The sequence below is a fragment of the Tenacibaculum finnmarkense genomovar ulcerans genome (assembly GCF_900239495.1).
Taxonomy (GTDB): Bacteria; Bacteroidota; Bacteroidia; order Flavobacteriales; family Flavobacteriaceae; genus Polaribacter; species Polaribacter ulcerans.
In genome coordinates, this window is record NZ_OENE01000015.1 from 110,300 (window position 1) to 167,970 (window position 57,671).

The 57,671-nt window shown below is 31.4% G+C and carries 49 protein-coding genes and 1 tRNA gene (1 of these 50 cut by a window edge); 18 read left to right on the forward strand and 32 right to left on the reverse strand.

What is annotated here, in order from left to right:
• Window positions 1–209 precede the first annotated feature (209 nt).
• On the forward strand, window positions 210–392 hold the full coding sequence (locus tag DPIF8902391_RS05640; RefSeq protein WP_172505271.1) for a hypothetical protein: 183 nt from the start codon (window positions 210–212) through the stop codon (window positions 390–392).
• 71 nt (window positions 393–463) lie between these two features.
• Window positions 464–1,249 (forward strand): peptidase associated/transthyretin-like domain-containing protein, encoded by a 786-nt coding sequence (locus tag DPIF8902391_RS05645; RefSeq protein WP_172505272.1) that lies wholly within the window; start codon window positions 464–466, stop codon window positions 1,247–1,249.
• A 453-nt stretch (window positions 1,250–1,702) separates the two neighbouring features.
• Here the strand turns inward: DPIF8902391_RS05645 and DPIF8902391_RS05650 are convergent, their stop codons facing one another.
• A complete protein-coding gene (locus DPIF8902391_RS05650; protein WP_172505273.1) occupies window positions 1,703–2,644 on the reverse strand; it encodes a calcium/sodium antiporter in 942 nt (313 codons plus the stop codon).
• Window positions 2,645–3,108: 464 nt separating this feature from the next.
• On the opposite strand from DPIF8902391_RS05650, the gene DPIF8902391_RS05655 reads away from it, so the two are divergent.
• From DPIF8902391_RS05655 to DPIF8902391_RS05670, 4 genes are all read left to right on the forward strand, one after another.
• Window positions 3,109–4,452, forward strand: coding sequence for an SPFH domain-containing protein (locus tag DPIF8902391_RS05655; protein WP_058885639.1), 1,344 nt, complete (start codon window positions 3,109–3,111; stop codon window positions 4,450–4,452).
• Window positions 4,453–4,548: 96 nt separating this feature from the next.
• The gene (locus DPIF8902391_RS05660) at window positions 4,549–4,701 is read left to right on the forward strand and encodes a hypothetical protein (RefSeq protein ID WP_058885640.1); all 153 of its coding nucleotides are present in this window, start codon (window positions 4,549–4,551) and stop codon (window positions 4,699–4,701) included.
• 19 nt (window positions 4,702–4,720) lie between these two features.
• Window positions 4,721–4,945, forward strand: a complete 225-nt coding sequence (locus tag DPIF8902391_RS05665; protein WP_058885641.1) for a putative signal transducing protein — start codon at window positions 4,721–4,723, stop codon at window positions 4,943–4,945.
• Window positions 4,946–5,024: 79 nt separating this feature from the next.
• Window positions 5,025–5,098: transfer RNA gene (locus tag DPIF8902391_RS05670), tRNA-Arg, on the forward strand.
• Between the two features lie 652 nt (window positions 5,099–5,750).
• Here DPIF8902391_RS05670 and DPIF8902391_RS05675 read toward each other — a convergent pair.
• From DPIF8902391_RS05675 to DPIF8902391_RS05740, 14 genes are all read right to left on the reverse strand, one after another.
• Window positions 5,751–5,999 carry a hypothetical protein gene (locus tag DPIF8902391_RS05675; RefSeq protein ID WP_172505274.1) on the reverse strand — a complete coding sequence of 83 codons (249 nt, stop codon included), beginning with the start codon at window positions 5,997–5,999 and terminating at the stop codon, window positions 5,751–5,753.
• Window position 6,000: 1 nt separating this feature from the next.
• The gene (locus tag DPIF8902391_RS05680) at window positions 6,001–7,356 is read right to left on the reverse strand and encodes a hypothetical protein (protein ID WP_172505275.1); all 1,356 of its coding nucleotides are present in this window, start codon (window positions 7,354–7,356) and stop codon (window positions 6,001–6,003) included.
• A gap of 157 nt (window positions 7,357–7,513) precedes the next feature.
• Complete coding sequence (locus DPIF8902391_RS05685) at window positions 7,514–7,810, reverse strand: MerR family transcriptional regulator (RefSeq protein ID WP_172505276.1); 297 nt, start codon at window positions 7,808–7,810, stop codon at window positions 7,514–7,516.
• Between the two features lie 458 nt (window positions 7,811–8,268).
• Window positions 8,269–8,583, reverse strand: coding sequence for a hypothetical protein (locus tag DPIF8902391_RS05690; RefSeq protein WP_172505277.1), 315 nt, complete (start codon window positions 8,581–8,583; stop codon window positions 8,269–8,271).
• Window positions 8,584–8,629: 46 nt separating this feature from the next.
• Window positions 8,630–10,087 carry a site-specific integrase gene (locus DPIF8902391_RS05695; RefSeq protein ID WP_172505278.1) on the reverse strand — a complete coding sequence of 486 codons (1,458 nt, stop codon included), beginning with the start codon at window positions 10,085–10,087 and terminating at the stop codon, window positions 8,630–8,632.
• 234 nt (window positions 10,088–10,321) lie between these two features.
• The gene (locus DPIF8902391_RS05700) at window positions 10,322–10,798 is read right to left on the reverse strand and encodes a hypothetical protein (protein ID WP_058885651.1); all 477 of its coding nucleotides are present in this window, start codon (window positions 10,796–10,798) and stop codon (window positions 10,322–10,324) included.
• A 322-nt stretch (window positions 10,799–11,120) separates the two neighbouring features.
• A complete protein-coding gene (locus DPIF8902391_RS05705; RefSeq protein ID WP_172505279.1) occupies window positions 11,121–11,393 on the reverse strand; it encodes a hypothetical protein in 273 nt (90 codons plus the stop codon).
• 1 nt (window position 11,394) lies between these two features.
• The gene (locus DPIF8902391_RS05710) at window positions 11,395–11,670 is read right to left on the reverse strand and encodes an ATP-dependent Clp protease adaptor ClpS (protein WP_101902960.1); all 276 of its coding nucleotides are present in this window, start codon (window positions 11,668–11,670) and stop codon (window positions 11,395–11,397) included.
• On the reverse strand, window positions 11,671–12,510 hold the full coding sequence (gene prmA, locus DPIF8902391_RS05715; RefSeq protein ID WP_058885654.1) for a 50S ribosomal protein L11 methyltransferase: 840 nt from the start codon (window positions 12,508–12,510) through the stop codon (window positions 11,671–11,673).
• Between the two features lie 19 nt (window positions 12,511–12,529).
• Entirely contained in the window at window positions 12,530–13,288 is a 759-nt protein-coding gene (gene tpiA, locus DPIF8902391_RS05720; protein WP_058885655.1) for a triose-phosphate isomerase, read from the reverse strand.
• Between the two features lie 35 nt (window positions 13,289–13,323).
• Window positions 13,324–13,815: a TlpA family protein disulfide reductase gene (locus tag DPIF8902391_RS05725; protein ID WP_058885656.1), complete on the reverse strand. Its 492-nt coding sequence runs from the start codon at window positions 13,813–13,815 to the stop codon at window positions 13,324–13,326.
• A 35-nt stretch (window positions 13,816–13,850) separates the two neighbouring features.
• Window positions 13,851–14,348 carry a TlpA family protein disulfide reductase gene (locus DPIF8902391_RS05730; RefSeq protein ID WP_083501083.1) on the reverse strand — a complete coding sequence of 166 codons (498 nt, stop codon included), beginning with the start codon at window positions 14,346–14,348 and terminating at the stop codon, window positions 13,851–13,853.
• 37 nt (window positions 14,349–14,385) lie between these two features.
• The gene (locus DPIF8902391_RS05735; protein WP_058885657.1) at window positions 14,386–14,880 is read right to left on the reverse strand and encodes a TlpA family protein disulfide reductase; all 495 of its coding nucleotides are present in this window, start codon (window positions 14,878–14,880) and stop codon (window positions 14,386–14,388) included.
• 1 nt (window position 14,881) lies between these two features.
• The gene (locus DPIF8902391_RS05740) at window positions 14,882–15,958 is read right to left on the reverse strand and encodes an ABC transporter permease (protein ID WP_058885658.1); all 1,077 of its coding nucleotides are present in this window, start codon (window positions 15,956–15,958) and stop codon (window positions 14,882–14,884) included.
• A gap of 63 nt (window positions 15,959–16,021) precedes the next feature.
• Between DPIF8902391_RS05740 and pyrF the strand changes: the two genes are divergently transcribed.
• Window positions 16,022–16,849: an orotidine-5'-phosphate decarboxylase gene (pyrF, locus tag DPIF8902391_RS05745; RefSeq protein ID WP_172505280.1), complete on the forward strand. Its 828-nt coding sequence runs from the start codon at window positions 16,022–16,024 to the stop codon at window positions 16,847–16,849.
• Window positions 16,850–16,942: 93 nt separating this feature from the next.
• On the opposite strand, the gene DPIF8902391_RS05750 is transcribed toward pyrF, so the two are convergent.
• From DPIF8902391_RS05750 to DPIF8902391_RS12565, 3 genes are read right to left on the reverse strand one after another with little or no spacing between them, the layout of a single operon-like run.
• Entirely contained in the window at window positions 16,943–18,412 is a 1,470-nt protein-coding gene (locus DPIF8902391_RS05750) for a RagB/SusD family nutrient uptake outer membrane protein (RefSeq protein WP_172505281.1), read from the reverse strand.
• A 20-nt stretch (window positions 18,413–18,432) separates the two neighbouring features.
• Window positions 18,433–20,994: a SusC/RagA family TonB-linked outer membrane protein gene (locus tag DPIF8902391_RS05755; RefSeq protein WP_317165666.1), complete on the reverse strand. Its 2,562-nt coding sequence runs from the start codon at window positions 20,992–20,994 to the stop codon at window positions 18,433–18,435.
• Window positions 20,994–21,587: a TonB-dependent receptor plug domain-containing protein gene (locus DPIF8902391_RS12565; protein ID WP_317165663.1), complete on the reverse strand. Its 594-nt coding sequence runs from the start codon at window positions 21,585–21,587 to the stop codon at window positions 20,994–20,996. Before DPIF8902391_RS12565 ends, DPIF8902391_RS05755 begins: the two co-directional genes overlap by 1 nt.
• A gap of 357 nt (window positions 21,588–21,944) precedes the next feature.
• On the opposite strand from DPIF8902391_RS12565, the gene DPIF8902391_RS05760 reads away from it, so the two are divergent.
• On the forward strand, window positions 21,945–22,736 hold the full coding sequence (locus tag DPIF8902391_RS05760) for a LytR/AlgR family response regulator transcription factor (protein ID WP_144430063.1): 792 nt from the start codon (window positions 21,945–21,947) through the stop codon (window positions 22,734–22,736).
• Window positions 22,737–23,001: 265 nt separating this feature from the next.
• Here DPIF8902391_RS05760 and DPIF8902391_RS05765 read toward each other — a convergent pair whose 3' ends face one another.
• From DPIF8902391_RS05765 to hutH, 5 genes are all read right to left on the reverse strand, one after another.
• Window positions 23,002–23,721, reverse strand: coding sequence for a DUF4197 domain-containing protein (locus tag DPIF8902391_RS05765; RefSeq protein WP_058885663.1), 720 nt, complete (start codon window positions 23,719–23,721; stop codon window positions 23,002–23,004).
• Window positions 23,722–23,795: 74 nt separating this feature from the next.
• On the reverse strand, window positions 23,796–23,960 hold the full coding sequence (locus DPIF8902391_RS05770; protein WP_158508522.1) for a DUF5522 domain-containing protein: 165 nt from the start codon (window positions 23,958–23,960) through the stop codon (window positions 23,796–23,798).
• A gap of 103 nt (window positions 23,961–24,063) precedes the next feature.
• Entirely contained in the window at window positions 24,064–24,612 is a 549-nt protein-coding gene (locus DPIF8902391_RS05775) for a DUF4136 domain-containing protein (protein WP_172505282.1), read from the reverse strand.
• 11 nt (window positions 24,613–24,623) lie between these two features.
• Entirely contained in the window at window positions 24,624–26,660 is a 2,037-nt protein-coding gene (locus DPIF8902391_RS05780) for a urocanate hydratase (RefSeq protein ID WP_172505409.1), read from the reverse strand.
• A 14-nt stretch (window positions 26,661–26,674) separates the two neighbouring features.
• A complete protein-coding gene (gene hutH, locus DPIF8902391_RS05785; RefSeq protein WP_101955154.1) occupies window positions 26,675–28,162 on the reverse strand; it encodes a histidine ammonia-lyase in 1,488 nt (495 codons plus the stop codon).
• Between the two features lie 79 nt (window positions 28,163–28,241).
• Here hutH and DPIF8902391_RS05790 point away from each other — a divergent pair, with 79 nt between their 5' ends.
• From DPIF8902391_RS05790 to DPIF8902391_RS05805, 4 genes are all read left to right on the forward strand, one after another.
• Entirely contained in the window at window positions 28,242–29,138 is an 897-nt protein-coding gene (locus tag DPIF8902391_RS05790) for a LysR family transcriptional regulator (RefSeq protein WP_172505283.1), read from the forward strand.
• Between the two features lie 472 nt (window positions 29,139–29,610).
• Window positions 29,611–33,051, forward strand: a complete 3,441-nt coding sequence (locus DPIF8902391_RS05795; protein WP_172505284.1) for a methylmalonyl-CoA mutase family protein — start codon at window positions 29,611–29,613, stop codon at window positions 33,049–33,051.
• Between the two features lie 201 nt (window positions 33,052–33,252).
• Window positions 33,253–33,675: a hypothetical protein gene (locus tag DPIF8902391_RS05800; RefSeq protein WP_058885669.1), complete on the forward strand. Its 423-nt coding sequence runs from the start codon at window positions 33,253–33,255 to the stop codon at window positions 33,673–33,675.
• Window positions 33,676–34,246: 571 nt separating this feature from the next.
• Window positions 34,247–35,143, forward strand: a complete 897-nt coding sequence (locus DPIF8902391_RS05805) for a WYL domain-containing protein (protein WP_058885670.1) — start codon at window positions 34,247–34,249, stop codon at window positions 35,141–35,143.
• A gap of 269 nt (window positions 35,144–35,412) precedes the next feature.
• Here the strand turns inward: DPIF8902391_RS05805 and recQ are convergent, their stop codons facing one another.
• The 8 genes from recQ to DPIF8902391_RS05845 form a co-directional block, all read right to left on the reverse strand.
• The gene (gene recQ / locus DPIF8902391_RS05810) at window positions 35,413–37,527 is read right to left on the reverse strand and encodes a DNA helicase RecQ (protein ID WP_172505285.1); all 2,115 of its coding nucleotides are present in this window, start codon (window positions 37,525–37,527) and stop codon (window positions 35,413–35,415) included.
• A 222-nt stretch (window positions 37,528–37,749) separates the two neighbouring features.
• A complete protein-coding gene (gene trpA, locus DPIF8902391_RS05815) occupies window positions 37,750–38,517 on the reverse strand; it encodes a tryptophan synthase subunit alpha (protein ID WP_172505286.1) in 768 nt (255 codons plus the stop codon).
• Window positions 38,518–38,521: 4 nt separating this feature from the next.
• Window positions 38,522–39,700 (reverse strand): tryptophan synthase subunit beta, encoded by a 1,179-nt coding sequence (trpB, locus tag DPIF8902391_RS05820; protein WP_058885673.1) that lies wholly within the window; start codon window positions 39,698–39,700, stop codon window positions 38,522–38,524.
• A gap of 29 nt (window positions 39,701–39,729) precedes the next feature.
• Window positions 39,730–40,389: a phosphoribosylanthranilate isomerase gene (locus DPIF8902391_RS05825; RefSeq protein WP_242037266.1), complete on the reverse strand. Its 660-nt coding sequence runs from the start codon at window positions 40,387–40,389 to the stop codon at window positions 39,730–39,732.
• 23 nt (window positions 40,390–40,412) lie between these two features.
• Window positions 40,413–41,201, reverse strand: coding sequence for an indole-3-glycerol phosphate synthase TrpC (gene trpC, locus DPIF8902391_RS05830; protein ID WP_058885675.1), 789 nt, complete (start codon window positions 41,199–41,201; stop codon window positions 40,413–40,415).
• Between the two features lie 123 nt (window positions 41,202–41,324).
• Entirely contained in the window at window positions 41,325–42,314 is a 990-nt protein-coding gene (gene trpD, locus DPIF8902391_RS05835) for an anthranilate phosphoribosyltransferase (RefSeq protein ID WP_172505288.1), read from the reverse strand.
• A gap of 14 nt (window positions 42,315–42,328) precedes the next feature.
• Window positions 42,329–42,907 carry an anthranilate synthase component II gene (locus DPIF8902391_RS05840; protein WP_172505289.1) on the reverse strand — a complete coding sequence of 193 codons (579 nt, stop codon included), beginning with the start codon at window positions 42,905–42,907 and terminating at the stop codon, window positions 42,329–42,331.
• 158 nt (window positions 42,908–43,065) lie between these two features.
• Window positions 43,066–44,466 (reverse strand): anthranilate synthase component I family protein, encoded by a 1,401-nt coding sequence (locus DPIF8902391_RS05845; protein ID WP_172505290.1) that lies wholly within the window; start codon window positions 44,464–44,466, stop codon window positions 43,066–43,068.
• 372 nt (window positions 44,467–44,838) lie between these two features.
• Between DPIF8902391_RS05845 and asnB the strand changes: the two genes are divergently transcribed.
• The 5 genes from asnB to DPIF8902391_RS05870 all read left to right on the forward strand — a co-directional run bounded on the left by asnB (window position 44,839) and on the right by DPIF8902391_RS05870 (window position 54,738).
• Window positions 44,839–46,503 (forward strand): asparagine synthase B, encoded by a 1,665-nt coding sequence (asnB, locus tag DPIF8902391_RS05850; protein WP_172505291.1) that lies wholly within the window; start codon window positions 44,839–44,841, stop codon window positions 46,501–46,503.
• A 242-nt stretch (window positions 46,504–46,745) separates the two neighbouring features.
• A complete protein-coding gene (locus DPIF8902391_RS05855) occupies window positions 46,746–50,198 on the forward strand; it encodes a pyruvate carboxylase (protein ID WP_172505292.1) in 3,453 nt (1,150 codons plus the stop codon).
• 349 nt (window positions 50,199–50,547) lie between these two features.
• The gene (gyrB, locus tag DPIF8902391_RS05860) at window positions 50,548–52,485 is read left to right on the forward strand and encodes a DNA topoisomerase (ATP-hydrolyzing) subunit B (protein WP_172505293.1); all 1,938 of its coding nucleotides are present in this window, start codon (window positions 50,548–50,550) and stop codon (window positions 52,483–52,485) included.
• 146 nt (window positions 52,486–52,631) lie between these two features.
• Window positions 52,632–53,675 (forward strand): DUF6588 family protein, encoded by a 1,044-nt coding sequence (locus tag DPIF8902391_RS05865; protein ID WP_058885681.1) that lies wholly within the window; start codon window positions 52,632–52,634, stop codon window positions 53,673–53,675.
• A gap of 136 nt (window positions 53,676–53,811) precedes the next feature.
• Entirely contained in the window at window positions 53,812–54,738 is a 927-nt protein-coding gene (locus tag DPIF8902391_RS05870) for a malate dehydrogenase (RefSeq protein WP_058885682.1), read from the forward strand.
• Window positions 54,739–54,825: 87 nt separating this feature from the next.
• On the opposite strand, the gene DPIF8902391_RS05875 is transcribed toward DPIF8902391_RS05870, so the two are convergent.
• On the reverse strand, window positions 54,826–55,509 hold the full coding sequence (locus DPIF8902391_RS05875) for a cell division ATP-binding protein FtsE (protein ID WP_058885683.1): 684 nt from the start codon (window positions 55,507–55,509) through the stop codon (window positions 54,826–54,828).
• A gap of 137 nt (window positions 55,510–55,646) precedes the next feature.
• Here DPIF8902391_RS05875 and DPIF8902391_RS05880 point away from each other — a divergent pair, with 137 nt between their 5' ends.
• Window positions 55,647–57,671, forward strand: partial view of a tetratricopeptide repeat protein gene (locus DPIF8902391_RS05880; protein ID WP_242037265.1) — the 5' portion only. The gene runs 996 nt beyond the window's last position; the window shows 2,025 of its 3,021 coding nt (coding positions 1–2,025); the start codon lies at window positions 55,647–55,649; its stop codon lies beyond the right edge, outside the window.

The following is a 57,671-nucleotide window of genomic DNA, read 5'->3' on the forward strand; positions in this document are numbered from 1 at the left end:
TAATTCGATGTATTATTCTATGTTATAAAAGTATTTTTAGAACCTATTTAAAATTCAAATAGGCTAATATCTTTTAAATTAAAACATTTTATTATTTACTGCAAGTTTTATGCAGTGGAGAATATTAATATTGCAATGTGGTAAAATAAAAAGGTGCACATTTTAGTTTTGAACACAAAAAATATTTTTTAATCTAAAAATTTAACGAAATGAACAATTTAAGTAAATTTGGAGTTCAAAAATTGAACTTAACAGAAATTAAGAAAATTCAAGGTGGATGGAGATGGTTTGGTTCTGAAACTGATTCACATACAGGAGGATGTGCTACAACAACCTATAAAAGCCATTATTTTTTTAGGAATTCGAACATCTCACAAATTAGTCAGTCTTGAAATTGCTTGTTAACTGTATCATTCTTCAAATAAATTCGTGATTTTTTTTCACGGATTTTAAAATACTATTTATGAGATTATTTTTTATATTATTGACTTTACCTTTGTATATTTTCGCACAAAAAAACATAATAATTATTGATTCTATAACTAAAAATCCAATAGAATACGCAACAGTATTATTTAATAATAGTGGCGTTTACTCTGATTCAAAAGGAAGTATTGAATTACCTAATGATATTTCAAAAATAAAAGTTTCATCTATCGGTTACAAAAACAAGGAAATACATCACTTAAAAGACACTATATTTTTAGTGGAAAAAATAGAATATTTAAAAGAAGTTATTATTACGGTGACTCCTAAAACAAAAAGAGTAATAAATAAAAAAAAGAGTAAATTATATGTAAATGCTAGTTCAAAAAGTGAAGCTGGATATTTTTCAAAACTTTTTTCTTTAGCCAAAACTTCTAAAATAGAAAATGCTCACTTTGATATTCTAAATGATTCAAAAGAAAGATTGTGTAGATTACTTATTTATGAAGTTAAAAACACACTCCCACATAAAAATATTATACATCAAAATATTATAAGAAAAATCCCACCAAATAGCGAAAATTTTGAAATAGATTTAAAAGAAAATGATATCGTTTTAGATAAAGGAGATTATCATTTAGTTTTAGAAGTTTTTGATATAAAAATTAATAATTCTTCATTTAAAATAGGTTGTTACAAAACTCACTCAAAAAACAATAGCATGGTTAAGGGGGTTTTTGATAAAAGTGAATGGGAGTCTATAAAAACATTAAACAAGAGAAAAGTATTTGCATTTAATTTTTTCCTAACAATAAAAGATTAAAATAATATCAGATGCAATAACGGATGTAAACAAAGCACAAGCCTAGTAAAAATAAATAAAACAATTAAGAGCCGGTTCAAGAATTAAATAAACTGTCAGTTCGAGTGATTTTTTTCCTTCAAAAAAATGGTATCGAGAACTTTTTTATCTTCAAAATCAATATAAAACAATTCAAATTCTCGATACAATTTCAATTCCTTCTAGTCATTAAAATCACTCGAATTGACAAATACCATCCAAAAAAGCTAAAAAATATAGCAAATTAAAATGCAAAAATGAATTTATTCAGTTTAACGGAATTCGATGTATTATTCTATGTTATAAAAGTATTTTTAGAACCTATTTAAAATTCAAATAGGCTATTAAACATAAACCTCACAGGTTTTAAAAACTTGTGAGGTTTGTTACTTTTATATAGTAGTTTTTCTAATAAAAATCCACACAACCACTTTCTTAACTCAATTTTAAATACACAAAAACAGTGTAAGCAACTAATAATATAATTCCATGAACCCAATTTAAGCGTAATTTCTTTGGGAAAAATGCAAATGGCAATATGATAAACGAAATGGCAAGCATCCAATAAATATCATTATTTACCAAACTTAAAGCATCAGCACCTAATTTTATCGGTGTAATAATGGAAGTAATTCCTAAAACTGCCAATATATTAAAGACATTCGAACCAATTAAATTTCCTAAAGAAATAGCTTTCTCTTTTTTCAAAACTGCAATGATTGATGCCGCTAATTCTGGTACACTTGTTCCTACAGAAACCACGGTAACACCAATAATAGCATCACTTACACCCATACTTTTTGCTAAGTTTGTAGCACCATCAATTAACCATTCCGAACCTAACCACAGGCAAAAACCACCAATACTTAAAAATAACACCACCTTATATAAAGGTAACTCTTCATCATCTTCAGGCATTTCATCGACTACCGCTGTTTTTTGAAAACGCAATAAATACACTAAAAACACCACCAACATACTAAATAAAATAATCCCTTCGTATTGCTCAATAGTATTATCAAAAGCGATAAAAAAATATAATAAACCTGAAGCCACCATCATTACAGGCCAATCGGTTTTATAAAAGTTTTTTTCTACTTCAATAGTTGATAAAATTAGCGTAATCCCTAAAACCAAGCCAATATTAGCAATATTAGAACCAATTACATTCCCTACTGCCAAGCCTGGAGCGCCGTTTAATGCCGATTTTATACTTACAATTAACTCTGGTGCTGAGGTTGCAAAAGAAACAACCGTCATTCCGATTACTACTTTTGGGATGTTTAATTTTAACGATAATCCAACGGCTGCTTTTAAAAGCCAATTCCCTCCAAGAACTAATAATAACAATCCTAACGCTATATATACAATATCCATCGATTCTATTTTTTCTTGCAAATATAGAACTTTGACATCAAAATAAACAAGTGCTAAAAGGCTTAAAAAAAGAACAAATACAAAAAAATAAGCTTTGTAAACACCTGTTTTCCTTTATTTTCTTTAAAATAATTATAAAACTCCAGTATTAAATTATCATTCAAAACATAAAAGTAAGTTTCTGCTTAAAAATCAGAACACAAAATAAGTAAACTATATTATAAATTAAAACCATTTATCACCTTTTAACTTCTTATTTAAATCCAAACAGATTAAATGCTAAATATCTTTTTGGAAGCGAGCTTTTCTTTACGCTATATTCATAAAAAATTAAGAATTATAAACCAATTAAAAAACCCAAACAAATGATTGCTATTACATTAAAACTAATTATTATCGCAATAAAAATTGCAACGATTATCGCTTTATTATCATAACCAACTCTTAAAACTAAACTATATTTTATGCTAACATTTATCGGAGTATTATTAATTATTACAGGGCTAACAACGATGTTATTAAGCTCAATTATTAAAAACAACAAAATTTTAACTTGGTTTACTTTTCAAAGAAGTATTCAATTAACAGCGCTTGGTGCTTTTATGAGCATTATTACAGGAATGTTTTTTTATGCAGATGCAGGTACTGCTTATGCGGTACAATACGTTTCTGGTGGCGATAAAATGATTACCACCCAAGGATTAAAATTAAAATGGTGGGGACGAATTATTCCTTTATCGTATGAAACCTCTATAAAAGATATTATTGTTAAAGAACAAAGTGAATTACCAAAAAGTGACCGAGGTATTTATAACCGAAAAGCACAAAAATGGGAATTTAGCGATGCTATTAAAGCTGAAATAAGCACTTCTGTAATTGTAGGTGTAAATATTAATGATGAAGCGGTTTTTTTAAACATGGCAGATAGAAACAGAAGCGAATCTAAATTAATTTACGGAAGAGTTTTACCAAATATTGATGCCGCTATAAAAAACACCTGTAAATTGATGGATGCACAAGATTATATTTCTGGGCAGGCTTCTGATTTTGATAGGTATTTTAGAGATCAATTAGAAAACGGAATGTATCAAGTAGAGCAATATTACGAAGCTGAAAACAGCAATGAAGTTGTAGGCGATACAACCACTATTCGAAAAATAAAAATCGGAAAATCAAGTAAACAGAAAAAATTTAGAATAAAAAGGACCAAAGATGGTACTATTATTAGAGATGATTCTAATACATTAAAACAATATGGTTTAAAAATTTACCAAGCACAAGTAACGGGTATTGATTGGGAATCTTCTTTTGATGAGCGTTTAGATTTACAAAAAAATGAAGTTGCCCAAACACAGTTAGAAAAACAACAAGCCGAACGTGAATATTACAGAGCTAAAAAAGAGGTTGCTAAAGGAGAATCTGAAAAAGCAAAAGAAAGAGCAAGGTTAGAAAAAATCCAAATTCAACAAACAATTGAAGCCGAAACAGAAGCAAAAGTAGCTGGGTTTAACTTAATCAAAGAAAAAAAGCAATTTGAAGTTGAGCAATACAAAGCCAAAAGTAAAAAAGTAGCTGCCGAAGCGCAATATTATGAAAACGCTAAATTAGTTAGTGCTGGTTTAACCCCACAAGAAAAAGCAGAATGGGAATATAAAACAGCCGTTGGTGTTGCCCAACAAATAAAAGACCTACAACTTCCTGCTACTTATATTGAAGGTGGAAATAGCGGAGGAAACGCAAACGGAAGCTTATTACAGTCATTAATTGGTGCTGATTTAGCTAAGAAAATGATGCAAAGTAAAAAATAAAATGACTTTTATTACTAAGGGCAACCTATCTGGCTTTATGTTACCCTTAGTAATACATTATTTTTCAGTATTTTTGATATAGAATCAAATATATCAATGAAAAAACAATCTTTTAAAGCTTTAGCAAAACTAAACAAACTACTACTACCCTCTTTTACAAAAAGAGCGTTAGATATTTCTACAGCTTCGAAATTTCAATTAGCTATTATTGGATGGCGAGCATTTATTACTATAAACTCATTAGATTAACATATTAAAACTTAAAATTATGAAAGAACACGTAAAAGTATACACAGGAACTTCAATTTTAGCAAACAGGCTTGCTTTTTTATTAGATGAGGCTAAAATTCCAAGTTTAGTTAAAGACACAAAAGAATCTGGAAGATTAGCAGGTTTTGGTGCTACAGGTGATTCTTGCGAATTATTTATCTACAAAGCTGATTTTCAAGATGCTGAAAAAATAATAAATGATTTCAAAAAAGAATTAAATTAATTTTTGAAAAAAAAAGTAAAAAAAACTTGAATTTATTTTTTTTATCAATAAAACAGTTGTAGATTTGCACTCGCAATACGGCCATGTGGCGCAACTGAATAGCGCACTTGATTACGGCTCAAGAGGTTGCAGGTTTGAATCCTGCCATGGTCACAAAAAAAACGAGTTAATAAACTGATACATAGTTCATTAACTCGCTTTTTCTTTTGTTGTTTTTTGGTTTGGTACTTTTTTTGGTACGATTTGCATTTTAACTACTTGAATTATGCCAGTTCCTGATTGTTTATAATTCGTTTGCTAGTCACGGAAAATTTACTTTGAGGGTTTTTTTTCCTAGTGCTTTTTATAGAAGGTTAATCAAAATTGGATTGCGCTATTTAAAAGCATTACTCAAGAATCAGTAGTGAAACAAAACGCCCAAGTAATTTTTTACTTCGGATTGGTAACCCCCTAAACACCCCCCCTTTTACCTTGCCTATTCCTTGCAAATTATAAATCATAGTAAAAATATACAGTTGCTTTTTTACAGTTGCTTAAATCGTTTGTTTTGTATTCGAGGTTTTCGCCAATTTTGGTGAAAACTCTATTTGCTTAACTTCAATATTATATTTTTTACCCTATCGGAACTGATACTAAACACGTCGGCTGTTAATTCGTACCGATTGTAAACACCTGATTCTTTTGGTAAACTTTGGTAATACTCAAACATCTTTAAATTTCTGATTAGTGTGTACGGTATTAAATCCAAATTATAAAGAAACTCTATTGTGTCAATATTCTTTTTAAGTTCGTTATAAAGCATATTTTAGTTAATCGTAATTTTATGATTTACTATCGACTTTAAAAATTGCCGTGCATCGCTTGTTTTTAATTCCGTTGGTTTCTTTTTCGGTTCTACTATTAATAATTTTACAACCCTGCTAATAATTGCCTTTGTTGGTTTTATTTCTGATAGGTATAACGAATCAGTATAAATATAACCGCTGGAAGTGTACGACACCATCAGAAAACAATCTTTGTGTAATTCCGTTATTTTGATATTATTCTTTTTCATATTAAATTAGTTTGATTTGGTTTGGGTTGTTGTATTTCTTTTTTCGGTATCCAGTAGAAGTAATTTTTTTACGGTGTTTATTTCTAATCGCTTTAAGTATTCGTTTCTCTTTTGTGTTTTCATATTTGCACGTTCCTACTTTGGTTTTTTTAATCCAAATACTACAAAGCAAATCAAATGTTTTAGGTTCGTTTTTTCTTAAATATTTAAGTGTAGCAATGCCTATATTATTAACTCCTTTTTTTTCGTGAATTAAAGGCAAATTTGTGTACTTGCATTTTAGGTTTTTTGGTGGCTGGTATTGTGTAATGTTTATCCCTATACTTGAACTGTTAATCGTTACACACTTTTGTTTTTTTATAACCTCTTTTTTGGGCTTCAAATAGCTGTTAATCGTTACACACTTTTGCTTTATATTTTTATAAATTTTAGCCTTTAAATTATCTGAATAATTAACAATAAAATTGTGTAGTTTTTTCTTTGGTCGATCCCTATGAATTGGCTTTAAATTGTGTAACCAATAACGAGGGTTTGAGTAATTATTTAAACTTTGCTTTTGACTATCTGTAAGGCTTTTTTTATCTATTGTATAATCATAATAAACTACTTCATTGAAAGCCTTTAAAAGAAATTCTCTTGCGTTGTTCAATGTAGTTGTGTTAATATCTTTAAATGATACAATACATAATTGCTTTAAGTATTCGGACTTTACTATTTTTAATTCTACTCTTAAAACATTGCCAATCATTCCGTATTGCTTTGCTTTGTCGTAAATTTTAATGTAGTATTGTTGGTGTATTGATTGTGCAAAAGAACCGTTAAAACGATACTCAAATTCTTTATTTTTATGAAATAGTAATCCCTTTAAAAACAACTTTGAATTAAAGTCAGGCGTTGTATTTACTCCAAACTCTATATTTTGTAATATCATTTGTTGAGGTTCACAATTAAATAATAATTCCAAGTACCTACGAACCTCAACAATATTATCAAAGTCAAAAGTATTGCCGTTGTAACCTTTGTATTTGCTTTTAGCCATTGCTAAGGCTTCAATTTGTTGTTGTTGTTCTACTGGTGTGCTAATTGGCATTAACTTAATTTTGTCAAGTACTCTTTTATGGTTCGGTGCTACAATTCCTTTGATTGAATTATACATCTTATGTAAACTGCCAGTAAACAACACTAAACCGCTCTCGTAAACTGCTATTTTGCAAAAATGGTAGTCAGCTATTAACGTACCGTTGTTTTTTTGTTCGCCTGTTTTCGTTTCATACGTTCCAGAAAAAGACAAAAAAGGCAGCTCCAGTAAGCGTGTTACATCTACATATTGAAGTAATATTTTAGTGTAATCAATCAATGTAATATCATTAAAATTAAAGTAAGCGTTGCCATATCGCTAAGTAATAAGCAATTGGAACTAATGAAAAAAGGACGCTTTAAAACGTCCTCTTTATTTTTACATCTGTTTAGTTATGAAGCTAAAAAGGAGTGTCTTATTTTGAAGTAGTAAAGAGTTACTTTTTTACTTTTAACATTCTCGCTTCTATTTCGGAACGCTTAAAATAAACACGGTGTGAACCCTCCATCTGGTAGGATTGTACAACGTTATTTTTCACGTAGCCGTGCAAAGTACTAAGATTGATTTTTAAAAGTTTTGATACTTCAATACGTGTTAAAAATTCTACTGGTTTAACTGGTTCGTAAAATTCTTTTAACTCGCTTAATTGTTTAGCAACGCCCTTTGTAATTGCGTTTTGAAGTTCGTCAATAGTAATATTGATAATTGAAACTTGTTGTACTGGTACTGCCATAATAAAAAAATTTTGTTTTTAGTTATTGGCAAACTATCAGTAAAAAAAAGAATATCGTACATTTGTAGTTCCTAAGTACTTTTGTTCGGTATTCTTTTGGCTTTTGCTGATGGTTTGCCGTTTTTTTTTGTTCTTAATTTAAATAACTTTTTTACACTTCAAATCTACAGCATTTTTTTTGTTTTACACTACTTTTTTACAAATCCATAAGTACTGAAAATCAACACTTTACAAATTTACCATAAAAAAACACCTGTAATACACTTGTTTAAAACGCTTGATAAGGTCGTTTTTAATCGTTTTAAGCAACTATCTTAAACTTAGTTATACTCATGTATGTTTGTATGATACAAATACTATTTAATACGTTTGCTTCGGTATTTTTTACCGAAGCAACTACCATGGCATTTTTTAAGCTGGTTTTTTATCCTTTATTTTCGGTATATTTTTACTGGAATTTAAACAAATTCAAATAGTTTACTGACTAAATTTTTCGGTATTTCCTGTAATGGAAACTTTACTTTGTCAGTATTATTTTTATCAAAAGCTAACAGATAATTATTCTTATTACTAGATTTAAGTATTTTTTTAATCATTCTAAAACCGTTTTTTGTTATGATGCCGTATGTTTTGCCATACTGAATAGAAACACCTACAAACTCTTTTAAAACAATTGTTTTGCCTAAATCCTGCCAACTTAACAAGCCATTTACGATATGTAGATTTACATTTGATTGTGTAAATAACTTTGTTTGCACTTTTACTGATTCCATAAGTATTTTTATTTATTGATTGATTTTGTTGCGGTTGTTCCAGTTCCTACTGGTTGGCTACTTTGCTTTTTTCTATTTCGTTAATTGATTCTAATAAATCAATTTGATTGTTTGCTTTGCCTACTATGGTAAACTTTGTATTTTCTTTTGCTATTTTTCTTTTTTCGTGATAGTCATCTACTTGACTTTTTGAGCGTTCAATATCTTGCAAACCTTTTGAACCTATATAAGATTTTAACATGCTTTCGGTGGCGTGTCCTGTTACCATCATAATCAAATTAGTATCAATACGTCCGTAGTAATTGGTAGCAAAGGAACGTCTGAAAGTCCTGGTAGTAATCAAATTATACTTTACCGTTTCTGTTAATTGGTTTCTTTTTTGCGGTTTGCCGTTTATCAATACCGATACTGTTTTACTGCCTTTAATTGTCTCTTTTATTCTTGAAAGTCTGCAAACCTCTTTAATATCTTTGTTTAGTTTAACACCGTTTGCTGGGTAACTTGTTGTAGGTAGTCCGTATTTATCAATTAGATATTTTATTCGCTTACTGATTGGAATTTGTACGGTTGCGTCTGTTTTTTGCGTTCTGAAAGTCCAATAATTAATACCGTTTATATTTTTGCTGTTACTATCGTTTAACTTGTTTAAATCTGAATATCTTAAACCAGTTTCACAACCGAACAAAATGCACTTTTTAGCGTCCTGCAAGTTTACATCAGTAATAATAGTATTATCAATTTTATCAATTTCAGCATACGACAAAGTAACTATGATTTTTTCTTTATAAACATCTTTAAATTTATCTAAACAATCAATCGTTTTACTTATTTCTACTATGTTTTTTTCATCGTTTTGAAACGCATTAATTACGGAACTTCTAAGACGTTTTAAAACTGCATTTGTATATGATTTAGTGTATAACATATCTAAGAAACACCAGTTTTTAAACTCGTTAGAAAATGCACGGCTCAAGTCTTTTGTATTGTAGATGGTATTTTTTGCTGTTTGATATTTTAAAAGAAGTTGTAAAGTAGCTTTGTATTTCTTTTGTTCGTTTAAATTGGTAGCATATTTTGTAAACATACTTTGTACGGCTGTTGCCAGTAGGTTTGCATTTTCTTTTTCTTTTTCAGTTGCTACTGCTATATTTATTTTTTCGGTTGTATTTAAAATCCTGCTATTTTCAGCAATGCAATTTTTTAGCCAGTCGGCTGTAATTGGTAAACCGTTGTTGTAATCAATTATAAACCTATCTAAAACATTTTCTTTTAGTTGTTCAAGTTCTTTTTTATGATTCTTTAAAATAACACTTGTTTGTTTTAATTCGTGAAGTTTACGATGTTTAAAAACTGGTTTACCGTTTCTAGTAGTTTTGTAAATCCAGTACTCTCTTTTTGACACTATCGGAGTAGCTACTCTTATATCAATCTTTGCATTTATAAACCTAATGGAAACTTTGCCAACTGGTTGTGAACTTCTATAAATATAATTTGCGGTTGCCATAAAATATTATGTAATTTAATTACGTTGCAAATCTAAGATAAAAGTATCGTTTTATGGTACGATTAATAACAATTTAATGAAATTGCTTTAAATTCAAGTATATTTTTAACACCTGCAATCCCCATCAATAAAAGGATTTTAAGATATTATAAAATTTTATATGCTTGTTTTGTTTGAATCCTGCCATGGTCACAAAAACACTAAGATTTATTTCTTAGTGTTTTTTTTTGCTTATTATCTCCCCACGGATACTGTTTTAATAAATATTTTATAAAACCTAGTGTTTTCGGTTAACTCGTACGCCGCTTGTTTAACTCGAATTTCTTTATACTCGGTATATTCACAGCAGCCCTTTATTTTTCTTTGTGAATTTACATAGACCTCGCAAATATTTTTATCGGCTATTTGAATCGTATAATTAACAATTGCTGTTTTCCATCCAATAGAAGTCATTTCAATAATATTATAGTTGTTTTTATCGATAAAACGAAATTCAACAGCTTTTTGAGTACTACTATTTAGTATTTTAATATCTTTTGAGTTAAATTCACCTGTGGTAAATAAATTTTCTCCTGTTAATTTATCAACTAATTCAAATTGAAACGGATCTGGCGGTGTAAAACAATCTATATCTTCACATTCGCTTATAATATTACAAGATTGCATAAAAATTAAAAAAGTAAACGTTAAAATTATACCTATCTTTTTCATCGTATTGTTTTTAGCTGTTTTTACACCAATAAATGTAACCTAATTAAAAAAAAACAATATTTCTATTACTTTATTTTTAAGTTAACAATTAAGCTAAAATAAACAGCATAAAAAAGACCCTAAGCTTTCGCTTAAGGCCTTTTCATCTAACCAAACTTAGTATAAAAACTAACTACTACTATTTTAATACTCTTAAAAAATATTTATTTAAAATTCTTATTTCAATTATTTACAAATAATATACACTACTATGACACGCTTATTTTTTAAACGTCACATTAAACCAAAAAAAAACTCAAAATAAGTTTTTTTTTTGAGTTTTTTAATATAAATATTTCCTTAAAAATACCCGGTGAGCAGGTATTGCTTTATCGTAATTTTCAACTAAAACCTCTAGTATTTCAGGGGTCTTAACCCCTATTTCATTTTTTTCATTATATTTAGAAACATATAAATTATAGATTTCTTTATTTTTTTCAAAAATTAAAAAATGTTGCTCATTTAATATCGCATAACAAATTTCATTTCCTGAAAAAGCAGCTGATTCATCCTTGATAAAATCAGAAAATTCATAATACCTAAAAATATTTTCCATCTTAAATTATTTCTGCTGATAAACCTAATTGTAACAATTTAGCACATCTTGGTTCTAAATCTTTATACTCACCTGTTTTAACGGCGCATTTACCTTTGTAATGAACTAATACAGAACATTGCTCTGCTTGCTCTAATGTATGATCACAAACATCCACCAAGCTATCTATTACAAAATCGAACGAATTTACATCATCATTATGCAAAATAATTTCGTGCTTTTTTGTTTCTTGAGTTAAAACGTCTAAATCTTCTTGTATTTTTTCTATCGTACTCATTTACGCTGTTTTTTGATACTGCAAAGCTACCCAATTATTTCTTTTGATTGTTTTTTGTAATGCTAAACCGTATTTTGAAACTTCGGCATCTATAATAGGAATATCTTCGCTATAAAAACCACTTAACAATAAAATACCTGATTTATTTAAGCAATTTGTATATATTTCCATATCGCTTAATAAAATATTACGATTGATATTCGCTATAATAACATCGTATTTTTTATCAGCTAAAAGCGATGAATCTCCTTCAAAAACTGAAATATGCTTGCGCCCATTTCTTTGCACATTTTCTACAGAATTTTCATAACACCAAGCATCAATATCAATGGCATCAATAGGATTTGCTCCTTTCATTTCAGCAAAAATTGCTAAAATTCCTGTTCCGCAGCCCATATCTAACACTTTTTTATTGGTTACATCTAAATCAATTAAATGCTGTACCATCATATGTGTTGTTTCATGATGCCCTGTTCCAAAACTCATTTTTGGCTCAATAACAATGTCGTATTTTAAATGAGGATTTTCATGAAACGGCGCTCTGATACTTACCAAATCATCTACTTGAATCTGATTAAAATTCTTTTCCCATTCGGCATTCCAATTAGTTTGCTCAATTTCTTTATGATCAAAACGAATAGAAAAATCTTCCGATTTCAAAATAAAAAGATCTTCTAGCATGTTTTCTTTCCAGTCATTTTTCTGGATGTATGCCGTTACACCGTTATCAAGTTCGACAAAACTCTCAAAACCAACCTCACCTAATTCCGCTATTAAAATTTCAGTTGCCGGATCTTTAGGGCTTACTTCAAAATTATATTCTATATAAATATTATCCATTACTATTGTTTATTCTTAATTATATTGCTTTAATAATTGTTACAAAATCAGCTGCTTTTAAAGCCGCACCTCCAATTAATCCTCCGTCTACATCTTCTTTTGAAAAAATTTCTGCGGCATTTTCAGGTTTTACACTTCCACCGTATAAAATTGAAACATCGTTTGCAATTGCATCACCATATTGTTTTGCAATAGTTGCTCTTACAAAAGCGTGCATTTCTTGTGCTTGTTCTGCCGATGCTGTTTCACCAGTTCCTATTGCCCAAACAGGCTCGTAGGCTAAAATAATATTCGAAAAATCAGCTTTATTTAAATGAAACAAGCTATTTTTCAATTGATTTTCTACTACTTTAAAATGATTTTCAGCTTTTCTATCTTCTAAAACCTCTCCGAAACAAAAAATAATTTCTAAATTATTTTCAAGAGCTGCTGATACTTTTTTAGCTAAAATAGCAGCTGTTTCACCAAAATACTCTCTTCGTTCAGAATGTCCTAAAACAACTAAATTCAATCCTAAAGAAGTTAACATATCGGCAGATATTTCTCCCGTAAAAGCACCGCTTTTAGCAAAATACATATTTTGAGCTGCTACTTCAATTTTAGTTTTCTTTGCTTTTTTAACTGCCGTGTTTAAATTTACAAAACTAGGCGCTATAATTACTCTAGTATCATCTGATACCCCTGCTTTTATTCCCTTGTTTATTTGCTTGATTAACTTTTTAGTTTCATCAAGGTTTACATTCATTTTCCAGTTACCTGCAACGATCTTTTTTCTCAAAATTACACTCTTTTATGTTCTTAATTTCTATTTTACTACTCTTGTAATGCAGTTGCCAACCTTGGGTCAAATGGCTCTGTTACATTTCCTAATGAAATAATACCACGCTCATTAACAACCATATAACTTGGCACATCTTTAATCCCTAATCCTTTTGCATATCCGCCTTTAAGCGCTGCGGGTAAAAAATAATGATCTCCATCAATATTAAAAAAACGTGTTATTCCTTTTTTCCACTGTGCTACTGTTTTATCTATTGATAAAAAAACAAAAACAACCTCAGGGTTTTTAGCTTTTAATTCCTTTATTTTTGGTGTTCCTGACACGCACTCGGCACACCAAGAAGCACATACTTCAAACATTACTTTTTTTCCTTTATATTTTGCCAGGATTTCTTTAAAAGTAATTGCTTTATCGTTGGTTGTTAAAAATTTCTCTTGTAAAATATTTTCTGAAAAAGCGGCTGGTTTTTCGGTATTACAAGATAAAAGTAATGCAATTACGAATAGGTAAATAAGTTTTTTCATGAGTTTTTTTTTATTTTTTTTGCGCTAAAAATACGTTATTTTTTCACATTTTTAGCCATTAAAATTGCAGAAACTTTTGTTTGATTAAAAACAACAATTTTGCCCTGTTCGTCAATTAATAAATAACGAGGAATCCAACTTAACCCTAAAAATTTAGCAAAACTTCCTTCCCATCCTGATTGCATAAAATAATGCTGTCCTTTTATATTCAAGCGTTCAACACTTGAATGCCAATCTTCTAGTTTTCTATCTAGAGACAAGTATAAAAAGACCATTTCAGGGTTTTCTTCTTGTGCTTTTTTAACCGCAGGTAAGTTTTCTAAACAATCTGTACACCAAGAAGCCCAAACATCTATCAATATTTTCTTTCCTTTATTTTTAGCTAAAATATCTTTAAACGGCACTTCTTCTTTAGTATTTATTGCTACAAAAACATCCGCCAAAGCTTCTTTTGAAAATTCGGTTGGGCTTTGACTCGAACAACTAAGTAAGGCTAAACTTACGGCAAAAATAACGCCTATTTTTTTTATCATCTTTTTTATCATCTTTATTTGTTTTTTAAATGAATTTTTAATGTGTTTTATCTTTAACTTTTTTAGAAATACTCGACGCTTTAAAAACAGTGATTTTCCCTTTTTTATCAACAATTAAAAACCTCGGAATTGTTTTTAATTTTAAAAAATTAGCCAACGCCCCTTTTCCTTTTTTAGGAATGTAATAGTACGCGCCTTTTAACTTGTTATTTTTTTTAATATTTTCAAGCCCTCTTTTCCAATCAAAATAAGAATGATCTACCGATAAAAAAATATAATTTACCAATGGATTTTCGGCTTGAAACGCTATCACATCTTTAAAACTACGCTGACTAAAAGGGCAATAGGTTGCAAAAACTTGTATAAATTGAGCTTGTCCTCTATTTTTATCAAAAATTTCTTTTAGCGTAATCGAATCTCTGCTTGTAGTTACTAATTTTTCATTTAAAGCTTGCCCTGTAAAAACTTTAGGCTGAAAAACAGCACAACTTTGCAATACTAAAAAGGCTATCAAACATAAAAAATAGTTCATATTAATTCAATTTAATTCGCGGATCTAACCAACTGTAAATAACATCTACCAATATATTAATACCTATAAATAAAGTTGCCACTACTAATACACTCCCCATAATTACAGGTAAATCAAGCGTATTTAAGGAGTTTACAATTTCTTTCCCTAAGCCGTTCCAATTAAAAATATACTCTACGAAAACCGCACCTGCTAACATCGAAGCAAACCATCCTGAAATTGCTGTTACCACCGGATTTAACGAATTTTTTAAAGCGTGTTTTTTAAGCACTTGATACTTGGTTAATCCTTTTGCGTTTGCGGTTCGTATATAATCTTGATTTAAGGTTTCTAATAATGAGTTTCGCATTAATTGAATAACTACCGCCAACGGACGAACTCCTAAAACAATGGCTGGTAATAGTAAATTTTTCCATTGCATACGTATTTCTTCGCCAAAATCATCAACTTCGTATAAACTTCCTGTCATTTCTAAGCCCGTAAATTCATGCAGTACAAACCCAAAAAACCACGCTACTAAAATTGCCGAGAAAAACGAAGGAACACTCATCCCTAAAGTACTTAATATAGCAATTATTTTATCAAAAAAAGTATCTTTATATAAAGCAGATAAAATTCCTAAAAATATTCCTAAAAATAATGCAATTGCAATGGCAAAAATAGCTAAAACAGCGGTGTTTGGTAAGGTTTCAGCAATTACTTCGGATACATTTTTACCGTTTTTTTGAAATGACTGCCTTAAATACGGGTATTTAAGTACCAAATTTACAGAGCTTATGCCTATTATTTTTTGAAACGTATATTTTCCTTCGGATAAAAAAGTATAATCTTCCTCTTTATTACTGTGTAACGATAACGGCGAAACATCGTTTAAATAATATAAATATTGCGTAAAAATAGGTTTATCAAAACCGTATTTTTTTCTGATATTCTCAAGCTGTTCGGTGTCTTCTCGTTGGTCTAACATCATTCTTGCTGGGTCGCCAGGCAATACGTTAAACAGAAAGAAAATTACCGTAACTACACCAAAAAGTGTTAAAAATCCGTAGAAAAATTTATTGATTACATATTGAAACATATCTAACAAAGATAATGGAAAGTCTTAAAAAAGTGTACTTTTGCTTAACTTTTACAACAACACATGACTACACAAGAATTAGTTACGCAAATTAACAAAAAGAAATCGTTTTTATGCATCGGTTTAGATGTCGATTTAACTAAAATCCCTACCCATTTATTAAAGGAAGAAGATCCTATTTTTGCCTTCAATAAAGCGATTATTGACGCTACACATCATTTATGTGTTTCTTATAAGCCAAACACGGCTTTTTATGAAGCTTACGGTATAAAAGGTTGGAAATCTTTAGAAAAAACAATTAAATACCTCAACGAAAAACATCCTGAAATTTTTACTATTGCCGATGCCAAACGTGGTGATATTGGCAATACCTCAACCATGTATGCTAAAGCTTTTTTTGAAGATTTAGCCTTCGATTCAGTAACGGTTGCGCCTTATATGGGAAAAGATTCTGTTGAGCCTTTTTTAGCTTTTGATGATAAACACACCATCATGTTGGCGCTAACTTCTAACCAAGGAGCGTTTGATTTTCAAACAAAAATGATAGGAGAAACAGATAAAAAAGAAGTTTACAAACAGGTTTTAGAAACGTCTAAAGACTGGGAAAATTCAGAAAACTTAATGTACGTTGTTGGAGCTACCAAAGCGGAATATTTTACAGAAATACGCAAAATTGTACCTGACAGTTTTTTATTAGTTCCAGGGGTTGGAGCGCAAGGTGGTAATTTACAAGATGTTTGCAAATACGGAATGAACAAAAACGTTGGTTTATTAATTAATTCATCTAGAGGAATTATTTATGCTTCGGATAAAGAAGATTTTGCGCAGGCTGCTGCTAAAAATGCCGAAGTTTTACAAGAGCAGATGAAGGATATTTTAAATACTTTATAAAATATATTTGATACAAATAGCTTACTATTTGAATTAAAAACAAAAAAAGCACTCAATAAATTGAGTGCTTTTTCGTTTTATAGTATAAACCTATTAGTTTATGAAAGGATTGTTTTGAATTTCTGATTGTGGAATTTCAAAAGTTAATCTCTCATCGTTATAAGGAATTTCTTTTCCTACTAAACTTAAGTGATTATCACCTCTTTTAATAGTTGCCTTATTACGTTTCATTGCTAAGTAACTTTTCCCTTCACCCCAAAGCTCTACACGAGTCTGGAAATAAATTTCATCTAAAAGAGCTTTTCCTGATAAAGCATCAATATAAGAAGCATCTGGCATTCTTTTACTAACGATAGCTTTTAATCTGTCTTTAGCTAAAGTTTCGTTTCCTGTTTTTGCTGCCATCTCTGCACTTAATAAATAGATTTCACTAATTCTCATGAAAACATAATCAGTAGTTACTACTTGCTGACCTCCAATTTTTTTATCTTGGTGATAAAATTTATTGTTAGGTATTAAGTGATTTGAAGTTCCTTTATTATCGTTAAACTGTGTTTTACGAATATCGGTAGCATCAATTGCATCATATAAATCTTGGTCAATTGATTTTTTATCACCTGCCCATTGGTAGCTGTAACTATAAACATCCATTTGCCCCCACCAAGATACTAAACCGAAGTCCATATCTGTAGTAAGATCGGCACCCCAGATCCATCCGTTAATATTTACATCGTCAAAACCTCCAACAACTTCATCTTTAGACATTACATTAAAACCTCCAGTGTTTACCACTTCGTTTAATAATGCTAACGATTTTGCATTTGATTCCGTAGTGTTCATTGCTCCGTAAACGTATGCTAATAAACCTTTAGCTACTTCGCTATTTACTTGATTTTTAGTTTCTCTTACAAAACCGTTTAATAAAGTAATTGACGATTCTAAATCGCTAATCATTTGCTCATACACTTCTTTAGTTGTGTTTTGTGCTACGTTTGGCGTTTCAGGGTTTGTATAAATAGGTAAAACCTTCGTACTAGGGTTGTACTCTTTTATATAATATTGACTTAAATAAAAGTACGCATAAGCTCTTAATGCTTTTGCTTGCCCAAGTGCATATTTAGCTTCTACACTTTTTGGCGCATCACCTAAACCGTTGATAATTAAATTAGCAGCTCTTACAATTCTGTAGTAATATCTCCAAGGCTTGTAATTAGTGTTGTTTGTATAATCAACTGTTGCCTCTAAGGTTGTAAGTTTTCTGTAATATCCGTATGAACTTAATGATAAAGCCATATCTCCAGATAACATATCACTATAGATATCATATCCTTTTTGACCAATATCATCATGCCCTTGAGTACCACCTGTACCAGTATTAATCATTGTAGAATAAACTCCACTAAGTGTAGCGTCTAATACATCAGGATTAAGATTACCTGAAATTCCAAAATCTTCTACGTTAATAAATCCTGTAGGTGATTTTTCTAAGAAATCATTACCACATCCAACAGATATCGTTAAGATAGCTACTGCTGCAATAGATTTTAATATTGTTTTTTTCATCTTTTTTAAATTTTCAGTGATTAAAATTTAATTCTTACTCCTAAAGCAAATGTTGTTAAAGGAGAATATCTGTATTGATCTGAAGAACCAGTTTCTGAAGTTGCTGGATTAAATCCATCTCTTTTACTTAATAAAAATAAGTTATCTCCAGAAGCATATAAGTTTACGCTACCTAAACCTGCTTTTTTAATGTATTGTACAGGAATTGTATATCCTACTCTTATATTATTTAACGCTAAGTAATCTGTAGATGTTAAAAATCTGGTAGAAGAACTTGTAACAGCAGTAACTTCGTTACTATATAATCTAGGAACATTTGTAATGTCACCTTTCTTTTGCCATCTGTCTCTCATATCAGTAGACCAGTTGTTACCTCCAACTTGACCGTTCGACATTAAATTTGCATAGGCACCATCATAAGCATAACCTCCTAAGCTATATGCAAATTGAGAACTAATATCAAAATCATGAATTTTAGCAGATAATCTGAAAGCTCCTCTTACCGTAGGAATTGCCGATTTACCTACATATTTCTGTGTAGCTTGCGCATATACTTTAGTAGTTCCTTGTGATATTTTAGCATCTGGGTTATCGGCTAAAAACTTATTGTAGTTTTTAATTTCTTCTCCCTTATCAAAAGCATCATTTTTGTTAGCATCTACATAGTTTACATTCCACATTGCAGCACCGTCGTTAGCATCAACACCAGCCCATTCTCTCATGTAGTAATCAAATAATGAATGTCCTTTTGAACGTCCGTAGTTACCAGCTTGATCTAATAACTTAGCCTTTCCTGTTGACGGGTCAATAGGCATTTGCGTTAATTCATTCTTTAAAAACTCTCCGTTTAAAGAAACATCGAACGTATAGTTTTTCTTATTAATAATATGCGTAGTAATATCAAATTCAAAACCAGCATTTTTTAATTTACCATCATTTACAGTTTCTAAAGCATCTCCTAAAGAAGGCCCTAAACGTCTGTCAAAAATTAAATCTTCTGTATTTTTAACGTAGTAGTCAAAAGAAGCATCAACTAAGTTATCAAACAAAGTAAACTCAACACCTGTTTGAAACATTTTAGAAGTTTCCCAAGTTAATTCAGCATTTTGTCTTGCACGTACAGGAAGTGAAATTTGCCCTCCTAAGTTTTCAATATTATATCCGTTTTGCCCAGCATAAAGATCACTTAATCTTGAACCGATAGATTGATCACCTAAAATACCATAACTTACTTTTACTTTAAGATTGTTTACAAACTCAACATCGTTCATAAAGTTTTCTTTAGTTACAATCCATGAACCACCGATAGAACCGAAAGTACCCCATTTATTGTTTTTAAATCTTGATGTACCATCTCTTCTTACAGAGGTAGTAAAAAAGTATTTACCATCATAATTATAGTTTGCCTGCCCAAAGAAACTTTCAATAGCTGTTTCTTCTCTATATCCTGTTGATTTACCAGCAGTTTCTACATAGTTTGTAGGATCATCTAAACCATTATTAAGGTTTACAACTCTTTTTACATCAGTATAACCTCTTTGTCTTTTCCATTGATTAGACTCATGCGCTGCGATAAAATCAACTTTATGATCACCAAAAGAAGTATTATACTTAAACATGTTTAAGAAGTTTTGCGTAACCGCATACCTGTTTTGTTTAAATAAACGACCTTTAGTATCTGCTCCAGCTGCCGATCCGTAGAAAGGGTTTTGAATATTATTATGAATATAACTATAATATTGAGCTCCATATCTAGACTCAAAACTTAAGTTTTCTGCTAATTGAAAGTTAAAAGAAAAATTAGCATTTAACGAATGTCTTTCTGACCTTTTTAAGTTATACTTAGCATTTGCAATTGAGTTTGTTAAAGCTCCAAAACCACGTCCTGCATCTCCAAAATCGTAAATATGACCTCCATAAATAGGATCATCAATTTTTTTACCATTGGTATCTCTAGTAAATAATGGGTAAATTGAAGGAATATTATCAACAAACCAAAAAACACTTCCTGAATCTTCAGACTGTCCGTTTGAAGTCGTTTTTCCAAAAGTATATCCTAAATTAACACTTGCTTTTAACCAATCAGTTGGGTTATGTGTTAAGTTTAAACGAGAAGTATATCTTTTATAATCTGAATTAAGTACATATCCTTTATCTTCTAAATAACCAAAAGAAGAAAAGTATTTTGTTTTATCATCACCACCACTCATTTTTAAGTTTGCCTCTGTTCTAATAGAAGTTTGGAAACCATAATCAGCCCAGTTTTCTGGCGTGTATTTTCTAGCAACACCTGCTCTAACTTTTCCTGTAGCAGGATCAATTAATTTAGAAACATCAGAAACATTCCATAAGTTATAAGCACTGTTAACCCCTTTTCCTGAAAAAAGATTCGCATTTGCATACGCAGTTGCATCAGCTTCACCATTAAAATCTCCTTTATTTCTCATTGCTTCCCAAGAAAGACCAATGTATTCTTCTGGTGATTTAATAGTGCTATATCTTGCTAAATTGCTAAAGTTAACACCTGTTTTAACATCAAGTTCAATTGATGAAACACCATTTTTACCTGATTTTGTTGTAATTAAAACAACTCCATTGCCCCTCTAGAACCATAAATTGCAGTTGCCGTAGCATCTTTTAATATCGTTGTAGATGCAATATCAGATGGGTTAATCGTATTAAGTGCTCCGTCAAAAGGAACGCCATCAACCACAAATAAAGGATCTCTGTTTCCGTTTACAGAACCAAAACCTCTAATTCTAATTGTTGCCGATGCTCCTGGCTGACCAGAAGAATTTATAACCTGTACCCCTGCAGCTTCACCCGCTAAAGCTTGTGAAATATTTGAAACACTTTTTGCCGCTAATACTTCAGCCTTTACAACTTTTGCAGTACCTGTAAATGCCGATTTAGTTGATGTTCCATACCCAACAACAACAACCTCTTCTAATACATTTGCATCTTCTTGCATTATTACGTTAATCGTAGTTTTTGCACCTACTAATTTCGTAACATTTTGCATACCTACAAAGCTAAACACTAAGTGCTGCCCTGCTGATGCTTTTACAGTATATGTACCATCAAAGTCAGTTTCAGCACCTGTTACTGTACCTTTTATTACAACATTAACTCCTGGTAATGGACCAGCACTATCTGACACAGTACCTGTAATCATCTTTTGTTGTGCAGTTACATTTACTAGGAAACCTAGGAAAAATAAAATACACAATACGTTTTTGTAACGTGGATTCATAAAATATTTAATTTTAATTATTATTGGATGTAAATTTAAAGGCTATAGTTACTCCTTAACAAGCTTTTGAAGCTAAACACCGCTATTTTGATGTGAAAAACCTTTAAAAAGCGGTTAACAACTGTTTCAAAACCAAAAAAAATGTTAATTTTTAACAATAAATTGGTATTTTAGTATCGGAATTACGAACTCATTGTTTAAATTTGTGCCCTCAGTAGTCTATTGACCTATTTTTCAATAACTTTTACTGCTGATTTTTATAAAATATTTCCTCAAAATATGCAAAAATCTGTCCTAATTATCGATAGCGACCAACAAGCTATCAACAACTTAAAAGAACTATTAACTGAATTTGATTTTTTAAAAGTAATAGATCAATGTGCTACAGCTATTGAAGCTATTGATAAAATTAACACACTAAAACCCGATATTGTGTATCTTGATACACAGCTAAATGACAGCAGTGGTTTTGATATTATTGACAACATAACACTTTCTGAAAAACCTGTTTTTATTTTTACATCTTCCTCAAATAAAGATGCTTTAAAAGCCTTTGATTATGCTGCCTTTGATTATTTATTAAAACCCTTGAATAAAGCCCGTTTTTTTAATTCTATAGATAAATTAATAGCACGTAAAAAAATTGAAAATCGCTTTAGCCTTAAAAGTAACTTAAATGATATTTTAGATTTTATGAAAGAGAAATCTGAAGAAAAAACTAAAATAAACACCACTGTAAAAGGCACTAAAATCAATATAAAATCAGGTAATAAAGTAATTTTACTTGAAAGAAATATGATTAAATACATATCGGCTTCGGGTTACTACATTGAAATTTTTACAACTGATAACCGTAAATTTTTACTACGAGAATCTTTATCGAGTATCATAAAACGATTAAACGCTAGTAACTTTATAAGAATACACCGTTCAACAATTATCAATACTAATTTTATTGATGAAATTATTGCTTCTAATTACGGAGAAACTGATGTAAAAATAAATGACAATAAAACATTTCGTATCAGTAAAAGTTATAAAAAAGAATTTCAAGAAGTTATAGGATTTTAGAACCTATTTAAAAAGCTAAAAATTTACTACAGTAATACCCTTTTTTTACACTCTTAAATACAAGATATCAAATTAATTTAGAAGTCCCCCACTTTTACCCAAATTAAATAATATGTTCGTTTTTTCATAACGATACATAATCTACATCTATAATCTTACTGTTTTTAACTGAAAAACAGGTAAATAAATCACAAAAAAAACACCACATTAATTTTAAAAATCAACGAGGTGTTTATAATTTTATTTTAAGCCTAATTTATATTTTTTAATACTTGTCTTGCAATGCAAATACCTGACGCAATAATGCAGTATTTCTCAATCCTGCTTTTTCACGAATTCCTTTTTCTTCTACAGCAATCATAGTAAAAACACCTTGTAAAGCTTGAGTTGTAACATAATCTGTTAAGTTTGGGTTTACTCTTTTTACAAAAGGAATACTATTATATCTATTGATTAAATTCGTCCAAATTTTATCAGCCCCTACTTTTGAAAATGATTTTTTAATCACCGGGTTAAATTTACTGTATAAAGCAGTAGTTGTTTTTCCTTTCAAATAAGAAGTTGCCGCGTTTTTATCTCCTAATAAAATAGTTTTTGCATCGTTAAAAGACATCTGTTTTACAGCATTTACAAAAATTGGCGTTGCCGTTTTAACAGCATCTTCGGCGGTGTTATTAATTGCTCTTAATCCTTGGTCGGCTAATTTACTTAAACCAATTTTACGCAAGCCTTTATCTACTTTTTTCAACTCTTCTGGCAAAGCAATTCTTACCAATTGATTGTTGTAAAAACCATCTTTAGCAGTTAATTTTTTTACTTGATTTTTAATTCCGTTGTCTAAAGCCTGACGCAAACCATTTCCTATTTGTTGTTGCGACAAACCACCACCAAGAGTTCCTTGTGGCAATTGGCTTACAACTTTTTGTAATTCGGCACAGCCTGTTAAAGAAAGTGCTAGTACTGCTACTGCTATAATTTTTTTCATTTTTAATCTTTATTTTGTTTGGTTTCTATCTTTTAAGATACATTTTATTAGTAATCGTCACACTCTTTTCTATTCTACTTGAAGCTATCTGTTTTTTTATCATATCCAAAAGGACAATGTTTACAACCACTTTTACAGCAGTATCCACGCCTTAAATGATAGGCTTCTTTAAAAACCCGATACCCTTGCTCGTTTACATAATACTCATCGGGAGTTGCTTTTAAAATTTCGTTTATCATAATTTATCGTACTGCAAATATCAAAAAAAGATACGTTAATAAGAATGTTTTAGTTTCTTTAATTAACGCATCTTTTTATAAATATTATAAAGGTCTTAACTTTCTACTTTTTACTATTTTCTAGCGGATATTCAGCCAATATCTCTTTTACAAATTCTTTAATTCTAGCTTGCTTTCTTTCAGCACTACGACTACTTAATGCACCAGTACCAATACCCTGCCAAACCAAAGCTTTATTTTGAGCATCTAAAACATCAATAAATAAAGTTCCTTCTGTATATTGAGATACATTTATTCGATTCATGTTATTCAAGCCAATCATGCCATAATAATTTGGATAATAAAACCCGCCATACATCCTATCATTAACATTAATTCGTTCTCTTGATTTTGTAAACAAACTCACTAAAACATCTGGTGAAGTTGATTTTGTCATACCTTTTGCTATTAATTCTTGTTCAATAGCACGCATAATACGTTTTTTATCTAAATCAGAAATAGCCGCTTTGTCAATTCCTTTTTTATAAAAAGCAAATGTTTTATAACTATTAAAATCAGCTTCTGTATCGTAATCGGTTGTTACTCTTACCGAACTGCACGAGGTTATCATTAAAGCGATAATTGGCAAAAAAAATAGGCTAGATAATTTCATTTTAGTAGGATTTATTCTTGTTTAAAATCAGTATTAAATAAGGCATCATCTACAAAATTAGGAACGGTAACTTGCAATTCCTTTTCAGACTTCATAGCACGTTTAATTGCAAAAACAGCGCCTTTATTTCTCGCCCAACTTCTTCGTGCAATTCCGTTATTTACATCCCAAAAAAGCATTGATTTTAAGCGTTTTGATGCTGCCTTAGAACCATCAAGAAGCATGCCAAAACCACCGTTGATAACTTCACCCCAGCCAACGCCACCACCATTATGGATAGACACCCAAGTAGCACCTCTAAAACTATCGCCAATTACATTTTGAATTGCCATATCAGCGGTGTAACGAGAACCATCGTAAATATTTGAAGTTTCTCGATATGGCGAATCGGTACCCGAAACATCATGATGATCACGCCCTAAAACAACCTTTCCTATCTTCCCTTTTTTAATCGCTTTATTAAAAGCTTCGGCAATTTTTGCACGTCCTTCTGCATCGGCATATAAAATACGTGCCTGCGAACCGACGACTAATTTATTTTCTTGTGCGCCTTTAATCCATTGAATATTATCCGCCATTTGCTGTTGAATTTCAACAGGAGAATTCTTTCTGATTTTCTCTAAAACTTTACAAGCGATCGCATCTGTTTTGGCTAAATCTTCAGGATTTCCCGAAGCACAAACCCAACGAAAAGGACCAAAACCATAATCAAAACACATCGGTCCCATAATATCTTGCACATAACTAGAGTAGGCAAAAACTTCGCTTCCTAATTTTGAATTATCCACCGTACAAAAAGCATCATTTTCATCTTTATGAACCGTTGCTCCTGCTCTACTTGCTTCTAATAAAAAGGCATTTCCGTAATCAAAGAAATATGTTCCTTTTTCAGTATGTTTATTAATCGCTTTTGCATGACGACGCAAGGTTTCCTGTACTTTTTCTTTGAATAATTCAGGCTCATTTGCCATCATTTCATTGGCATCATCAAAAGAAATATCGGCAGGATAATAACCACCCGCCCAAGGATTATGTAACGATGTTTGATCCGAACCTAAATCGACAGGTACATTTTCTTTGTCAAATTTCTCCCAAACATCTACGATATTTCCTAAATAAGCAATTGAAACTGTTTCTTGATTTTCTTTTGCAATGCGAACACGCGCCACTAAAACATCTAAATCGGTGATTTTTTCATCAATCCAACCTTGCGATAAACGTATTTCTGTAATCTTTGGGTTTACCTCAGCACAAACCGTAATACAACCTGCAATGCTTCCTGCTTTTGGTTGTGCGCCACTCATTCCGCCTAAACCTGCGGTTAAAAAGACATTTCCTTTAGGTGATTTTTTAATTTTTCGAAACGCATTTAATACCGTAATTGTAGTTCCATGCACAATTCCTTGCGGACCAATATACATATAACTACCTGCGGTCATTTGCCCATATTGGGTAACTCCTAAGGCGTTGAATTTCTCTAAATCATCAGGTTTTGAATAATTTGGAATCATCATTCCGTTAGTAACCACCACTCTTGGAGCGTCTTTATGCGAAGGAAATAAACCCATCGGATGCCCAGAATACATGGTTAAAGTTTGAGTATCTGTCATTTCAGACAAATATTTCATAGTTAATAAATATTGCGCCCAGTTAGAAAAAACGCCACCATTTCCGCCGTAGGTAATTAATTCATGCGGATGTTGGGCTACCGCATAATCTAAATTATTCTGAATCATTAACATGATTGCTTTTGCCTGGCTACATTTCCCTGGATATTCGTTAATATCTCTTGCCTTCATTTTATAAGTAGGACGAAAACGGTACATATATATTCGTCCGTAATCTTCTAATTCTTTAGCAAATTCAGGCAATAAAACAGCATGATGTTTTGCATCAAAATAACGCAAAGCATTTTTTAGCGCTAATTTTTTTTCTTCGGATGTTAAAATATCTTTACGTTTCGGAGCCCTATTTATTGACGATTCGTACACGGGCATTTCAGGTAATTCATTAGGAATACCTTGCTTAATTTGTTTTTTAAATGACATCATAATTTCTTTTTTTAACAAACTTTAAACTCTTGATTTTTAACCATCTTAATTAACGCATTAATATCATCTTTCAAAATACGATCTTCCTCTAATTTAGCTACTTTATTTCTGATAATTTTAAAATTTTCTTCTAAAATTGGCGAAAAAGTATTTGGTCTTCTAAAATCCATTGCCTGTGCTGCGTACATTAATTCGATGGCTAATATTTTATCTAAATTTCCTAATATTTGATTGAATTTTCTTCCTGAAATACTTCCCATAGATACATGATCTTCCTGCCCTAATGAGGTTGGCACACTATCTGCCGAAGGCGGAAAACATAAGGATTTATTTTCGGTAACCAAAGCTGCCGTGGTATATTGAGGAATCATAAAACCAGAATTTAAACCACCTGCCGATGTTAATAACCTTGGCAAACCGTGCTTTCCTTCTAGCAATAAATAACAACGTCTGTCGGCTATATTTCCTAATTCAGAAACTGCAATTGATGTATAATCTAACGCCATTGCTAAAGGCTGTCCGTGAAAATTACCTCCCGAAATTGCTTCGGTTTCACTCAGTACAATTGGGTTATCGGTTACAGAATTCATTTCTATTTCTGCCAATTCTTTTAAATGTGCATAGGCATTTCTTGACGCTCCATGAACCTGTGGCATACAACGAATCGAATACGGGTCTTGCACTCTTTCGAATGTCGTATCAGCAACATTTTCAGAATCTTTTAAAAGCATTCTCATGCGTTCAGCTACTTTTAAATTCCCTTTAAACGGGCGAATTAAATGCAATTCTTCTTTAAACGGCGATACATTTCCTGAATATCCTTCTAAGGTCATTGCCCCAGTAACATCGGCTAAATCTAACACATATTCCATTTTTTTCAAGCCTAAAATAGCGTGCGATAATATAAATTGCGTACCATTAATTAAACCTAATCCTTCTTTTGCCATTAATGTTAAAGGCTGTAAATTATGCTTTTTTAACACTTCTTTTGCTGAAATAATTTCTTCGGATTGCCAGAACTCTCCTTCTCCTAACAACGGTAAAAACAAGTGTGACAACGGCGCTAAATCACCAGAAGCGCCTACCGAACCTTGCTCAGGAACAACAGGTAATAAATCGTTTTCAATAAAATAGATAATACGTTCAATTAGCTCTAAACGAACCCCTGAAAAACCTTGACAAAGTGCATGAACCTTACAAATCATCATCATTTTTGACAATTCTTTATCAATAGGATTACCAACACCAACAGCATGGGTTATCAATAAATTTTCTTGTAATTTACTGGTTTCTTCAGGCGATATTTGCACGTCGCACAAAGGACCAAAACCGGTGTTAATTCCGTAAACAGCAGCGGTTGAATTTGCCATTACCTCCACCTTTGTTCTACATTCCTTTATTTTAATTGCGGCATCGCTTGTAACCACCGCTTTTAAAGTTCCTTTTGATATTTCAATAACTTTATTTACCGTTAAGGCATCTATTCCGTACTTAAACATTGGCTTCTATTTTATTTTACACAAAGTTATTTATATTTTTGATACCTAATAAGACTTAAAAAGTTATCAATTGATACCCATGAGTAATCAAAGAAGTAATCAAACAGAACTACGCCATCTTCGTTATTTTTTAGCGGTTGCCGAATGTTTACATTTCAGAAAAGCAGCAGAACGCTTGTTTATTTCGCAACCAGGATTAAGCCGACAAATTAAACAAATGGAAGCCGATTTAGAAGTGCAATTATTTGTGCGTCATAACAGAAAAGTAGCATTAACCGAAGCGGGAAGCTATTTAAAGGTAGCACTTACTCAAAATTTAAAAAACCTAAATCATATTTTTGAACATGCCAAATTGCTACAGGAAGGTAAAAATGGGCATTTGAATTTTGGTTATGTAGGTTCTGCAATGCAAGAAATCATCCCTAATTTATTGATTGAATTTAAAAAAGACCACCCAAATGTGCAATTCGGATTGCAAGAAATGGACAATCAAAAACAAATTGACAGCCTGCTTTCTAAAGATATTGATATTGGTTTTGTAAGGCTAGATAGAGTCCCTAGAGGACTTGCCATTCAGCCGATTTTAAAAGAGCCGTTTTGCTTGGTTTTACCGAAAAATCACCCTGTAAATAATGATACTTTTAAAGGGTTATCGGCATTAAAAAACGAATCATTTATTCTTTTTGATCCGTCTTATAGTCCTTCTTATCATGAAAAAGTAATGCAAATTTTTGATGATGCTAAATTCGCTCCTATAATATCGCATAATACCATTCATGCAGCTTCAATTTATAAATTAGTGGAAAATAATTTTGGTTTATCAATTGTTCCCAAATCGCTACAATATGGCTATGATATGGGCGTAAAATTTATTGACCTTACCACTATAAAACAACGCACTACCTTGTCGGTTGTTTGGCATAAAAATAATAGCAATCCTATTTTAAAATCACTACTAGAAAAAACAATACCTTAACCAATAGCTTACTAAAACAATATACTTTCCAAAATATAAATGCTTATTTTTACACACAAACCACCCCTTATAATTCTATGATTTTTATTTCAAAATTTCTTATTCCTAAAGGATTTGTTGGGCTCACTTTGTTTCCCTTTATCTTTCTAAAAAGAAAAGAATTAAAAGACAATTATATTTTAATAAATCACGAAAAAATTCACCTAAAACAACAGCTAGAATTACTCGTTATTTTCTTTTATCTTTTTTATGGCATCGAGTGGCTTGTAAAATGTTTTAAATATAAAAACGGATATTTAGCGTATAAAAACATCAGTTTTGAAAGAGAATCTTACCAAAATGAAGACAATTTATACTACCTTGAATCGCGTAAAAAATGGGCTTTTATTCATTATTTATAAGTCGTAAAGAATTGCTGTCTTTTTTAATAAATTCGTAAATTGCTTCATTAATTTGATTTAAAGCACTACGGATGAGAAAAATAACACCCTATAAACCAACAAACAAAATACGAATTGTAACGGCTGCTTCATTATTTGACGGGCACGATGCTGCCATAAATATTATGCGTCGAATTATTCAATCCACAGGTGTTGAAGTAATTCATTTAGGGCACGACAGAAGCGTTGAAGAGGTTGTTAATTGTGCTATTCAAGAAGATGCCAATGCTATTGCCATGACCTCTTATCAAGGCGGACATATCGAGTATTTTAAATATATGTTCGATTTATTAAAAGAAAAAGCTGCTAGTCATATCAAAATTTTTGGTGGCGGTGGCGGTGTAATTCTTCCTGAAGAAATTAAAGAATTGATGGATTATGGAATTACACGTATTTATTCTCCTGATGATGGACGCGCACTAGGATTGCAAGGAATGATTAACGATGTGGTTAAAACTTCTGATTTTGCCATTGGCGATGTTTTAAATGATGAAATAAATCATTTATCAAAAAAAGATATTGGAAGTATTGCCCGTATTATTTCTTCCGCAGAAAATTTTCCTGAAGTAGCAAAAGAAACGTTACGTACAATTCACGAAAAAAATAAAAATTCGAAAACACCTGTTTTAGGGATTACAGGAACTGGTGGTGCTGGAAAATCATCTTTAGTTGATGAATTAGTACGCAGGTTTTTAATAGATTTCCCTAAAAAAACTATCGGAATTATTTCTGTTGATCCTTCAAAAAGAAAAACTGGAGGTGCTTTATTAGGCGACCGTATTCGTATGAATGCCATTAATAACGACCGTGTTTATATGCGTTCGTTAGCAACTCGTCAATCGAATTTAGCGTTATCAAAATATGTAAATGAAGCTATTGAGGTTTTAAAAGCCGCAGAATTTGATTTAATCATTTTAGAAACCTCTGGAATTGGGCAATCTGATACCGAAATTATAGAACATTCTGATACCTCATTATATGTAATGACGCCAGAATTTGGGGCTGCAACACAATTAGAAAAAATCGATATGCTTGATTTTGCTGATTTAGTAGCGATTAATAAATTTGACAAACGTGGCGCTTTAGATGCTATTCGAGATGTGAAAAAGCAATATATGCGCAACAATAATTTGTGGGATATTCATATGGATGATATGCCTGTTTTTGGAACAATTGCTTCTCAATTTAATGATCCTGGAATGAATACCTTGTACAAGCGTATTATGGATAAAATCGTTGAAAAAACAGGCGTTGATTTAAAATCAGAAATGGAAATCACCAAAGAAATGTCTGAAAAAATCTTTGTAATTCCACCACGAAGAGTTCGTTATTTATCTGAAATATCAGAAAGTAATAGAGCTTATGATCAAAAAGTAGATAGCCAAGTTATTGTTGCTCAAAAATTATATGGTATTGTTCAAACCATTTTATCTATTCTTCCCAAGGAAATAAAAGAAGATTTTTTATCTAAAAATGGATTAGAACAAGATGATATTTTAAAAGAAACTCCAAAAGATGAAATTGATTTTGCTAAATTATTAATAGCACAATTCGATAAAGTAAAACTAAATCTTGATCCTCATAATTGGGAAGTAATTTTAAATTGGAAAACCAAAGTTCAAAAATATAAAGACCCTGTTTATAGCTTTAAAGTAAGAGATAAAGTAATTAATATTGATACGCACAGTGAATCTTTATCGCATACACAAATTCCGAAAGTAGCTTTACCAAAATACCAAGCTTGGGGCGATTTATTACGTTGGAATTTACAAGAAAATGTTCCTGGTGAGTTTCCATATACCGCAGGATTATATCCATTTAAAAGAACTGGTGAAGACCCAACACGAATGTTTGCTGGTGAAGGAGGACCAGAACGTACCAACAGACGTTTTCATTATGTAAGTTTAGGAATGCCTGCAAAGCGTTTATCAACTGCTTTTGATTCGGTTACTTTATACGGAAATGATCCTGGTAGAAGACCCGATATTTACGGAAAAATAGGAAATGCAGGAGTTTCTATTTGTTGTTTAGATGATGCTAAAAAATTGTTTTCTGGTTTCGAATTAACACATGCTTTAACTTCTGTAAGTTTAACAATTAATGGTCCTGCGCCGATGTTGTTAGGTTTTTTTATGAATGCGGCAATCGATCAGAATTGTGAAAAACACATCAAAGAAAATAATTTAGAGGATTTAGTTGAGTCTAAATTCAATGAAATTTATGATTCAAAAGGTTTAGAAAGACCGACATATCAAGGAGATTTACCTCAAGGAAATGATGGTTTAGGATTGATGCTTTTAGGATTAACTGGCGATATGATTTTACCTGCGGATGTATATGCTGAAATCAAAAAAACTACCTTAGCACAGGTTCGTGGTACGGTTCAAGCGGATATTTTAAAAGAAGATCAAGCTCAAAATACCTGTATCTTTTCAACAGAATTTGCCTTGCGTTTAATGGGTGATGTGCAAGAATATTTTATAAAAGAACAGGTTCGTAATTTTTATTCGGTTTCAATTTCTGGATATCATATTGCCGAAGCTGGTGCAAATCCGATTACGCAGCTTGCATTAACACTATCCAACGGATTTACTTATGTTGAATATTATTTATCTCGTGGAATGGATATTAATAAATTTGGACCTAATTTATCGTTCTTTTTCTCTAACGGAATTGACCCTGAATATTCAGTAATTGGTCGTGTTGCTCGTAAAATTTGGGCAAAAGCCATGAAACATAAATACGGAGCAAACTCAAGAGCGCAAATGTTAAAATATCATATTCAAACCTCTGGGCGGTCTTTACATGCTCAGGAAATTGATTTTAATGATATTCGTACAACCTTACAAGCTTTATATGCGATTAACGATAATTGTAATTCGCTACACACAAATGCTTACGACGAAGCAATAACAACGCCTACCGAAGAATCTGTACGTAGAGCGATGGCAATTCAATTAATCATCAATAAAGAATTAGGATTAACTAAAAATGAAAACCCGATTCAAGGTGCTTTTATTATTGAAGAATTAACCGATTTAGTGGAAGATGCGGTATTAACTGAATTTGATAGAATTACAGAACGTGGCGGTGTTTTAGGTGCAATGGAAACCATGTATCAGCGTTCTAAAATACAAGAAGAAAGCTTGTATTACGAAACTTTAAAGCATAATGGAGAATTTCCAATTATCGGTGTAAATACTTTTTTAAGTTCGAAAGGTTCGCCAACGGTACAACCTGCGGAAGTTATTCGTGCAACCGAGCAAGAAAAACAATTTCAGATTCAAACCAAAGAATTAGTGAACAAAGCCAATGAGATAAAAGCGCAAGAACAGCTAGTTATTTTACAAAAAGCAGCGGTTCAAAATGATAATTTATTCGATAAATTAATGGAAGCAACAAAATTCTGTTCGTTAGGGCAGATTACCGAAGCTTTATTTAAAGTTGGTGGTCAGTATAGAAGGAATATGTAATAAATATTCCTAAAATTAACAGATTACACGCTACAGGATTTAAAAAATGATGAGCTAGTCTAATCGTATTTTCTTATTATATAAAAAAACAGGTGTATTTAATACATAATAAACAATGATAAAAGTCATTAAATGACATAAATAGTAAGCGTAAATTTACAGTATTAAATTAATTTAGACCAACCAATTAAAAAACTACTTATGATATTAAACGCAACAGAAGGACAGTTAGAAATTACAATGGACAAACCAGCTTTTAACAAGTTTTCCTTTAAAGATGCTGGCTTAAAAGAAGATTCATACACTGTTGAAGGTGGTAACTTACGTTTAAAAATAGCATTAGGATATATTCAAGATTACCGTTTTTTTAAAATGCCTGTTATCGAATTAGAATACGAAAACAACATCAAAGAAAGTGGATGGATTGTTGAATTTAATGGTGAAAACATTTTAGAAGCAAAAGATCATTCTGGTTCTAAAACTGTTTTATTATTAAACCGTAATAAAATGAGTAAATTAGTACATCGTCATGAAAATACCTTAATTATTCATGGTGATTTTTCTGAAGCAGTAAAAATTAAAAACACCAGTACGCTTAACTTATTAGAAGCGCCAAGTCATTAATATTTTTAGTATTTTTTTTTCATATACCAAAATCCTCAAGTAAATTACTTGAGGATTTTTTCTATTCACTAAATACAATCGAAAACTTCATAGCAAAAGCATCCGATTGCACTTTTATTCGCAATTACGTTATCTCATCATAGCGGTGTTTTGATAACGTATTAACAAATTATATTCTCTTCTTTCTTTTTCTAAATTTCCCCACTTAAAATAAAACACTCCAAAACTGTAATTTTTCTATAATTTTCATATTCTCTATTTTTAATAATTCTATTTCTTTTCATTTTAGCTAAATGATAAATAAGTAATTTCCTCTTTTAAATTCCAATCATCAGCGATGTATAATTTAGCATCATTATAAGTCGTTGCTCTTGTTTGTTTTTTTCTTGAGAAGTATTTTCTACCTCACTTACCTCTTCGAGTTCTTTCATAATAATTTTGTTTTTAATTTATACTACAAAGTAACAGCTTCGTTTTCCACGAAAACAGGAAAACAAAAAGATTTCCCATTTTGATGGAAAATCAAGGCGTATATTTGAAATGAAAAAGAAGTGAAAATTTAAAAAAATCTATGAAAAATAACATCAGTAAAAAAATCCAACGACAAATTGCAATCATCAACTTTTTAAAAATCGAAACAAAATCTAGTAGCGATATTTTAAATCATCTCGCCTTTAAAGGGCATAGTAAAAGCACGAGTACTTTGAGTAATGATATTAAAAGTTTAAAAGAAAGTGGTTTCAAAATTGACGATAATACCAAAGGATATTACACCTTGTTTTTAGACGAATGTAACGAGCTTTTTTCGCATTTTGTGAAATATCAATCGATGGCTATTGCCTATGAAAAAGCCTTGCAAATACCCGAAAAAAATTTGCAATATATTTTATTTGAACCCAATGCTTTAGAATTTAATTTAGAAATTTTCAGTACTATTTTTGATGCCATTATTACAAAAGTAGCGGTAATTTTTAAGCACGTAAATTATAAACGAAATAACGCTGTAAAAAAATATATTTTTGAACCCTATGTGTTAAAAGAATTTCAAAATAGATGGTATGTTATTGGCAAAACCGAAAAAGGCTACCGAACTTTTTCTTTGGATAGAATTTCAGATTTACAGCTTACCAAAAATAAAATCGCTATTAATTTAGAACGTATTGAAGAAAAATTACGCTATACCGTTGGCGTGAGTTTTAATGAAGAAACCATCAAACCGATACAAATTAAATTGAAAATTAATAATAGCCAGAAAGAATATATAAAGACAACGCCTATTTTTAAATATCAAAAAATAACCGAAGAACATGCTGATTTTTTTATCTTGAGTTTATTTGTAGGAAATTCGATAGAGCTTCATCAAAAAATATTAAAATACGGGCATAGAATTGAAGTTTTAGAACCACTTAGCTTGCGTGAAGAAATTGCCAATGAAGTGAAAGAATTAATGAAAAATTATAATATTTAGTTCTCCATTAATCCTTTTCATTGAAAAATTCACATATAATTTTATGTCTGAATTTCTTTTTTATTTTTAGAGCCTGTTTAAGTTTTAAAGAAAGTCTTTTTCAAAACAGATAAACGTCATGCTGAATTTATTTCAGCATCGCATCAACAGGAAAACTACAGCAAATCAGGATGCGAACCTGAAATAAATTCAGGTTGACCGATGCGATTCCTTTTTTTGTCATATTTTTTTTCAGATGAAATTTAAACAGGCTCTTATTTCTTATTTTATCAACTATTTTTTTGCAAAATACTAAGCCCAATTCGTATTTGTTCATACGGAACTTTTTCGCCTAAAAATTCAAAATAAGGTTTTAAAGTTGATTCATTTTTTAAAACTTTTTTGGCATTTGCTATTAACTTTACAGTATCGGCAGTTATAAATTTTTGCAAATCAATCTCTTTTCCTTCTAAATATAATTTTGATAAATGAGAAAATATTGTTTGGGCTTTTAAGCTTCTTTTTTCGGCTATTTCATCAATTGTAAAACCTTCTTTGTATAATTTATAGGTTTCTAAAGTCGTATCTTTTTTACCTTGTTTTTTATCTTTTATAAATTTTTTAATTTCGTCCATAAATTCGCCACCGTACACTTCTAATTTTCTGTTTCCAACACCACTAATGGCTAAAAATGCCGAATCTGTTTGCGGACGTTCGTTTTCTAAGGCTCGTAATGTAGCATCACTAAAAACTAAGTATGCAGGAATATCTTCTTCTTTTGAAATGCGATAACGCAATTTTTTTAACGCTTCAAACAAGCTTCCTGTAGCTGTTTTTGTAGTTGATTTTTTACCTTTTACTCCTGGTATTTTTTCCTCTTTCTTAAATTCAACAGGCGTTGTTAATTGCACTTTTTGACCATCAAAAAGTACTTTTTTTGAAAATTCTGTTAACTGTAAGCTATTCTTTAAGTGAAAAGCAATTCGGCAATATCCTTGATTTATCAACTGAACAATATAATGTTGCCAATGCTGCCATGAAATATCATTTCCGATGCCATAGGTTTTTAAAGTTTGATAATTTTTATCAAAAACATTGGCATTTTTTGCCCCTCGAAGCACGTCAATTACAGTTCCCATTCCTTCTTTTTCTCGCAATCTGTAAATTGCCGAAAGCGCTTTTTGAGCAATAATAGTTCCGTCAAAAAACTGTACTGGATTTTTACAAACATCACAATTTCCACAATTTTTTTCAATCAATTCGCCAAAATAACTCAGTAAAATTTTTCGTCGGCAAACCGTTGCTTCCGAAAACTGCTTCATGCGGTCTAACTTTGCAGTTTCCACTTCCTGATTGCTACTATTTGCAATAAATTGACGCAGCTGAATTACATCGGCATAACTATGAAAAAGCAAGGCTTGAGCTGGCAAACCATCTCTTCCTGCACGTCCTATTTCTTGATAATATCCTTCAATATTTTTGGGCATATTATAATGAATTACCCAACGCACATTCGATTTATCGATTCCCATTCCAAAAGCAACCGTTGCACAAATAATTTGCACATCATCTTTTATAAAATCTTCTTGAGTTTTAGCACGTTCTTCAAAAGCTAAACCTGCATGATATGCTTTTGCATTAATATTTTGTTGCTTTAATTTACTTGCTAATTGTTCGGTCGCTTTTCTACTTAAACAATAAATAATCCCCGAATCGTTGGGTTTTTGCTTGATAAATTTAAGTATTTTCTGCACCCTATCATTTGCCGGGCGCACCTCTAAACTGATATTTTCTCGATTAAAAGAGCTCACATATTTAGTCGCATTTGGCACTGATAATTGCGTTAAAATATCTTCCTGAGTCGCTTTATCAGCAGTTGCCGTTAGGGCGATAATTGGTGTATTTGGCAAGGTTTTTTTCAAGAAAGACAACTGCTTATAAGATGGTCTAAAATCATGTCCCCAAGAAGAAATACAATGCGCTTCATCAATAGCAATGCAACTTATATATTTTTCATTTAATACATTTTGAAGCAATGACAAACTCTCTGGAGCTACATAAATAAGCTTTACTTTTTTGTTAATAATAGCATCAAAAACCGCCTCTTGTTCTTCCGATGATTGACTACTATTATAATAAGTTGCCGTAATTCCATTAGCTTTTAGGCTATCAACCTGGTCTTTCATTAACGCAATTAAGGGCGAAATAACCAAGGTAATTCCATCAAAAAATAAGGACGGTAATTGAAAACAAATAGATTTCCCACCTCCTGTTGGCATAATTACCAGCGTATCTTTTTTAGCTAAAACATTTTCAATAATTGTTTTTTGCTCTAATCGAAAACTGTCATATCCAAAATTTTCTTTTAATTTTACGAGTAAGTCTTGTTCTGTTAGCTGTATCATTTTACAAAAATAATCATAAAAAAAAACGTAAAAATTAAATTCTACGTTTCTTTTAACTGGTTATTTAAAATATTTTGAAGCTATTTCCCGCTTTCCGCACTCGCTTTTTTTATTTTTTTAAAAGAAAAATAAAACAGCCCTCAAACAATTGCTTCAATCGGGGCTAAACATTTTTACAATAGTATTTGCAAAGTATTAAAACAGATTGCATCTTTATAAAAATTAAGCATTAATAACAGTACTAACAAAATTAGAAATACCTGCAACACCATTTTTATCTAAATCTTTTATAAAAGCAGAACCAATTATTGCTCCATCGGCATAACTACAAGCAGTTGTAAATGTTTTGTTGTCAGAAATACCAAAACCAACCACTAATTTACTTTTTAAATTCATTGCTTCAATTCGCTTAAAGTAATCAATTTGTTCTGTTGATATTTCTCCTTTTGCTCCTGTAATAGATGCCGAAGCAACTACATAAATAAAAGCATCCGTTAGTGCATCAATTTTTCGAATACGTTCTTCAGAAGTATGTGGCGTTATTAAAAACACATTAGTAATTCCGTATTTTTCGAATAACGCTTTATAATGATTTTCATATTCAATCATTGGTAAATCAGGAAAAATAACAGTTTTCATACCGCAATCTTGTACTGCTTGACAAAATTTATCCTCACCATATTTAATAAGCTGATTCAAATACCCCATTAAAACTAATGGCGTTTTATTGGTGTCTTTAACTGATTTTAGTTGCTCAAAAACAACATCTAAATTCATTCCATTTTGCAAAGCTCTATGGCTACTGTCTTGTATGGTAGTACCATCGGCTAAAGGATCTGAATACGGTAAACCAACTTCTATAAAATCAACACCATTTTCACTTAAATCGTGTATAATTTTGGTGGTATCATCTAACTTTGGAAAACCTGCTGTAAAAAATATAGAAAGTAAATTCTTCTTTTCTTGAAATATTTCTTTTAATAATTTCATGTCCTTACGCTTTTAAATGCTTCATATACGTTTCTAAATCTTTATCGCCTCTTCCTGATAAATTCACCACAACTACTTGGTCTTTTTTAAATTTTATTTTAGATAAAACAGCCAAAGCGTGTGCACTTTCTAAAGCAGGAATAATTCCTTCTAATTTAGTTAATTCAAAAGCAGCTGCTAAAGCTTCATCATCGGTTGCGTTCAAAAATTCGGCACGCTTAGTTTCATGTAAAAAAGCATGTAAAGGACCAACTCCTGGATAATCTAATCCTGCAGAAATAGAATATGGCTCTGTAATCTGCCCGTATTGATCTTGCATTAAAATAGTTTTACTTCCGTGAATTACACCAACCTGCCCTAATTGAGATGTTGCTGCACTTTCGCCAGAATCAACTCCTAAACCACCAGCTTCAACAGCTATTAAACCGACTTCTTCATCTTCTAAATAATGATAAAAAGCACCAGCCGCATTAGAACCACCTCCAACACAGGCAATAATTGTATCAGGGTTTTCTTTTCCTGTTTTTTCTTTTAGTTGCCATTTCATTTCTTCTGAAATAATAGCTTGTAAACGTGCTACCATATCAGGATACGGAGCAGGACCAACCACAGAACCAATTAAATAATAACTATCAGGATGCTGAATCCAATAACGAATTGCTTCGTTTGTAGCATCTTTTAAGGTTTTACTTCCGCTTAATGCAGGCACAACTTTAGCTCCTAACATTTTCATTCGAGCAACATTAGGCGCTTGCCTTGCAATGTCTTTTTCTCCCATAAAAACAATACATTCCAAGCCCATTAAAGCACAAACTGTAGCAGTTGCAACACCGTGTTGTCCTGCACCTGTTTCGGCTATAATTTTTGTTTTCCCTAGCTTTTTAGCGATTAAAATCTGTCCAACAGTATTGTTTACTTTATGCGCTCCTGTATGATTTAAATCTTCCCGTTTTAAATAAATAGTAGCGCCATATTTTTCTGATAATCTTTCTGCCAAATACAACGGAGTAGGACGACCAACATAATCTTTCAACAATGACTTATACTCTTCTTTAAACTCTTTAGATTCGATAATTTTAATATAATTATCTTCTAACTCTTGTACGTTTGGATGTAATAATTCAGGAATAAATGCACCTCCGAATTGCCCGTAATATCCTTCTTTAGTTGGTTGAAATTTCATAATTTAATTTTTAGTTTTCTTCACGAACTTTAAAAAACATGAAGCTCTTTTTTAAACTTTTCTAATTTTTTTACTGATTTTAAACCTGCTGATGCTTCAAATTTACTATTTACATCTACCGCATAAATAGGTAAATTCAATGCTTTTAATTTATTGATTTCTGATACTTCTTCTAACCCAATTCCTCCACTTAAAAAAAATGGTTTCGTTAAATTATATTTTTGAAGAACAGCCCAATCAAAAGTAATTCCGTTTCCTCCTCGCTCTTTTCCTTTAGTATCGAACAAAAAGAAATCAACTAATGATTCGTAGGGTTTTAAAACTTCAAAATCGAAGGTGTTTTCACTATTTTTACTACTTTTAATGCCAAAAACTTTTACAATTTCGGGTGTTTTATATTTTAAATGCGGCTTTTTATCAGCAATACTTTCGGTAAATATCGTTTTTAATTTTGTAATATATTCTGGAGATTCATCGCCATGTAATTGCAGCATATTTAAACCATATTCTTCGGTTAATGAAACTACAATTTCAGGGATTTCATTCACAAAAACACCTGCTTTTTTTATCTCCTTAGGTAAATCGGGAATAATTCCCTCAAAATTTCTTGTTGATTTTTCGTAAAAAATAAATCCTAAATAATCAGGCTGCAATGCGGCAACTTCTTGGATATTTTGTACGTATTTCATTCCACAAACTTTCAATTTCATACTTATCGTATTTGTGCTATAAATTCTTTACAAGATTCGCCAGGATTGGCTGTTTTCATAAAGTTTTCACCAATTAAAAACCCTTGAAAACCATGTTCTTTTAAGCCCGTAATAACTCTTGGGTCTGAAATTCCGCTTTCTGAAACCTTAATTGCGGTATCAGGAATTTGCCCTGCCAAGTTAATAGAATGTTCTAAATCAACTTCAAAAGTTTTCAAATTACGGTTATTAATACCAATAATTTTATTGTCTAAATCATTAATTTTATCTAAATCTTCTTTGGTGTGCACTTCGTATAAAACCTCCAAACCTAAATCGTTGGCTAATTGTCCGTAATTTTTAAGTTCTTGTTTTGTTAAACAAGCTGCTATTAACAATACAACATCTGCCCCAATTGCTTTGGCTTCTACAATTTGAAAACCATCAACAATAAAATCTTTTCTTAAAATTGGAACTTGCTGATTTACGGTTCTTGCCTGTAGTAAATCCGCCATGGTTCCGCCGAAAAAATTCGTATCGGTTAAAATAGATTGTGCGGCAACATTGGCATCTAAATAACCATTTGTTACCTCAATAATTGTTGCTTTGTCGTTAATAATTCCTTTGGATGGTGATTTGCGTTTAAATTCGGCAATAATTCCTGTTGAACCAACTTTTAATAAGGACTTTTTTAATGAAAATGGGTCGTTTTTAAAATTGGGACTTTTCACCAATTTACTTACAGGTACTTCCGCTTTTATTTTGGCGATTTCTGTTTTCTTAAAGGCTATTATGTTATCTAAAATTGTCATATAATTAATTATGAATTCAAAATTATGAATTACGATTTAGTGTTTCTAATGTTTTTTTGAATACTTCCGATAATCTTTACTATTTCTTCAATATCCTTTAATAATGATGCTGATTATTTATTGCTAGTTCGTAATTATCTTTTTTAAACACGCTTTTGCTTTCAATCCTAATAAAGAATCTTTTGCTTGGCTGTAAGCTTCTTCAAAACTCTTATTTTCATCAACAATTTTTAAAGCAAATGCAGCATTTGTTAACACAACACTGTTTTGTGCTTCCGTACCATTTCCTTCAATAATATTTTTGAATATTTTAGCGGCATCGGCAACCGATTGTCCTCCAAAAACATCAGATTGTTGTAATCTTTTTTGTCCTAAATCTTCAGGGTTTATTAATTGTTCTCCATTTTTAGTAAACAATTTAAAACCGCTTGTTAATGAAATTTCATCATAACCATCAAGTGCATGTACAATTCCATAATTTGTATTTTCTTCTTGCAAAATATAATTATACAAACGAGCAACTTCTAAATTAAACGTTCCTAATAATTGGTTTTTTGGCGAACTCGGGTTTACCAAAGGACCTAAAATATTGAAAAACGTTTTTAACGCTAATTCTTTTCTTGTTGCACTCACCGCTTTCATTGCTGGATGAAATTTCGGTGCGTGTAAAAAACAGATATTTGCTTTTTCTAAATGCGATTTTAAAGTAGCTTCATCATTGGTAAATTTATAGCCAAAACTCTCTAGCATATCCGAAGAACCCGATTTTGACGACACCGAATAATTACCGTGTTTTGCGACTTTTTGCCCTGTTCCTGCAACTACAAAAGAAGTCATGGTTGATATATTGAACGTATCTTTTCCATCGCCTCCAGTTCCTACAATATCAATGGTATTATAGTCTGAAAAATCTACTTTTATTGCCAATTCTATTAAGGCATTTCTGAAACCCGCAAGCTCATCCACTGTAATTGGACGCATCATAAAAACAGTCATAAATGATGCTAAATGTGCTTCATTAAATTTCCCTGAAGCAATATCGATTAAAACCTGTTTTGCTTGTTGTTTGGTTAATTTTTTATGCTGATATAAATCGTTTAATAATTGTTTCATAGCTTAAAAGATTGTTATTTTTTAGCGTTGTTTAAAAAATTTCTAACAAGTTGCTCCCCAACATCAGTTAATATTGATTCTGGGTGAAATTGCACTGCCGATATATTAAATTCTTTATGCTCAATTGCTTGAATTCCTCCTTGCTCATCTTTTGCAGTAATCATTAATTCTGATGGAAAATTATCGTGAGAGGCTGTCCAAGAATGGTATCTAGCGGCTTTAAATTTAGTTGAAACATCTTTAAATATTACCGCATCTTTTTTGATAATTTCCATTTCCGTAGCAACACCGTGAAATACTTCTCCCATGTTTTCTATTGCTCCACCAAAAACTTCGGTAATTGCTTGTAATCCTAAACAAACACCAAAAATTGGTTTTTTACCCGCGTATTGCTTTATAACCTCTTTTAAAATCCCTGCTTCATCAGGAATTCCTGGTCCTGGGGATAAAAAAATAACATCATAACGGTCAATTTGGGCTATTGAAATTTGATCGTTTCTATATACGTCTGGCAAATTACCTGTAATATCTTCTACCATGTGTACCAAATTATAGGTAAACGAATCGTAGTTATCTAGTATTAATATGTTCATTTCTTTTAAAAATTGAATGATTAAATAATTTTTAATCTTTTTAAATATTTATTTTCTTGATTTCTGGCTGATTTTTTTTTGCGTTAGGGATTGCAACGGCATCCTTTTTATTTTTTTTTTAAAATAAAAAGATATAGTGGAAAGCCCGCTCGAACGCCCTAAATATTCTCTGCTAAAATCAAGGCTTTTTTCAATGCTGCCAATTTATTGTTTACCTCTTGCAATTCTTTTTCTTCATCAGAATGAATTACAATTCCCGCGCCCGCCTGATAATACAACACATTGTTTTTACTAACAAATGAGCGAATCGCAATGGCTAAATTTACCGAGCCATCTAAACCGATAATCCCGACTGCGCCTCCATAAAAACCACGAGATTGATTTTCATAGGTATCGATTAATTGCATCGCCTTGTATTTTGGAGCACCACTTAAAGTTCCTGCAGGGAAAGTGTCGCCAACTATTTCAATCGGATCGCCTTTAATTTCACCTTTTACAGTAGAAACCAAGTGAATTACATGGCTGAAATATTGCACTTCTTTAAATACCTCAACTTTTACATTATCGGCGTGTTTACTTAAATCGTTTCTTGCTAAATCAACTAGCATTACGTGTTCGGCAGTTTCTTTTTTATCTTCGGATAATTTTTTTCCAAGCTTAATATCTTGCGCCATATCGCCAGTTCTTCGGAAAGTTCCTGCAATTGGATTGATAATGGCTTTTCCTTCGCTAATTTTAATTTGTGCTTCAGGCGATGATCCCATTAATTTAAACGAACCGTAGTCGAAATAAAATAAATATGGCGACGGGTTTATAGAACGCAATGCTCGATATACATTAAATTCATCTCCTTTAAATTTTTGCTGAAATTGACGTGATAAAACCAATTGAAAAACATCGCCTCGTTTACAGTGGGCTTTTGCTTTTGCTACATATTGCTTAAAATCGTCATTGGTACAATTGGAAGTTTCTTCGCCTGTTATTTCAAATTTTTGAGTATTGAAAGTTTGGGCTTCAATAATAGTTTCTATTTCTGAAATTCTTGACTCGCCTCCTGCTTCTACGTTTTCAAGTATCGTCATTTCATCATTAAAATGATTAATTGCGATAATAAATCGATAAAAACTATACTGCATTAAAGGAATTTTTGACGGCGCATCTTGTACATTTAATGCGATATTTTCAAAATATTGAACGCTGTCATACGTTGAATATCCGTATAATCCGTTGAATGATTTTAAGGCGGGATCACAGTCTAAATTGATTGATTTTGAGAAATCATTAAACAGGCTGTAAAAATTAGTATCCTTTTTATCTATCTTATTTTTTTCAATAACACTTCCTTGTTTTGAAACAATAAAATCATGATTTTCTACCTTCATTGTTAGCAGCGGATCAATAGCAATAAAAGAAAAACTTTCTTCTTTACTATGATAATCAGAACTTTCTAGCAATAAAGTATTGGCATATTTATCTCTAAAACGCAAATACAAACCTACCGGTGTAACGGTGTCTGCAATTCGTTTTTTACTGACTGTTTTGAATGTCGTTTTATTCATTTTAATTTTATTGTTAAAAACAAAAAAGGCTTATCGTGAGATAAGCCTTTTCTTTATATAATATAACATATAGGTTTCCGCTCACTTATTTTCTAAGAGAGTTCCACCACCATATGTTGTTTTGTTTGATCATTATGAGACAAATATATGAAAGTTATTTTAATAATTTATTTTCTTCTTTTAAATTTTAAGTAATTTATTATCAAACAACATTAGAACTACTTAAAAGCAATCTATAAACTTTCATTTAATAATAAAAAACAACTTTAAAGTTTCAATATGTAACTCAAAAACACATTCTTATTTATAATAACAAACATATATCTAATATTTGCAATGTAATTAGAACAAGAAAATTTAAAATATAAGATTATGTGTGGAATTGTATGTGCGTTTGATTTAAAGCAACCTTCGGATAGTTTACGACCTCAAGTTTTAGAAATGGCTAAAAAGATTAGACATCGTGGACCAGATTGGAGTGGTGTTTATAGCGATGATAAAGTAATTATGGCACACGAAAGATTGGCAATTGTAGATCCTGCTTCAGGACAACAGCCTTTATTTAGTGCCGATAAAAAACTAATTTTAGCAGCAAACGGCGAAATATACAACCACAGAGAATTAGCGAAAAACCTTAAAAATCCTTATGAATTTCAAACAGCTTCTGACTGTGAAGTAATTTTAGCGCTTTACAAAGAAAAAGGGGTAGATTTTGTAGATGATTTAAACGGAATTTTCGGTTTCGCTTTATACGATGTTGAAAAAGATGAGTACTTTGTTGCTCGTGACCACATGGGAATTATTCCTTTATATATTGGTTGGGATCAGAACGGAACTTTTTATGTTGCCTCTGAATTAAAAGCCTTAGAAGGTACTTGTGCAAAAATCGAATTATTTCCTCCAGGACATTATATGTCTAGTAAAGATGGAAAATTTGTACAATGGTACAAAAGAGATTGGGAAGATTATCAAGCAGTAAAAGACAACGAAACGAGTATTTCCGAAGTAAAAGAAGCTTTAGAAGCAGCCGTTCACAGACAATTAATGAGTGATGTTCCTTACGGTGTTTTACTTTCTGGAGGATTAGATTCTTCAGTAATATCGGCAATTGCGAAGAAATATTCACAAAAAAGAATTGAATCTGATGATACCTCAGCAGCTTGGTATCCGCAATTACATTCTTTTTCTGTTGGATTAGATGGTTCGCCCGATTTGGCTGCCGCTCAAAAAGTAGCCGACCATATTGGAACAGTTCATCATGAGATAAAATTTACCATTCAAGAAGGTTTAGATGCTATTAAAGATGTAATCTATAACATAGAAACCTACGATATTACCACAATTCGTTCTTCTACGCCAATGTATTTAATGGCACGTGTTATTAAATCGATGGGTGTTAAAATGGTATTATCTGGTGAAGGTGCTGATGAAATTTTCGGAGGATATTTATATTTTCACAAAGCGCCAAATGCCGAAGAATTCCATGAAGAAACAGTTCGTAAATTAGATAAATTACATATGTACGATTGTTTGAGAGCAAACAAAAGTTTAATGGCTTGGGGAATTGAAGGACGTGTACCATTTTTAGACAAAGAGTTTATGGATGTTGCTATGCGCATCAACCCACAAGACAAAATGATTAACGGTGAGCGCATGGAAAAATGGGTAATCCGTAAGGCTTTTGAAGATATGTTACCTGAAAGTGTTGCTTGGAGACAAAAAGAGCAATTTTCAGATGGCGTTGGTTATGATTGGATTGATACTTTAAAAGAAGTAGTTGATAAAGAAGTTACCGACGAACAATTAGCAAACGCTAAATTCAGATTCCCAATTCAAACTCCACAAAATAAAGAAGAGTTTTATTATAGAACTATTTTTGAAGATCATTTCCCTAGTGATACCGCTGCATTAAGCGTCCCACAAGAAGCAAGTGTTGCTTGTAGTACAGCTATTGCATTAGAATGGGATGAAGCATTTAAAAACATGAACGAACCATCTGGTAGAGCAATTATGAGTGTTCATGATGATGCTTATTAAAGATATATTTAGAATCTATTTTCAAATAAAACACTTTTGCTTAATTAAAAAATAGCGCACAAGTATTAAAAAAATTAAAAGCTCAAGTCAAAAAACACTTGGGCTTTTCTTGTTAAATAATTAATTCAAAAAAACGAATAACAGACGATAAATCAAAGCTTTAAAACAAGATTTAATTTATATTTATTATCTTGTTAGCAAACAATAACGAACAACGAAAAAGAAATAAAACTCCTATAAAAATGAAGATAAAAAAAGTACTTGTCGCAAATAGAGGTGAAATTGCTATTAGAATTTTTAGAGCCTGTACCGAAATCAATATAAAAACCATTGGGGTTTATACCTTTGAAGATCGATATTCTTTACACAGGTACAAAGCAGATGAATCTTATCAAATAGGTGCCGATAACGAACCCTTGAAGCCTTATTTAAATATTGATGAAATTATTCGCGTTGCCCTAGAGACTGGTGCCGATGCTATTCATCCTGGGTATGGTTTTTTATCTGAAAACCCGCAATTAGCTCAAAAATGTGAAGACAATGGACTTATTTTTATTGGACCAAAAGTATCGGTTTTAAAATCATTAGGAGATAAAATAACAGCAAAAGGAGTAGCAATTGCTAATAACATTCCTGTTATCAGAAGTAACGAAAAACCTTTAATAGATGTTGAAACAGCTTTAAGTGAAGCTGAAAAAATAGGCTATCCGATTATGCTAAAAGCAGCTTCTGGTGGTGGCGGACGTGGAATGCGTGTTATTAGAGAAGCTTCCGAATTAAAAGGTGCTTTTAATGAAAGTAAACGAGAGGCTTTAAATGCTTTTGGTGATGATACTGTGTTTCTTGAAAAATTTGTAGAAAATCCAAAACATATAGAAATTCAAATAGTTGCCGATAATTACGGAAATACCGTGCATCTTTTTGAGCGTGACTGTTCGGTACAACGTCGTTATCAAAAAGTTATTGAATTTGCCCCTTCTTTCGATTTAAAACAAAGCATAAAAGACGATTTATATAAGTATGCAATCGCTATTTGTAAAGCGGTAGATTACAATAATATTGGTACGGTAGAATTTTTAGTTGATGATGATGACGCTATTTATTTTATCGAAGTAAACCCACGTATTCAGGTAGAACATACCGTTACCGAAGTGGTTACAAATATTGATCTTGTAAAAACACAATTATTTATTGCAGGTGGTTATAAATTAGCTGATCAGCAAATAAAAATAAAAAATCAAGCAGCTGTAAAAGTGAACGGTTACGCCCTACAATGTCGAATTACAACCGAAGATCCTCAAAATGATTTTAAGCCCGATTACGGTGAAATTACCACCTACAGAAGTGCTTCAGGTTTTGGTATTCGCTTAGATGCAGGAAGTGTGTATCAGGGCGCAATTATTTCACCTTTTTTCGATTCGATGCTTGTAAAAGTAACCGCAAATAGCCGAACTTTAGACGGCGCTTGTAGAAAAATACGTAGAGCCTTGGCGGAATTTAGAATTCGAGGTGTTAAAACAAACATGCCGTTTTTAAATAATATTCTGCAACATGAAACCTTCAGAAAAGGAGAAGTTACGGTAAATTTCATCAAACAAAACCCTGATTTATTTGTTTTTAAAGCGGCTAAAAATAGGGCGACAAAATTAGTTACTTATTTAGGAGATGTTATTGTAAATGGAAATCCAGATGTTAAAAAAATAGATCCAACTAAAAAGTTTATTCAACCTGTTGTCCCTAAATTTGACATCAATGCTAAACACCCAGAAGGAACTAAAGATTTACTAACAAAACTAGGTCCTGAAAAATTTTCAGAATGGTTAAAAAATGAACAAAAAATTCATTTTACAGATACCACTATGCGAGATGCGCATCAAAGTTTATTAGCAACACGAATGCGAACTTTTGACATGCTAAAAGTTGCCCAAGGATACGCCAAAAACAACCCGAATATTTTTAGTATGGAAGTTTGGGGAGGCGCTACTTTTGATGTTTGTATGCGTTTTTTACAAGAAAACCCTTGGGAGCGCTTGCGTTTATTACGAAAAGCGATGCCCAATGTATTATTACAAATGTTAATAAGAGGTTCAAATGGCGTAGGTTACACTGCGTATTCAGATAATTTAATTGAAAGATTTGTAGCTGAATCTTGGGAAAATGGTGTTGATATTTTTAGAATTTTTGATTCTTTAAACTGGATGAAATCAATTGCGCCTTGTATTGAGCACGTACGTACAAAAACAAATGGTTTAGCCGAAGGATCAATATGTTATACCGGCGATATTTTAAACCCTGAAAACACCAAATACAACCTTAAATATTATACGCAGTTAGCTAAAGATATTGAAAATGCTGGTGCGCATATTTTAGCGATTAAAGACATGGCTGGTTTACTAAAACCTTATGCCGCTTTTGAATTAGTTTCGGCATTAAAGCAAACCGTTAATATTCCAATTCATTTACATACCCACGATACTTCTTCCATTCAATCGGCAACCTATTTAAAAGCAATTGAGGCTGGTGTTGATGTGGTTGATGTTGCACTTGGTGGTTTATCGGGCTTAACATCGCAGCCTAATTTCAATTCGATTGTCGAAATGATGAAATTCAACGAGCGTGAAAGTGATTTAAATATTGATTCGTTAAATGAATATTCTAATTATTGGGAAACTGTTAGAGAATATTACTATCCTTTTGAATCAGGTTTAAAAGCAGGTTCTGGAGAGGTTTTTAAACATGAAATTCCTGGTGGTCAATATTCAAATTTAAAACCACAAGCACAGGCTTTAGGTTTGGAAGATCGTTTTCATGAAATTACCCGAATGTATGGCGATGTAAATCATCTTTTTGGCGATATCGTAAAAGTTACTCCAAGTTCAAAAGTAGTTGGAGATATGGCACAATATTTAGTGAGTAATAATTTAACAGTACAAGATGTACTAGAACGTGGCGATACTATTTCGTTTCCTCAGTCGGTAGTGAGTTTTTTTAGAGGAGATTTAGGGCAGCCTGTTGGCGGATTTCCAAAAGAACTTCAAAAACTTATTTTAAAAGATCAAAAACCTTATACCGACAGACCAAATGCACATATTGAGCCTTTAAATTTTGATAAAGAATACAAGGATTTTAAGATAATATTCGAAAAAGATTTAAGCAGACCTATTGATATTACTGATTTTTTATCTTATAAATTATATCCAAAAGTTTTTACAGATGCTTACAATAAGCGTTTAAAATATGATAGTTTAATCAATTTGCCAACCAAAAATTTCTTTTACCCAATGGAAATTGGCGAAGAAATTAATGTTGAACTAGACAAAGGAAAAACATTGTTAATCACTTTAGATTCTGTTGGTGAAGCAAATCAAGACGGAATGGTTACTGTTTATTTTAAAGTAAATGGTCAAGGTCGATCGGTTCAAATAAAAGATACTTCTATCAAAATAGACAAGGTGGTTCACGCTAAAGCGGATAAAAATAACAGTAAAGAAATTGGCGCGCCCTTACAAGGAATGCTTTCTACTATTCTGGTTAAAAAAGGAGATAAAATAACCAAAAATCAACCTTTATTTATCATTGAGGCCATGAAAATGGAAACCACCATTACAGCTACCGAAAATACAAGTATCGATGAAATTATTCTAAAAGCAGGAACAATGGTATATGCTGATGATTTAATTATTAAATTGAAATAAATAAGATATTTTAACAACTAAAAATGGCGCTTTTGCGCCATTTTTATATTAATTTATTTTATACGCTTTTGAAAAACATCAAACACTTCTCCTAAGTCTTTTTAAGCCGTTTTAAAGCATTATAATAAAAAATACAAATTACTTTAAATAAACATATCAATCGCTAAAAAGCTTTTAAATCAGCTTGGTTTTTCGTATTTTTGTATGCTAGGTTTTATTGATAGATTCAACTTTATATTTTATAAAACAAGCTGATTTTTTTATCCGAAGAAAAATATTTTAATCTTTATTTTCGGATAAAAAAGTAAGAAACAAAACTTAATTAACTCTTTTTTAGTCTTTTTTTACAATGAGCGAAGAAAATAAAAAAAATTATGATGCGTCAAGTATCCAAGCCCTAGAGGGAATGGAACACGTTAGAATGCGTCCATCAATGTATATTGGTGATGTTGGTATTAGAGGTTTACACCATTTAGTTTATGAAGTTGTTGATAACTCTATTGATGAAGCAATGGGAGGTTATTGTGATACCATTGATGTTACAATTAACAAAAATAACTCTATAACAACCAAAGACAACGGTCGTGGGATTCCTGTTGGGATTCACAAAAAAGAAGGTGTTTCGGCATTACAAGTTGTAATGACAAAAATTGGTGCTGGTGGTAAATTTGATAAAGATTCTTATAAAGTTTCTGGAGGTTTACACGGTGTTGGTGTAAGTTGTGTAAATGCACTTTCTGACCTTTTAACTGCAACTGTTCATAAAGAAGGGAAAGTTTGGCAACAAGAATATTCTAAAGGAAAAGCATTATATCCTGTAAAAACAATCGGAGAAACTGACTTTACAGGAACTATTGTTACTTTTTTACCTGATACTTCTATTTTTAAACAATCAACTGTATTTAATTACGAAACTTTAGCAACTCGTATGCGTGAGTTGGCATATTTAAATAAAGGTATTACCATTACTTTAACTGATAAACGTAACACAGATGATGAAGGAAACTTTATTTCTGAAATTTTTCATTCTGATGAAGGTTTACCTGAATTTATTAAATATTTAGATTCTACCCGTGAGCAACTAACTTCCAAAGTAATTTCTATGGAAGGAGAAAAAAATGGGATTCCTGTTGAAGTGGCAATGGTTTATAATACTTCGTATGCTGAAAATTTACATTCATATGTAAATAATATTAATACGCATGAAGGAGGAACACATTTATCTGGTTTTAGACGTGGATTAACAGGAACTTTAAAAAAGTATGCTGATAATTCAGGTTTATTAAAAAATGTGAAGTTCGAAATTGCTGGTGATGATTTCCGTGAAGGATTAACCGCAATTGTTTCTGTAAAAGTCGCAGAACCTCAATTTGAAGGACAAACTAAAACAAAATTAGGAAACAGAGAAGTTTCAGCCGCAGTATCGCAAGCTGTTTCAGAAATGTTAACGGATTATTTAGAAGAAAATCCGAATGATGCAAAAACTATTGTTCAAAAAGTAATTTTAGCTGCAACCGCAAGACACGCCGCACGTAAAGCCAGAGAAATGGTACAACGTAAAACGGTAATGTCTATTGGTGGTTTGCCTGGGAAATTATCTGATTGTTCAGAAACTGACCCTGAAAAATGTGAAATTTTCTTAGTTGAGGGAGATTCGGCAGGTGGAACAGCAAAACAAGGACGTGACAGAAACTTCCAAGCAATTCTTCCACTACGTGGGAAAATTTTGAATGTTGAAAAAGCGATGCAGCACAAAGTTTTTGAAAACGAAGAAATCAAAAATATGTTTACCGCATTAGGGGTTTCTATCGGAACAGAAGAAGATCCTAGAGCTTTAAATTTATCAAAAGTACGTTATCATAAAGTGGTTATTATGTGTGATGCCGATGTCGATGGTTCGCATATTGCTACCTTAATTTTAACATTTTTCTTTAGATATATGCGTGAAATGGTAGAGCAAGGTTATATTTATATTGCTACTCCTCCGTTATATTTAGTTAAAAAAGGACAAAAACGTGAATATGCTTGGGATGATAATCAACGTGATCTAATTGCTCAAAAATTAGGCGGAAACGTAAATATTCAGCGTTATAAAGGTCTTGGAGAAATGAATGCAGAACAATTATGGGACACCACTATGAATCCTGAATTTAGAACCTTACGTCAAGTAGTTATCGACAGCCCAACCGAAGCTGATAGGGTTTTTTCAATGTTAATGGGAGATGATGTACCACCTCGTAGAGATTTTATCGAAAGAAATGCAAAATATGCAAATATTGATGCATAATATTTCCTGTTTTCTTAAATAATATGTATTTATATTAACTATTTATTGCGTTTTTATTAAATCTTAATTAAAGCATGAAATTTAAAAAGCTCCGCCCTATAAGGCGGAGCTTTTTTGATACATTTGTTTAAAATAATTTTAATCAAATGAAAAAATTCCCCCTAATTTTATTTGCTGTTTTTACAACAATATGTACTGTAAAAGCACAAGAATTAGAAAGTATCCTTTTAGCAAAGGAAGATGCTTCAAAATTAACAAAAGCCTATATCAGCCCCGCTATGAAAGGGCTCATATATAGTATGAATAACGGCTGGTATCACACGGCTAAAGTGCACAAAAAATTTGGTTTTGATATAACCATTGGTGCCAACGCTTCTTTTGCGCCTTCAAAAGATGAAATTTTTAATCTTACAACCTTAAATTTATCAAATCATACAAAAATTACAAATAGCGTAACCTCTTCATCAACAGTAGCAGGAAGTAAAAACAACAGCCTTACAGAGTTAAAATACGAAACAAGTATAAAAGGTCAAAAAGTAAGCGCTAATTTTACACTTCCTCAAGGAATTAAAGAAGATTTACCTGCAAGCGCTATTCCTACCCCCGCTATTCAAATAGGTGTAGGTTTGCCTTTTAAATTAGATGCTATTATACGTTATGTTCCTCAAATAGGTTCTACTGATGTAAAAGGAAACCTACTTGGTATCGGGATAAAAAAAGAAATTACAAGTTTATTTGGCCCGATAGATAAAACACCGCTGCATGTTTCTATAATAGCAGGGTATACTAAAATGACTGTTGATTATATAATTGGTGATATCAACCAAAGTGTAAAAGCCCAAAATGCGGTTGCCCAATTTGAATTAAACAGTTACACAGTTCAAGCAATTGCATCTATTAATTTTCCCTTTATCAATTTTTATGGTGGAGCGGGATACAATGGCGGAACAACAAAATTAAATATGAAAGCTGATTCTGATTTTATAGCAACCTATCAAGTTGAAAATTATCCAACGATAAGTATTCAGGAAAACTTAGGGAAAAATCCAATATCATTAAATCAAGTAACAAAAGGATTTAACGCCACTATTGGAACTCGTTTAAGCTTGGGCTTCTTTAAAGTATTCGCAAGTTATACCCTACAAGAATACAATTCTGTGAATGCAGGAATTGCATTTAGTTTTAGATAAAATCTAACCTAAAAAAATACCTAATAAATTAACATAAAAGCCCGTTGAAATTTCAATGGGCTTTTGTTTTTATATCGATACTCAAATTGTTATTTTTGTACAACTAAATTAATCATCACAATTAAAATATAAAAATATGAAAGTAACAGTTGTAGGAGCAGGTGCTGTAGGTGCAAGTTGTGCAGAGTACATTGCAATTAAAAATTTCGCATCAGAAGTTGTATTAGTTGATATTAAAGAAGGTTTTGCTGAAGGTAAAGCGATGGATTTAATGCAAACAGCCTCTTTAAATGGTTTTGATACTAAAATTACTGGTACCACTGGTGATTATAGTAAAACTGCGGGATCTGATGTTTGTGTAATTACCTCTGGTATTGCTCGTAAACCAGGAATGTCTCGTGATGAATTGTTAGATATTAATGCTGGTATCGTAAAAATGGTGGCTTCTAGTTTGGTAGAACATTCTCCAAATACGATTATTATTGTGGTTTCTAACCCAATGGATACCATGACTTATTTAGTACACAAAGCTACTGGATTGGCTAAAAATAAAATTATTGGAATGGGTGGAGCTTTAGATTCTGCACGTTTTAAATACCGTTTAGCGGAAGCTTTAGGAGCGCCTATTTCTGATGTTGATGGAATGGTAATTGGTGGTCATTCTGATAAAGGAATGCTTCCTTTAACGCGTTTAGCTACTCGTAATTCTGTGCCTGTTTCTGAATTTTTATCAGAAGAAAGATTAGAAAAAGTATTACAAGACACCAAAGTTGGTGGTGCTACTTTAACTGGTTTATTAGGTACTTCTGCTTGGTATGCACCAGGAGCAGCAGTTTCAGGAATGGTTCAGGCAATTGCTTGCGATTCTAAAAAAATATTCCCTTGTTCAGCTTTATTAGATGGTGAATTTGGTTTGTCTGATTTATGTATCGGAGTTCCTGTTGTTTTAGGGAAAGACGGGATTGAAAAAATCGTTGAAATTAATTTATCGGAAGCAGAAAAAGCAAATTTAGTTGCCTCTGCCCAAGCGGTAAAAAGTAACAATGCTGCTTTAAACTTGTAAAAAAATTTAAGTAACAAAAAACCCGTATAATTTAAAATTATACGGGTTTTTATTTTTGATGTTATTTTAGTATAAAATTAATAAAAGTTAAACAGCTTGTTGTACTACTTCAAAAAGTTCGCCGCCTTCACATTTTAATGTTTTTTGCTTAAACTTTACAATTAACTGATAATCATGGGTTGCCATTAAAATAGTTTTTCCACTTTTATGAATTTTATTTAATAATTCCATGACTTCTAACGATGTTTTAGGATCTAAATTTCCTGTTGGTTCATCGGCTAAAATTAATTCAGGATCATTTAATAAAGCCCTTGCAATTGCAACTCGTTGTTGCTCGCCTCCTGAAAGTTCAAAGGTGTTTTTATGCTGTTTTTGCTTCATCCCAACTTTATCTAAAACCTCGTAGATTTTATTTTCTATATCGCTTTTATTTTTCCAACCAGTAGCTTTTAGCACAAATTCTAAATTTTTAAAAACATTTCTATCGTTTAAAAGTTTAAAATCCTGAAAAACAATGCCTAGCTTTCGTCTTAAAAAAGGAATGTCTTTTTCTTTGGTTTCATTTAAATTAAAGCCTACAATTTCACCAAAACCTTCTTGTAATTTCAAATCACCGTATAAGGTTTTTAACAGGCTACTTTTTCCGCTCCCTGTTTTTCCTATTAAATAATAAAAATCTCCTTTATTTAATCTGAAATTTACTTTTGACAATACTAAGTTCTCTTGCTGATAAATAGCCGCATTTTCAAGATGTAAAACAGGTTTTTCCATAATTAATTGATTTTTACAAATCTAAAATTTTATTACTTAATTATATAACATTTCTTACTTTTGATGCGTATTTTAACACATCGTTTTCCAACAAAAATAAAAAAAGGACGTTATAGTTCTTAGATACTTAAAAAAATATGAAATTTAGTTATTATAAAAAAAGCTATTACCTGTTATTTTTAATGGCTTTTCCAAGCACTATCATAGCGCAAGAATCGGCTATTAATTCGGCCACTACTGCTACCTATTACAAGGCGGTGAAATTATACAATAACAAAGCGTATTCAGCTGCACAAGAATTATTTAAAGAAGTTTCTATAAATGCAAAAACACACCGAAATAGCAAAGCTGATGCTGATTATTATGACGCTATGTGTGCCATTAAATTAACACAAAGTAACGCCAATAATAAAGTACAGGCTTTTGTACGAAATTACCCATATCATAGCAAAAGAGAAAAGGCTTTTTTAAAGGTTGGGAACTATTATTTTGCCAATAGAAAGGCTGCGCACGCCTTAAAATGGTATCAAAAAGTAAATGAAGACCTTTTAAGTAGTGCCGAAAGAGACGAATTAAATTATAAAATGGGCTATGCCCTACTGGTTTCTAATTATTTAAAAGATGCAAAAGAACATTTTAAAGGCTTATTAGGAAACCCTATTTATGGTAATGATGCCCGATATTACTTCGGATATATTGCCTATAAACAAGAAAATTTTGGCGAAGCAGAAGATAATTTAAGTAAATTAGCCAATGATGCTACCTATCAAGCAAAAGCGAATTATTATATTTTAGACATCAGTTTTAAGGCAGGACGTTTTGATAAATCTGTAAAAATTGGAGAAGAACTTTTAAAGAAATCAAAAGATAAAAAAGAAATTTCTCAAGTATCTAAAATTATAGGAGAAAGTTATTTCAACTTAAAAAAATACGATGCTGCAATTCCATATTTAAAAGCCTACAAAGGAACTAAAGGAAAGTGGACAAATACCGATTATTATTATTTAGGATACGCCTATTATCAGCAAAAAAACTATGAAGAAGCTATCGGAAATTTCAATAAAATTATTGATGGAAATAATAAAGTAGCACAAAATGCCTATTATCATTTAGGCGAATGTTATTTAGAATTACTAAAAAAAATGGAAGCTTTAAATGCGTTTAAAAATGCTAGCGAAATGGATTTTGATGCAAAAATAACTCAAAGTGCCTCGTTAAATTACGCTAAATTAAGTTATGAATTAGGAAACCCCTACCAAAGCGTTCCTGAGGTTTTAAAAGGGTTTTTAGCTAAATATCCAAACAATGAAAGCGCTAATGAAATTAGTGATTTATTAATTACCTCGTATTTACATCAGCAAGATTATCAAGGAGCTTTAACCTATTTAGCAACCACAAAATCAGCCAAAAACAAAGAACTTGCCAAAGAAGTTTCTTTATATAGAGGAATTCAATTATTTAATGAAAATACTTTAAAAATAGCAAAACCTTATTTTGAAAAAGCAAGTTTATCGCAAAATGAAACCGTTCGTAGCAAAGGGCTTTTTTGGCTAGCGGAAACCGATTATTTATTAGGAAATTATCAAAATTCTTTGACTAATTTCTTACAAATTACGAGTACTAATTTTGACGAATCTAAAAAACTAACCTACCATATTGCCTACACCTACTTTAAATTAAAAGACTATCAAAATTCGGCTATTTATTTTCAGGATTTTTTAGATAAAAAACTAGAAAATAACGATTTAAACGATGATGCTTCGAACCGATTAGGCGATTCTTTTTATGCTTCCAAAGGGTTTTTAAAAGCGGTTAGCTCGTATAAAAAAGTAATTGATCAAGGTGGTGTTGGCGCTGATTATGCGCAATATCAAACCGCTATGAGTTACGGTTTTATGGGTAAAAATAATCAGAAAATTGAAGCCTTACAAACCCTTATTAATACCTATCAAGATTCGCAATTACAAGACGATGCCTTGTTTCAATTAGCAACAACCTACACCACGATTAATAATGCTGCTAAGGCACAAGAAAGCTATACTAACTTATTATCAAAACATAAAAGTAGCCATTATATACCTAGTGTTCTTTTACGTCAAGGATTGTTGTATAACAATGAAAATCAAAACGAAAAAGCCTTGGTGAAATACAAGGAAATTGTA

Bases quoted from the DNA above. Each gene is read 5' to 3' on its own strand.
- DPIF8902391_RS05800 (WP_058885669.1), top strand. From the start codon at position 33,253: ATGATATTAAACGCAACAGAAGGACAGTTAGAAATTACAATGGACAAA.
- prmA (WP_058885654.1), bottom strand. From the start codon at position 12,510: ATGGATAATATTTATATAGAATATAATTTTGAAGTAAGCCCTAAAGAT.
- DPIF8902391_RS05655 (WP_058885639.1), top strand. From the start codon at position 3,109: ATGCTAACATTTATCGGAGTATTATTAATTATTACAGGGCTAACAACG.
- DPIF8902391_RS05675 (WP_172505274.1), bottom strand. From the start codon at position 5,999: ATGAAAAAGAATAATATCAAAATAACGGAATTACACAAAGATTGTTTT.
- DPIF8902391_RS05825 (WP_242037266.1), bottom strand. From the start codon at position 40,389: ATGAAATACGTACAAAATATCCAAGAAGTTGCCGCATTGCAGCCTGAT.
- DPIF8902391_RS05730 (WP_083501083.1), bottom strand. From the start codon at position 14,348: ATGATAAAAAAAATAGGCGTTATTTTTGCCGTAAGTTTAGCCTTACTT.
- DPIF8902391_RS05705 (WP_172505279.1), bottom strand. From the start codon at position 11,393: ATGGAAAATATTTTTAGGTATTATGAATTTTCTGATTTTATCAAGGAT.
- DPIF8902391_RS05845 (WP_172505290.1), bottom strand. From the start codon at position 44,466: ATGAATAAAACGACATTCAAAACAGTCAGTAAAAAACGAATTGCAGAC.
- DPIF8902391_RS05795 (WP_172505284.1), top strand. From the start codon at position 29,611: ATGAGAAAAATAACACCCTATAAACCAACAAACAAAATACGAATTGTA.
- DPIF8902391_RS05805 (WP_058885670.1), top strand. From the start codon at position 34,247: ATGAAAAATAACATCAGTAAAAAAATCCAACGACAAATTGCAATCATC.
- hutH (WP_101955154.1), bottom strand. From the start codon at position 28,162: ATGTTTAAGTACGGAATAGATGCCTTAACGGTAAATAAAGTTATTGAA.
- DPIF8902391_RS05765 (WP_058885663.1), bottom strand. From the start codon at position 23,721: ATGAAAAAAATTATAGCAGTAGCAGTACTAGCACTTTCTTTAACAGGC.
- DPIF8902391_RS05650 (WP_172505273.1), bottom strand. From the start codon at position 2,644: ATGGATATTGTATATATAGCGTTAGGATTGTTATTATTAGTTCTTGGA.
- DPIF8902391_RS05710 (WP_101902960.1), bottom strand. From the start codon at position 11,670: ATGAGTACGATAGAAAAAATACAAGAAGATTTAGACGTTTTAACTCAA.
- gyrB (WP_172505293.1), top strand. From the start codon at position 50,548: ATGAGCGAAGAAAATAAAAAAAATTATGATGCGTCAAGTATCCAAGCC.
- DPIF8902391_RS05735 (WP_058885657.1), bottom strand. From the start codon at position 14,880: ATGAACTATTTTTTATGTTTGATAGCCTTTTTAGTATTGCAAAGTTGT.
- asnB (WP_172505291.1), top strand. From the start codon at position 44,839: ATGTGTGGAATTGTATGTGCGTTTGATTTAAAGCAACCTTCGGATAGT.
- DPIF8902391_RS12565 (WP_317165663.1), bottom strand. From the start codon at position 21,587: ATGATTACAGGTACTGTGTCAGATAGTGCTGGTCCATTACCAGGAGTT.
- DPIF8902391_RS05865 (WP_058885681.1), top strand. From the start codon at position 52,632: ATGAAAAAATTCCCCCTAATTTTATTTGCTGTTTTTACAACAATATGT.
- trpD (WP_172505288.1), bottom strand. From the start codon at position 42,314: ATGAAACAATTATTAAACGATTTATATCAGCATAAAAAATTAACCAAA.
- recQ (WP_172505285.1), bottom strand. From the start codon at position 37,527: ATGATACAGCTAACAGAACAAGACTTACTCGTAAAATTAAAAGAAAAT.
- DPIF8902391_RS05790 (WP_172505283.1), top strand. From the start codon at position 28,242: ATGAGTAATCAAAGAAGTAATCAAACAGAACTACGCCATCTTCGTTAT.
- trpB (WP_058885673.1), bottom strand. From the start codon at position 39,700: ATGAAATTTCAACCAACTAAAGAAGGATATTACGGGCAATTCGGAGGT.
- DPIF8902391_RS05760 (WP_144430063.1), top strand. From the start codon at position 21,945: ATGCAAAAATCTGTCCTAATTATCGATAGCGACCAACAAGCTATCAAC.
- DPIF8902391_RS05645 (WP_172505272.1), top strand. From the start codon at position 464: ATGAGATTATTTTTTATATTATTGACTTTACCTTTGTATATTTTCGCA.
- DPIF8902391_RS05875 (WP_058885683.1), bottom strand. From the start codon at position 55,509: ATGGAAAAACCTGTTTTACATCTTGAAAATGCGGCTATTTATCAGCAA.
- DPIF8902391_RS05725 (WP_058885656.1), bottom strand. From the start codon at position 13,815: ATGAAAAAACTTATTTACCTATTCGTAATTGCATTACTTTTATCTTGT.
- DPIF8902391_RS05870 (WP_058885682.1), top strand. From the start codon at position 53,812: ATGAAAGTAACAGTTGTAGGAGCAGGTGCTGTAGGTGCAAGTTGTGCA.
- DPIF8902391_RS05660 (WP_058885640.1), top strand. From the start codon at position 4,549: ATGAAAAAACAATCTTTTAAAGCTTTAGCAAAACTAAACAAACTACTA.
- DPIF8902391_RS05840 (WP_172505289.1), bottom strand. From the start codon at position 42,907: ATGAACATATTAATACTAGATAACTACGATTCGTTTACCTATAATTTG.
- DPIF8902391_RS05855 (WP_172505292.1), top strand. From the start codon at position 46,746: ATGAAGATAAAAAAAGTACTTGTCGCAAATAGAGGTGAAATTGCTATT.
- DPIF8902391_RS05690 (WP_172505277.1), bottom strand. From the start codon at position 8,583: ATGGAATCAGTAAAAGTGCAAACAAAGTTATTTACACAATCAAATGTA.
- trpA (WP_172505286.1), bottom strand. From the start codon at position 38,517: ATGAAATTATTAAAAGAAATATTTCAAGAAAAGAAGAATTTACTTTCT.
- DPIF8902391_RS05775 (WP_172505282.1), bottom strand. From the start codon at position 24,612: ATGAAATTATCTAGCCTATTTTTTTTGCCAATTATCGCTTTAATGATA.
- pyrF (WP_172505280.1), top strand. From the start codon at position 16,022: ATGACTACACAAGAATTAGTTACGCAAATTAACAAAAAGAAATCGTTT.
- DPIF8902391_RS05640 (WP_172505271.1), top strand. From the start codon at position 210: ATGAACAATTTAAGTAAATTTGGAGTTCAAAAATTGAACTTAACAGAA.
- DPIF8902391_RS05685 (WP_172505276.1), bottom strand. From the start codon at position 7,810: ATGGCAGTACCAGTACAACAAGTTTCAATTATCAATATTACTATTGAC.
- DPIF8902391_RS05695 (WP_172505278.1), bottom strand. From the start codon at position 10,087: ATGGCAACCGCAAATTATATTTATAGAAGTTCACAACCAGTTGGCAAA.
- trpC (WP_058885675.1), bottom strand. From the start codon at position 41,201: ATGACAATTTTAGATAACATAATAGCCTTTAAGAAAACAGAAATCGCC.
- DPIF8902391_RS05770 (WP_158508522.1), bottom strand. From the start codon at position 23,960: ATGATAAACGAAATTTTAAAAGCAACTCCCGATGAGTATTATGTAAAC.
- DPIF8902391_RS05665 (WP_058885641.1), top strand. From the start codon at position 4,721: ATGAAAGAACACGTAAAAGTATACACAGGAACTTCAATTTTAGCAAAC.
- DPIF8902391_RS05750 (WP_172505281.1), bottom strand. From the start codon at position 18,412: ATGAAAAAAACAATATTAAAATCTATTGCAGCAGTAGCTATCTTAACG.
- DPIF8902391_RS05740 (WP_058885658.1), bottom strand. From the start codon at position 15,958: ATGTTTCAATATGTAATCAATAAATTTTTCTACGGATTTTTAACACTT.
- DPIF8902391_RS05700 (WP_058885651.1), bottom strand. From the start codon at position 10,798: ATGAAAAAGATAGGTATAATTTTAACGTTTACTTTTTTAATTTTTATG.
- DPIF8902391_RS05780 (WP_172505409.1), bottom strand. From the start codon at position 26,660: ATGTCATTTAAAAAACAAATTAAGCAAGGTATTCCTAATGAATTACCT.